Source organism: Polynucleobacter sp. JS-JIR-II-50 (genome assembly GCF_018687895.1).
In the GTDB taxonomy this organism is placed as follows: Bacteria; Pseudomonadota; Gammaproteobacteria; order Burkholderiales; family Burkholderiaceae; genus Polynucleobacter.
Genome location: NZ_CP061307.1, coordinates 798,467 through 854,617, shown reverse-complemented (window position 1 = coordinate 854,617; position 56,151 = coordinate 798,467). Strand labels below are relative to the sequence as shown.

Annotated in this window: 68 protein-coding genes (2 of these 68 only partly in view); 11 read left to right on the top strand and 57 right to left on the bottom strand. The window is 45.7% G+C overall.

The annotated features are described in order from the left end of the window. The 3 genes in view from gloA to FD963_RS04455 are tightly spaced (each overlapping or abutting the next) and all read left to right on the top strand, a layout consistent with a single transcriptional unit that may run on beyond the window. On the top strand, positions 1-26 hold the final stretch of the coding sequence (gloA, locus tag FD963_RS04465) for a lactoylglutathione lyase (protein ID WP_215363388.1). It extends 361 nt beyond the left edge of the window; 26 of the gene's 387 nt are visible here — the last part of the coding sequence; its start codon lies off the left edge, out of view; its stop codon occupies positions 24-26. Then, positions 26-1,201 (top strand): GNAT family N-acetyltransferase, encoded by a 1,176-nt coding sequence (locus tag FD963_RS04460; protein ID WP_371818495.1) that lies wholly within the window; start codon positions 26-28, stop codon positions 1,199-1,201. Before gloA ends, FD963_RS04460 begins: the two co-directional genes overlap by 1 nt. Beyond that, on the top strand, positions 1,198-1,461 hold the full coding sequence (locus tag FD963_RS04455) for a DUF1289 domain-containing protein (RefSeq protein WP_251367323.1): 264 nt from the start codon (positions 1,198-1,200) through the stop codon (positions 1,459-1,461). The genes FD963_RS04460 and FD963_RS04455 overlap by 4 nt, the downstream gene beginning before the upstream one ends. A gap of 40 nt (positions 1,462-1,501) precedes the next feature. Here FD963_RS04455 and FD963_RS04450 read toward each other — a convergent pair whose 3' ends face one another. Then, positions 1,502-3,109 carry an ABC-F family ATPase gene (locus FD963_RS04450; RefSeq protein ID WP_215363382.1) on the bottom strand — a complete coding sequence of 536 codons (1,608 nt, stop codon included), beginning with the start codon at positions 3,107-3,109 and terminating at the stop codon, positions 1,502-1,504. Between the two features lie 113 nt (positions 3,110-3,222). Beyond that, positions 3,223-3,933, bottom strand: a complete 711-nt coding sequence (locus tag FD963_RS04445; protein ID WP_215363854.1) for a queuosine precursor transporter — start codon at positions 3,931-3,933, stop codon at positions 3,223-3,225. Between the two features lie 104 nt (positions 3,934-4,037). On the opposite strand from FD963_RS04445, the gene FD963_RS04440 reads away from it, so the two are divergent. Next, positions 4,038-5,222 (top strand): acyl-CoA dehydrogenase, encoded by a 1,185-nt coding sequence (locus FD963_RS04440; protein WP_215363379.1) that lies wholly within the window; start codon positions 4,038-4,040, stop codon positions 5,220-5,222. Here the strand turns inward: FD963_RS04440 and mnmH are convergent. The 17 genes from mnmH to FD963_RS04355 all read right to left on the bottom strand — a co-directional run bounded on the left by mnmH (position 5,219) and on the right by FD963_RS04355 (position 17,969). Further along, positions 5,219-6,292 carry a tRNA 2-selenouridine(34) synthase MnmH gene (mnmH, locus tag FD963_RS04435; RefSeq protein WP_215363376.1) on the bottom strand — a complete coding sequence of 358 codons (1,074 nt, stop codon included), beginning with the start codon at positions 6,290-6,292 and terminating at the stop codon, positions 5,219-5,221. The two genes, FD963_RS04440 and mnmH, sit on opposite strands and share 4 nt — an antisense overlap. Positions 6,293-6,298: 6 nt before the next feature. Continuing rightward, on the bottom strand, positions 6,299-6,718 hold the full coding sequence (locus tag FD963_RS04430; RefSeq protein ID WP_215363373.1) for a thioesterase family protein: 420 nt from the start codon (positions 6,716-6,718) through the stop codon (positions 6,299-6,301). Positions 6,719-6,734: 16 nt separating this feature from the next. Further along, on the bottom strand, positions 6,735-7,079 hold the full coding sequence (locus tag FD963_RS04425; protein ID WP_215363371.1) for a TIGR01244 family sulfur transferase: 345 nt from the start codon (positions 7,077-7,079) through the stop codon (positions 6,735-6,737). 61 nt (positions 7,080-7,140) lie between these two features. Beyond that, a complete protein-coding gene (locus tag FD963_RS04420; RefSeq protein WP_215363368.1) occupies positions 7,141-7,581 on the bottom strand; it encodes a YeeE/YedE family protein in 441 nt (146 codons plus the stop codon). 1 nt (position 7,582) lies between these two features. Next, complete coding sequence (locus FD963_RS04415; protein ID WP_215363366.1) at positions 7,583-8,020, bottom strand: YeeE/YedE family protein; 438 nt, start codon at positions 8,018-8,020, stop codon at positions 7,583-7,585. 24 nt (positions 8,021-8,044) lie between these two features. Beyond that, positions 8,045-9,166 carry a YeeE/YedE family protein gene (locus FD963_RS04410; protein ID WP_215363364.1) on the bottom strand — a complete coding sequence of 374 codons (1,122 nt, stop codon included), beginning with the start codon at positions 9,164-9,166 and terminating at the stop codon, positions 8,045-8,047. A gap of 20 nt (positions 9,167-9,186) precedes the next feature. Next, on the bottom strand, positions 9,187-9,504 hold the full coding sequence (locus FD963_RS04405; RefSeq protein WP_251367322.1) for a hypothetical protein: 318 nt from the start codon (positions 9,502-9,504) through the stop codon (positions 9,187-9,189). A 58-nt stretch (positions 9,505-9,562) separates the two neighbouring features. Further along, positions 9,563-10,516, bottom strand: a complete 954-nt coding sequence (locus tag FD963_RS04400) for an MBL fold metallo-hydrolase (protein ID WP_251367321.1) — start codon at positions 10,514-10,516, stop codon at positions 9,563-9,565. Positions 10,517-10,526: 10 nt separating this feature from the next. After that, positions 10,527-10,964: a DsrE family protein gene (locus tag FD963_RS04395; RefSeq protein ID WP_215363362.1), complete on the bottom strand. Its 438-nt coding sequence runs from the start codon at positions 10,962-10,964 to the stop codon at positions 10,527-10,529. 20 nt (positions 10,965-10,984) lie between these two features. Next, a complete protein-coding gene (gene soxB, locus FD963_RS04390; protein ID WP_215363360.1) occupies positions 10,985-12,715 on the bottom strand; it encodes a thiosulfohydrolase SoxB in 1,731 nt (576 codons plus the stop codon). 45 nt (positions 12,716-12,760) lie between these two features. Then, a complete protein-coding gene (soxX, locus tag FD963_RS04385; protein ID WP_215363358.1) occupies positions 12,761-13,399 on the bottom strand; it encodes a sulfur oxidation c-type cytochrome SoxX in 639 nt (212 codons plus the stop codon). A gap of 19 nt (positions 13,400-13,418) precedes the next feature. Continuing rightward, positions 13,419-14,234, bottom strand: coding sequence for a sulfur oxidation c-type cytochrome SoxA (soxA, locus tag FD963_RS04380; RefSeq protein WP_215363355.1), 816 nt, complete (start codon positions 14,232-14,234; stop codon positions 13,419-13,421). 56 nt (positions 14,235-14,290) lie between these two features. Then, on the bottom strand, positions 14,291-14,599 hold the full coding sequence (gene soxZ / locus FD963_RS04375; RefSeq protein ID WP_215363351.1) for a thiosulfate oxidation carrier complex protein SoxZ: 309 nt from the start codon (positions 14,597-14,599) through the stop codon (positions 14,291-14,293). Positions 14,600-14,654: 55 nt separating this feature from the next. Continuing rightward, complete coding sequence (gene soxY, locus FD963_RS04370; RefSeq protein ID WP_215363350.1) at positions 14,655-15,107, bottom strand: thiosulfate oxidation carrier protein SoxY; 453 nt, start codon at positions 15,105-15,107, stop codon at positions 14,655-14,657. Between the two features lie 67 nt (positions 15,108-15,174). After that, entirely contained in the window at positions 15,175-16,263 is a 1,089-nt protein-coding gene (locus FD963_RS04365; protein WP_215363348.1) for a c-type cytochrome, read from the bottom strand. Continuing rightward, complete coding sequence (gene soxC / locus FD963_RS04360; protein ID WP_215363346.1) at positions 16,247-17,647, bottom strand: sulfite dehydrogenase; 1,401 nt, start codon at positions 17,645-17,647, stop codon at positions 16,247-16,249. The genes FD963_RS04365 and soxC overlap by 17 nt, the downstream gene beginning before the upstream one ends. Before the next feature lie 34 nt (positions 17,648-17,681). Next, on the bottom strand, positions 17,682-17,969 hold the full coding sequence (locus FD963_RS04355) for a helix-turn-helix transcriptional regulator (RefSeq protein WP_215363344.1): 288 nt from the start codon (positions 17,967-17,969) through the stop codon (positions 17,682-17,684). Between the two features lie 156 nt (positions 17,970-18,125). Between FD963_RS04355 and modB the strand changes: the two genes are divergently transcribed. Further along, positions 18,126-18,779: a molybdate ABC transporter permease subunit gene (gene modB / locus FD963_RS04350; RefSeq protein WP_215363341.1), complete on the top strand. Its 654-nt coding sequence runs from the start codon at positions 18,126-18,128 to the stop codon at positions 18,777-18,779. Further along, positions 18,779-19,888: an ABC transporter ATP-binding protein gene (locus FD963_RS04345; protein WP_215363338.1), complete on the top strand. Its 1,110-nt coding sequence runs from the start codon at positions 18,779-18,781 to the stop codon at positions 19,886-19,888. The genes modB and FD963_RS04345 overlap by 1 nt, the downstream gene beginning before the upstream one ends. A 456-nt stretch (positions 19,889-20,344) precedes the next feature. Here FD963_RS04345 and FD963_RS04340 read toward each other — a convergent pair whose 3' ends face one another. From FD963_RS04340 to FD963_RS04290, 11 genes are all read right to left on the bottom strand, one after another. Next, positions 20,345-20,698: a hypothetical protein gene (locus FD963_RS04340; protein ID WP_215363335.1), complete on the bottom strand. Its 354-nt coding sequence runs from the start codon at positions 20,696-20,698 to the stop codon at positions 20,345-20,347. Positions 20,699-20,881: 183 nt separating this feature from the next. Beyond that, entirely contained in the window at positions 20,882-21,373 is a 492-nt protein-coding gene (gene pal / locus FD963_RS04335) for a peptidoglycan-associated lipoprotein Pal (RefSeq protein ID WP_215363333.1), read from the bottom strand. A gap of 84 nt (positions 21,374-21,457) precedes the next feature. Beyond that, positions 21,458-21,811, bottom strand: a complete 354-nt coding sequence (locus FD963_RS04330; RefSeq protein WP_215363331.1) for a hypothetical protein — start codon at positions 21,809-21,811, stop codon at positions 21,458-21,460. A 149-nt stretch (positions 21,812-21,960) separates the two neighbouring features. Next, complete coding sequence (locus tag FD963_RS04325) at positions 21,961-22,179, bottom strand: DUF2892 domain-containing protein (RefSeq protein WP_215363329.1); 219 nt, start codon at positions 22,177-22,179, stop codon at positions 21,961-21,963. Between the two features lie 17 nt (positions 22,180-22,196). Next, complete coding sequence (locus FD963_RS04320; RefSeq protein ID WP_215363327.1) at positions 22,197-22,514, bottom strand: metalloregulator ArsR/SmtB family transcription factor; 318 nt, start codon at positions 22,512-22,514, stop codon at positions 22,197-22,199. A gap of 10 nt (positions 22,515-22,524) precedes the next feature. Then, positions 22,525-23,502, bottom strand: a complete 978-nt coding sequence (locus FD963_RS04315) for a sulfurtransferase (protein WP_215363326.1) — start codon at positions 23,500-23,502, stop codon at positions 22,525-22,527. A gap of 10 nt (positions 23,503-23,512) precedes the next feature. After that, positions 23,513-24,139 (bottom strand): hypothetical protein, encoded by a 627-nt coding sequence (locus FD963_RS04310; RefSeq protein WP_215363324.1) that lies wholly within the window; start codon positions 24,137-24,139, stop codon positions 23,513-23,515. Positions 24,140-24,148: 9 nt separating this feature from the next. Further along, complete coding sequence (locus FD963_RS04305) at positions 24,149-24,382, bottom strand: hypothetical protein (RefSeq protein ID WP_215363321.1); 234 nt, start codon at positions 24,380-24,382, stop codon at positions 24,149-24,151. 18 nt (positions 24,383-24,400) lie between these two features. Beyond that, a complete protein-coding gene (locus FD963_RS04300; RefSeq protein ID WP_215363319.1) occupies positions 24,401-24,967 on the bottom strand; it encodes a YeeE/YedE thiosulfate transporter family protein in 567 nt (188 codons plus the stop codon). Position 24,968: 1 nt separating this feature from the next. Beyond that, positions 24,969-25,496, bottom strand: a complete 528-nt coding sequence (locus FD963_RS04295) for a YeeE/YedE thiosulfate transporter family protein (RefSeq protein WP_215363316.1) — start codon at positions 25,494-25,496, stop codon at positions 24,969-24,971. 203 nt (positions 25,497-25,699) lie between these two features. Next, positions 25,700-27,790 (bottom strand): c-type cytochrome, encoded by a 2,091-nt coding sequence (locus FD963_RS04290; RefSeq protein ID WP_251367319.1) that lies wholly within the window; start codon positions 27,788-27,790, stop codon positions 25,700-25,702. 174 nt (positions 27,791-27,964) lie between these two features. Between FD963_RS04290 and FD963_RS04285 the strand changes: the two genes are divergently transcribed. Then, positions 27,965-28,687 carry a cytochrome c gene (locus tag FD963_RS04285; RefSeq protein WP_251367318.1) on the top strand — a complete coding sequence of 241 codons (723 nt, stop codon included), beginning with the start codon at positions 27,965-27,967 and terminating at the stop codon, positions 28,685-28,687. Between the two features lie 14 nt (positions 28,688-28,701). Further along, positions 28,702-29,652, top strand: a complete 951-nt coding sequence (locus FD963_RS04280) for a c-type cytochrome (protein WP_251367317.1) — start codon at positions 28,702-28,704, stop codon at positions 29,650-29,652. Positions 29,653-29,721: 69 nt separating this feature from the next. On the opposite strand, the gene FD963_RS04275 is transcribed toward FD963_RS04280, so the two are convergent. Beyond that, positions 29,722-30,306, bottom strand: a complete 585-nt coding sequence (locus tag FD963_RS04275; RefSeq protein WP_215363314.1) for a rhodanese-like domain-containing protein — start codon at positions 30,304-30,306, stop codon at positions 29,722-29,724. Between the two features lie 201 nt (positions 30,307-30,507). Here FD963_RS04275 and FD963_RS04270 point away from each other — a divergent pair, with 201 nt between their 5' ends. After that, positions 30,508-30,816, top strand: coding sequence for a high-potential iron-sulfur protein (locus FD963_RS04270; protein ID WP_215363311.1), 309 nt, complete (start codon positions 30,508-30,510; stop codon positions 30,814-30,816). A 58-nt stretch (positions 30,817-30,874) separates the two neighbouring features. Here the strand turns inward: FD963_RS04270 and FD963_RS04265 are convergent, their stop codons facing one another. The 25 genes from FD963_RS04265 to FD963_RS04145 form a co-directional block, all read right to left on the bottom strand. After that, a complete protein-coding gene (locus FD963_RS04265; protein WP_215363309.1) occupies positions 30,875-31,591 on the bottom strand; it encodes a Crp/Fnr family transcriptional regulator in 717 nt (238 codons plus the stop codon). Positions 31,592-31,601: 10 nt separating this feature from the next. Then, positions 31,602-32,219 (bottom strand): bifunctional 2-polyprenyl-6-hydroxyphenol methylase/3-demethylubiquinol 3-O-methyltransferase UbiG, encoded by a 618-nt coding sequence (locus FD963_RS04260; RefSeq protein WP_215363307.1) that lies wholly within the window; start codon positions 32,217-32,219, stop codon positions 31,602-31,604. Positions 32,220-32,241: 22 nt separating this feature from the next. Next, entirely contained in the window at positions 32,242-33,450 is a 1,209-nt protein-coding gene (locus FD963_RS04255; protein ID WP_215363305.1) for an O-succinylhomoserine sulfhydrylase, read from the bottom strand. Positions 33,451-33,510: 60 nt separating this feature from the next. Then, a complete protein-coding gene (gene purF, locus FD963_RS04250; RefSeq protein WP_215363303.1) occupies positions 33,511-35,049 on the bottom strand; it encodes an amidophosphoribosyltransferase in 1,539 nt (512 codons plus the stop codon). Between the two features lie 4 nt (positions 35,050-35,053). Continuing rightward, positions 35,054-35,620 carry a CvpA family protein gene (locus FD963_RS04245; protein ID WP_215363300.1) on the bottom strand — a complete coding sequence of 189 codons (567 nt, stop codon included), beginning with the start codon at positions 35,618-35,620 and terminating at the stop codon, positions 35,054-35,056. Next, on the bottom strand, positions 35,620-36,444 hold the full coding sequence (locus tag FD963_RS04240) for an SPOR domain-containing protein (protein WP_215363297.1): 825 nt from the start codon (positions 36,442-36,444) through the stop codon (positions 35,620-35,622). Before FD963_RS04240 ends, FD963_RS04245 begins: the two co-directional genes overlap by 1 nt. A 3-nt stretch (positions 36,445-36,447) precedes the next feature. Then, positions 36,448-37,773 carry a bifunctional tetrahydrofolate synthase/dihydrofolate synthase gene (gene folC / locus FD963_RS04235; RefSeq protein WP_215363295.1) on the bottom strand — a complete coding sequence of 442 codons (1,326 nt, stop codon included), beginning with the start codon at positions 37,771-37,773 and terminating at the stop codon, positions 36,448-36,450. Positions 37,774-37,777: 4 nt separating this feature from the next. Next, positions 37,778-38,665 carry an acetyl-CoA carboxylase, carboxyltransferase subunit beta gene (gene accD / locus FD963_RS04230; RefSeq protein ID WP_215363293.1) on the bottom strand — a complete coding sequence of 296 codons (888 nt, stop codon included), beginning with the start codon at positions 38,663-38,665 and terminating at the stop codon, positions 37,778-37,780. Between the two features lie 6 nt (positions 38,666-38,671). Beyond that, positions 38,672-39,469, bottom strand: coding sequence for a tryptophan synthase subunit alpha (gene trpA, locus FD963_RS04225; RefSeq protein WP_215363291.1), 798 nt, complete (start codon positions 39,467-39,469; stop codon positions 38,672-38,674). Between the two features lie 22 nt (positions 39,470-39,491). Further along, positions 39,492-40,685 carry a tryptophan synthase subunit beta gene (trpB, locus tag FD963_RS04220; protein WP_215363289.1) on the bottom strand — a complete coding sequence of 398 codons (1,194 nt, stop codon included), beginning with the start codon at positions 40,683-40,685 and terminating at the stop codon, positions 39,492-39,494. A 30-nt stretch (positions 40,686-40,715) separates the two neighbouring features. Then, complete coding sequence (locus tag FD963_RS04215; RefSeq protein WP_215363286.1) at positions 40,716-41,393, bottom strand: phosphoribosylanthranilate isomerase; 678 nt, start codon at positions 41,391-41,393, stop codon at positions 40,716-40,718. Between the two features lie 25 nt (positions 41,394-41,418). After that, the gene (gene truA / locus FD963_RS04210) at positions 41,419-42,270 is read right to left on the bottom strand and encodes a tRNA pseudouridine(38-40) synthase TruA (protein WP_215363283.1); all 852 of its coding nucleotides are present in this window, start codon (positions 42,268-42,270) and stop codon (positions 41,419-41,421) included. Positions 42,271-42,273: 3 nt separating this feature from the next. Next, a complete protein-coding gene (locus tag FD963_RS04205; protein WP_215363281.1) occupies positions 42,274-43,656 on the bottom strand; it encodes a FimV/HubP family polar landmark protein in 1,383 nt (460 codons plus the stop codon). Positions 43,657-43,666: 10 nt separating this feature from the next. After that, positions 43,667-44,824 carry an aspartate-semialdehyde dehydrogenase gene (gene asd, locus FD963_RS04200; protein WP_215363278.1) on the bottom strand — a complete coding sequence of 386 codons (1,158 nt, stop codon included), beginning with the start codon at positions 44,822-44,824 and terminating at the stop codon, positions 43,667-43,669. Between the two features lie 46 nt (positions 44,825-44,870). Continuing rightward, positions 44,871-45,941: a 3-isopropylmalate dehydrogenase gene (gene leuB / locus FD963_RS04195; protein ID WP_215363276.1), complete on the bottom strand. Its 1,071-nt coding sequence runs from the start codon at positions 45,939-45,941 to the stop codon at positions 44,871-44,873. A 23-nt stretch (positions 45,942-45,964) separates the two neighbouring features. Further along, complete coding sequence (gene leuD, locus FD963_RS04190; RefSeq protein ID WP_215363275.1) at positions 45,965-46,612, bottom strand: 3-isopropylmalate dehydratase small subunit; 648 nt, start codon at positions 46,610-46,612, stop codon at positions 45,965-45,967. A gap of 33 nt (positions 46,613-46,645) precedes the next feature. After that, positions 46,646-46,849: a hypothetical protein gene (locus tag FD963_RS04185; RefSeq protein WP_215363273.1), complete on the bottom strand. Its 204-nt coding sequence runs from the start codon at positions 46,847-46,849 to the stop codon at positions 46,646-46,648. A 12-nt stretch (positions 46,850-46,861) separates the two neighbouring features. Continuing rightward, positions 46,862-48,271 carry a 3-isopropylmalate dehydratase large subunit gene (gene leuC / locus FD963_RS04180; RefSeq protein WP_215363271.1) on the bottom strand — a complete coding sequence of 470 codons (1,410 nt, stop codon included), beginning with the start codon at positions 48,269-48,271 and terminating at the stop codon, positions 46,862-46,864. A 17-nt stretch (positions 48,272-48,288) separates the two neighbouring features. Further along, entirely contained in the window at positions 48,289-49,602 is a 1,314-nt protein-coding gene (gene gltA, locus FD963_RS04175; protein WP_215363269.1) for a citrate synthase, read from the bottom strand. An 82-nt stretch (positions 49,603-49,684) separates the two neighbouring features. Next, positions 49,685-49,954 (bottom strand): succinate dehydrogenase assembly factor 2, encoded by a 270-nt coding sequence (locus tag FD963_RS04170; RefSeq protein ID WP_215363266.1) that lies wholly within the window; start codon positions 49,952-49,954, stop codon positions 49,685-49,687. Next, on the bottom strand, positions 49,951-50,655 hold the full coding sequence (locus FD963_RS04165; protein WP_215359943.1) for a succinate dehydrogenase iron-sulfur subunit: 705 nt from the start codon (positions 50,653-50,655) through the stop codon (positions 49,951-49,953). Before FD963_RS04165 ends, FD963_RS04170 begins: the two co-directional genes overlap by 4 nt. A 16-nt stretch (positions 50,656-50,671) precedes the next feature. Further along, positions 50,672-52,450, bottom strand: a complete 1,779-nt coding sequence (gene sdhA, locus FD963_RS04160; protein ID WP_072582238.1) for a succinate dehydrogenase flavoprotein subunit — start codon at positions 52,448-52,450, stop codon at positions 50,672-50,674. A gap of 4 nt (positions 52,451-52,454) precedes the next feature. Beyond that, positions 52,455-52,820, bottom strand: a complete 366-nt coding sequence (sdhD, locus tag FD963_RS04155) for a succinate dehydrogenase, hydrophobic membrane anchor protein (protein WP_215363264.1) — start codon at positions 52,818-52,820, stop codon at positions 52,455-52,457. Positions 52,821-52,844: 24 nt separating this feature from the next. Next, on the bottom strand, positions 52,845-53,264 hold the full coding sequence (gene sdhC, locus FD963_RS04150; RefSeq protein ID WP_215321900.1) for a succinate dehydrogenase, cytochrome b556 subunit: 420 nt from the start codon (positions 53,262-53,264) through the stop codon (positions 52,845-52,847). Positions 53,265-53,408: 144 nt separating this feature from the next. Beyond that, entirely contained in the window at positions 53,409-54,137 is a 729-nt protein-coding gene (locus FD963_RS04145; protein WP_251367352.1) for a GntR family transcriptional regulator, read from the bottom strand. 167 nt (positions 54,138-54,304) lie between these two features. On the opposite strand from FD963_RS04145, the gene FD963_RS04140 reads away from it, so the two are divergent. Both FD963_RS04140 and FD963_RS04135 read left to right on the top strand, forming a co-directional pair. Next, entirely contained in the window at positions 54,305-55,294 is a 990-nt protein-coding gene (locus FD963_RS04140; RefSeq protein ID WP_215363260.1) for a malate dehydrogenase, read from the top strand. A 10-nt stretch (positions 55,295-55,304) separates the two neighbouring features. Continuing rightward, on the top strand, positions 55,305-55,679 hold the full coding sequence (locus FD963_RS04135; protein ID WP_215359940.1) for a hypothetical protein: 375 nt from the start codon (positions 55,305-55,307) through the stop codon (positions 55,677-55,679). A 96-nt stretch (positions 55,680-55,775) separates the two neighbouring features. On the opposite strand, the gene FD963_RS04130 is transcribed toward FD963_RS04135, so the two are convergent. Continuing rightward, positions 55,776-56,151 carry the end of a DUF2863 family protein gene (locus tag FD963_RS04130; protein ID WP_215363258.1) on the bottom strand. 836 nt of this gene lie beyond the right edge of the window, so the window shows 376 of its 1,212 coding nt (coding positions 837-1,212); its start codon lies off the right edge, out of view; its stop codon occupies positions 55,776-55,778.

Here is a 56,151-nt window from a genome sequence, read left to right as displayed (position 1 = left end):
ACAAAATTGAGCTCATTCAGCGTTAATCGTGGCAGAGCCCGATTCATTTCAATTAGAAATAGTTGATCGCCTTAGCGATATCACCCCAGAGAAGTGGAATGCTCTACTTCCTGATGATGCAGGCCCCTTTCTTCGCCATGAGTTTCTCAGTACGCTAGAGAAAACTGGCTGCGTTGGAGGCAATACTGGGTGGCAAGTGGCTCACCTACTTCTAAAAGATGGTGACCAGCTCATTGGCGTAATGCCCCTGTATTTGAAGCAGCACTCCTACGGAGAATTTGTCTTTGACTGGTCTTGGGCGCAGGCCTATGAGCAACAAGGCATGCAGTATTTTCCGAAAGCGCTTTGTGCCATTCCGTTTACACCCGTTCAAGGCTCAAGGATTTTAATTGCGAGCAATGTAGCTGCTGATTTAGTGCAACAACAATTAATTGCAGGTTTGAAGACTTTAGTTTTACAAAATAATCTATCTTCAGCACATGTTTTATTTCCCCATGCTTCAGAAGCAAAGGGGCTCGAGGACCAAGGGTTCATGTTGCGAGACTCGGTGCAATTTCATTGGCATAACCAAGGCTTTGAGAATTTCGAACAATTTTTAGCAGCCCTCACTATGAAGCGTCGTAAGAATATTCGACGCGAACGAGAACAGGTGGCGCGAGAGCTAATTACTTTTAGACATGTCCCAGGAATATCTTCAACCAATGCTGATTGGGAATTCTTTTATCGCTGTTACGAAAACACTTACTTAGAGCATGGATCGAGCCCCTATCTCAATGAGGCATTCTTGAAGTTATGGGCACAGCGTATGCCTGAAAACTTACATCTCATCATTGCAGAGCGCAATGGAAATCCGATTGCAGCATCTTTGCTAGTTGTTGACCTCGCAAGCTCTAAGGCTTATGGCAGATATTGGGGTGCCATCGAACATATACCCTGCTTGCACTTTGAAACCGCCTACTATCAAGCAATTGAATATTGCATCTCTAATCAGATTCAAACCTTTGAAGGTGGTGCACAAGGCGAACACAAGATGGCGCGCGGCTTCTTGCCAACAACCATTCAATCCGCCCATTTCATTGCAGATCCTCAGTTTGCCAAAGCTGTAAAACACTTCCTGGATCGTGAACATCAAGGGATCGGAGCTTATGTTGATGAGCTTGCTGAGCACAGTCCTTTGAAATCGTCTAAAGTACAGCCATGAATTCTGAAGACATCAAATCTATTGTGCAAGACGGCTCTCATTCCCTTTCCACGGGGGATGCAGACTCTGACTCGCCCTGCATCGGTGTTTGCACAACACTGTACGATGAGATCTGCCAAGGATGCGGTCGCACTTTAGGTGAAGTAAGTAATTGGGTATTCTTTTCTCAAGAAGAAAAGGATTCAGTGTGGAAACGTATTCGTGCAGAAGGTACTGCGACACGCTTTCAGAGGCAAGCCAAAGAAAATAAGCCCACTTAAGGGCTTATTTTTTATTACCAGCCTTACAACTGGGCTTTCATTAGCCGGCCAACTCTTGGCTGCGTAGGTACTCTTCGTAAGTTCCAGAGTAATCCACCACCGTACCATCCATCTTCACTTCTAAGATGCGGTTAGCCAACGCGGATACGAACTCGCGGTCATGGGATACGAAAATCAAAGTGCCATCGTATTTCTCAAGCGCAATTTGCAAACTCTCTATCGACTCCATGTCCATGTGATTGGTTGGCTCATCCATTGCCAGGACGTTGTATTTTTGGAGCATGAGTTTGCCCCAGATCATGCGGCCCTTTTCACCACCAGAAAGGACTTTGACAGACTTGCCAATATCATCACCAGAGAATAAGAGGCGGCCCAATGTGCCACGGATTACTTGATCATCGTCACCAGTATTACGCCACCAATTCATCCAATCCATGAGCAGCTCATCTTTAGCAAACATTTCGGTGTTGTCTTGAGGCATTACACCGACGTTAGCATTCTCAGCCCATTTCACATCACCACTATCCGCAGCAATGCCGTCAAAGCGCTTGCTCAGAATGGTTTTAAGTAATGTTGTCTTACCAGCACCATTTTGGCCGATGATCGCAATCTTTTCACCGGCGCGAACGCCTAATTTGAAATTTTTAAAGATAACGCGGTCATAAGCTTTCGTAAGTGCATTGCACTCTACCGCCATATTATGTAATTTTTTCTCAGTATCAAAACGAATAAATGGGTTCTGACGTGATGAAGGCTTTACTTCAACAATTTCAATCTTCTCCAGTTGCCTCTGACGAGAAGTCGCCTGACGCGCTTTAGAAGCATTTGCAGAGAAGCGAGCCACGAAAGCTGCTAATTCAGCAATTTTTTCTTTGGCTTTCACGTTATTACTCAGCTGCTGTGTTCTCGCCTGTACAGAAGCCAGCATGTAAGAGTCGTAATTACCTGGATAGACTTTTAAAGTGCCATAGTCCATATCGGCCATATGCGTACAGACTTCATTCAGGAAGTGACGATCATGGGAAATGATGACGATGGTGCTCTTAATTTGATTGAGGATGTCTTCAAGCCAATGAATGGAGTGAATATCCAAGTTATTCGTTGGCTCATCGAGCAGTAATACATCTGGATCGGAGAACAATGCTTGCGCAAGCAATACACGCAACTTCCACCCTGGAGCAACATTGCTCATCAGGCCATTATGCTGATCAATAGGAATACCAATGCCTAACAACAACTCACCTGCTTTTGCTTCTGCGGTATAGCCACCGTATTCGGCGTACTTACCTTCAAGCTCAGCAGCCTTCATGTAATCTTCATCAGTAGCATCTGGATTGGCGTAGATAGCATCGCGTTCAGCTGCAGCCTTCCACATCTCTTCGTGCCCCATCATCACGACGTCGAGTACGCGCACATCCTCGTAAGCAAATTGATCTTGACGCAACTTACCTAAACGAATCCCAGGATCCAAACTCACGTTACCGCTCGTTGGCTCTAGCTCGCCACCTAAAATTTTCATGAAGGTGGATTTACCGCAACCGTTAGCGCCAATCAGGCCATAGCGATTACCGCCGCCAAACTTCACGGAAATGTTTTCAAATAGAGGCTTTGCCCCAAACTGCATGGTGATATTAGATGCTGACAGCACGGATGTTTTCTAGCTTTCTGAAATTCAATTGAATAGTTACCCCCGAATTTGGGGGCAAAGACCGTTATTTTAACGGCTTAGAGGTCTTTGTTGGCAGGAAGCCGTGGTCTTGCTTAGACTTTGACCCTAAATGGGGTGAAATTCGTGTGAATATCGTAAAAATCCTCGTTTTCCTTGTGCTTGAGGAAGTTCACAACCCAATAGGTCATGGGGGTTGCTAGAACCTCCCAAGTAGTCTTGAGGACATACTGGGCCAGCGCTACTTGAATGACTTCATGGGTTGGCCAAATGCCATAAAAGGCCAACATATAGAAGAAAGAGGAGTCGACCAACTCCCCTACCGCTGTCGAGCCAATAGTACGCGTCCAGAGAAAGCGCCCTTGGGTCATGATTTTCATCTTCGCCAGAACATAGCTATTGGTCAGACTGCCGCACCAAAAGGAGAACATGGAAGCTAAGGCGATACGCCATGAGTTTCCAAAAACAGTCTCTAGCCCCTGCTGATAATTAGACATATAAGCGCCTGGCGCTACCGGCAAAGTAATCACTATCTGCGCCATGATTGCCGCAAATGCAAGCGCAGCAAATCCAGTCCAAACCGCTCTACGGTCATAGGCATAGCCATAGACTTCAGTCAGAATATCGCCGAAGAAATAAGAGATAGGGAAGAACAAAATACCAGCGCCAAATGGTACCGACCCGAAGTAAGGCAAATTAACCACGGCTGCTTTACCGGCCCCAATGAAGTTCGAGCAGAGCAAGACCACTACAAAGGCAGCCAAAATCAGGTCGTAATAGCGGTGGCGAGGTCTAGGCAAGTCCAGAAGTCCAGAAAAATGGATAATAGAAATAAGAATATCTGTATTCCTGAAAATTCGCAGGAATCAGCTAAAAATCAAGACAAAATGAAATATAGGATGACAAAGCAATGAGCAAAAGTAAGGCTAGCTTTAACTGGGCGGACCCCCTTCTTCTCGATACCCAGCTAACCGAAGAGGAGCGCATGATTCGTGATGCGGCTGCTGAATACGCTCAAGGGCGCCTGATGCCCCGCATTCACGATGCTTATCGCAACGAAACAACCGACCCAGCCATCTTCCGCGAAATGGGTGAGCTTGGTCTCTTGGGCATCACGATTCCTGAGCAGTATGGTGGAGCCAACTTGAACTATGTCTCTTACGGCTTAATTGCACGCGAGATTGAACGCGTAGATTCTGGCTATCGCTCCATGATGAGCGTGCAGTCCTCTTTAGTCATGGTTCCTATAAATGAATTTGGAAGCGAAGCACAAAAACAAAAGTATCTTCCCAAATTAGCCAGTGGTGAATGGATTGGTTGCTTTGGTTTAACGGAGCCAAACTATGGCTCTGATGCAGGCGGCATGATTACTCGGGCCAAAAAAGTACCTGGCGGATTTTCATTAACGGGTTCGAAGATGTGGATTTCCAACTCTCCGATTGCTGATGTATTTGTAGTGTGGGCGAAAAATGATGAAGGCATCATTCGCGGTTACATCCTAGAAAAAGGCATGAAGGGCTTAAGCGCTCCAAAAATCAGCGGCAAGATGGGTTTGCGTGCCTCCATCACTGGTGAAATCGTCATGGACGAAGTATTCGTACCAGCAGAAAATGAATTCCCTGAAGTTGAGGGCTTGAAGGGCCCCTTCACTTGCTTAAACTCTGCTCGCTACGGTATTGCTTGGGGTGCACTAGGCGCCGCTGAGTGGTGTTGGTATGCTGCTCGCCAGTACACCATGGACCGCAAACAGTTTGGTAAGCCGCTGGCCGCCAATCAACTGATTCAGAAAAAATTGGCTGACATGCAAACTGAAATCACTCTAGGCCTACAAGGTTGCTTGCGCTTAGGTCGCATGAAAGACGAAGGCATTGCAGCGCCAGAAATCACCTCCATCATGAAACGCAACTCTTGCGGCAAGTCTTTAGACATCGCGCGCATGGCACGTGATATGCATGGTGGTAACGGCATCTCTGATGAGTATGGCGTTGTACGTCATATGCTGAATCTTGAGGTAGTCAACACCTATGAAGGTACTCACGATATTCACGCCTTGATTCTAGGTCGTGCGCAGACCGGTATTCAAGCTTTTAGCTAAGAACCCGACTTACTAATGATGGCCTTTGCTGCTTTGGCAAAGGCCCCATCACTATCATTCTCCAGCTGTACAAAATTTTCAATCTTGTATTGAGGAAAATTCCGTACGATCGAAGATTGATACGATGGGTCATAATGCTTTACCAATAACTCTTCCACTAACTCCGGAAAACTACCTGCATCAATGGCTTCATTCCATTTAGTGATCTGCACCTTCCCATAATGCGCAGTAAGCAAAGCCAGTTTCTGTTTGAAATTATCAGTATCAGTCAAGAAGTGATGATATTCACGGATCAACCAAGAGACGCGAGTCTGAGTACTTGATCTCAATTCAATACAAGCACCATTACGAATTTTTTCCATCAAAGCATCAGGCACATGAAGGCCACCAACCTTCTTGCTTTCCGACTCTACAAATACAGGCTTAGCTGGATCCAGCGAACGTAACGCGTTCCAAAGCGCAGTCTCAAAACCTTTTTGGGATGGCTGCTCGATATTTGGCTCATTACCTAATACGGATCCACGATGAACAGCCAAACCTTCTAGATCCAGAATCTGAGCGCCTAGAGCGTCGATCTCTTGCAGCACTTTTGTTTTGCCGCTACCCGTCATTCCACAGATTACCTGGAATGTAAATTGTGTTGCAGCATAATCAAGACCATCAATCACGGTTCTTCTGAAGCCCTGATACCCGCCCTCGAGCTGCTTGGCTTTCCAACCAATGCGATTGAGGATGTGAGTAAACGCCCCGCTACGTTCGCCACCGCGCCAGCAATAAATTAATGGGCGCCACTCACGTGGGAATTCCAGAAAATGGTTTTCTAGGTGCGCAGCAATATTTTTAGAGACCAACGCCGCACCCAGTTTTTTTGCTGCAAAGGGCGACTCTTGTTTGTAGAGCGTGCCAATAGTGGCGCGCTCCTCATTGTTCAGAACAGGGTAATTTACTGCCCCCGGAATATGATCAAGGGCAAATTCAGCGGGTGACCTGACGTCAATCACAAGATCAAACTGATCTAGCTCAGATAAAAATTGATCAGATTTTAAGATGTGAGGATTAATCGGCTGCACGACAGACTAGCGCAACTGTTGCAAAACATGCTCAGGCCAAGGCGCTGATGTGTTCGTAGTGAGATCGACCCACACCATGGTTGCTCCACCGATAGCAGCCTCCACCTCAGGCGCAGTAGTCAACGCCATGCTGGTGTAGAGATCTAGACTGGTTCTACCAACAGCACCAATCGAAGTCTTGAGGATTAATTCACCTGGATAAGTGAGTTGTTGAAAGAAATTACAAAAGCCATTAATCATCAACATGGACTCACGACCAGGAGCAACGTCATAACCTAAAGATGTGATCCATTCGCAGCGAGCCTGCTCCATATACCTAAAGTACACGGTATTGTTGACATGCCCATACGCATCCATATCGCCCCAACGAATGGGCATGATCATTTCATGAACCAATTTTCTTTCTTCGGGGATGGTGATGCGCATGAGGGCCAGTAACTTCCTATTTCACTTGTAATGAAAGTTGATACAGATTCGTTGAGCGAGCACCCGAGCGACAAAATGCTAATACAGGGCCAGGCATGGTCCTCAATAAACGGGCCATCTCTCTTACTTGATCAACGTTGATTGCACTAGGCACAACCGGTAGGTATGCGTAATTCAACCCTAACTTTTCTGCTTCAGCTTGAATACTGGCGTTAGTTGGCTGATCTGGACCACCCTCACCATCAGGACGGTTATTAATCACACTCTTATAGCCTTGTGCTGCAATTTCAGCTAAATGACTGGCGTCGATCTGACCGATGGTACCGAACTGATCGCTATGACAGGAAATAGGAAGACTCATGAAACCCTCTACATTGAATAATGAAGTAATAGGGTTTGATTTTAAATCAGGCTTATCGGACTTAGTTGGAAGCCTTTTTATGAGCCGAGAAGAAACGCTCGCTGATTTCCATGCCCACAAGCATAGCAACAACAAATACCAATGCCTTTAGGTGCCCGGCACCCAAGGCAACCAAGGCTGGACCAGGGCAAAACCCAGCAATTCCCCAGCCTGCGCCAAAAATGAGGCTGCCAATGATGAGGGGCTTCGTGATATCTCTACGGGTTGGGATATGCAAGGCGCCGCCAAAAAATGCTTCAGTCCTCTTGCTAACCACATAAAACCCGCCAAGCCCAACCATTACCGCACCTAACATCACAAACATTAAGGAAGGATCCCAAAGGCCTGTTAGATCTAAAAATCCCAATACCTTCTGGGGATTACTCATACCCGAGATGATCAAACCCCAACCAAACAGTACGCCAATTGCATACTGACTCAAAAGGCCAAAATGTTTTTTCATCTTAGACTCCGATCAAATGACGAAGAATAAAAACAGTCACGAAGCCGGCAAACATAAAGGCGCAAGTGGCAACGAGGGAGCGCGGGGATAAACGCGAGAGTCCGCATATCCCATGGCCGCTGGTGCAGCCTGAACCGTAGTGGGCCCCAAAGCCAACCAAAATGCCTGCAATCACAATCGCAATCCAATCAGACTCAATCTCTACAACGGGGAATATTCCAAAAAACAGTGCCGCCATAAATGGAGCTGACACCAAACCTAAAACCAAAATCAGACGCCATGCGGTGTCCGTTAATTTTGGATGCAATAAACCAGAAACAATACCGCTGATTCCCAGGATGCGCCCATGAAGTAATACGTAAAGAGCTGCAGCAACCCCAAGAATCATTCCCCCTAGTAAAGAGGGAATCGGTGTAAATGAGAACCAGTCAATTTGCATTATTTAATCTATCAACTTATAAAATTAGCTGCAAGGGTTAGGCGCAAGACGTACCTGTAAGTAACGCAGACCTAAATAAGCCCCAAAAATAAATCCTGGTAAAGCCAGCAATGAACCGAGAGCTAGGGTAGAAATACCGCTTAAGCCCTGCCCTACTGTACAACCTAAAGCAGTGACGCCACCAAAGCCCATCAATGCACCGCCAACCAAATGATTGGCCGTGTCTTCAGAATTGCGAAAGGATTCCCAGCGAAATGATTTCGTCGCAATTGAGACTGCAGCAGAACCCAGAATCATTCCTAGAACAGCCATAATGCCAACGGTCAGCACTTTAGACGTATCGCTATACATCATGAGCCAGTCAAGTGAATACGCATAAGGAGCTACAAAAGATAAGCTCTCCATACGGCCAGAGTTAGTGACCAAAAATACTTCCTCTAAAGTATTGGGATCTTCAGCAACAAAGCCTAGATTGCCAGATACCCACCATACTGCACAGATTGCCAATCCAACCGCTATGCCTGCAAATAGATTCTCAGCAGTCCAAAATACTTTGCTCGCAAGGGCATAAGCAATAAATGCAGAGCCAATAATTAAGCCTAAGGCCAAATGAAGAATTGGACGCGCAATACCAAGAGGCGCACTCAACAAACTGGGTAAGTCTTGCGGGGTATTAAAGGCTATGAAAAAAGTATCTAGAGTATTAATGCGAATCACGCCCAAGAACCCACGCAATGTCATGTAAGCAGTTAAACCCAGCACCATAAAGACGATCAGTGACTTTAAATTGCCGCCACCGATACGGATCAATGTCTTGCTGCCACAACCTGAGGCTAAAACCATCCCGAAGCCAAACATAACACTACCCACAATAGTGGAGAGCCATAAGAATTTATTACCGGTATACATACTCTTCAGGGGATCAATTAAGCCGAAATAAGACATTAAGGTAAAGCCAATAATGGCAACCCCAATGGCCAAGAACCATTGCTTTAAACGATCCCAACTAGACATGATGAAGACATCAGATACTGCTCCCATGCTACAAAATCCAGTCCTTTGCATGACTGCGCCCAAGAAAAAGGTAATAACAAAGGTTGCCCAGAGGACAGACTTACTTAAAGAATTGATATCTACAACATCCATAGCGACTGTGTCTTGAAAAATTAAGGTTTAAATTTATAAAACTGCTTGTTCAGAAAAGCTGTCACATCCACCTCATCTTCGGGAAATAAATCAAGACGAAGTTCTGCATTACAGAGTGAGACCATCTTCTTCAAATCGGCCAGGGTTTTTACCTTGCCATCCGAGCGGGTGTAGATCATGTCGCCATTTCCAAAGCCCGTTTTCTTGGCATGGCAGGCATAGCACTTTTGCTGATCAATCGTTTTACCATTCGCTAAATCCGGAGTAGCAAGCGCAGGCGCACTAATGAGTGCACTCAATACGATTACAGCAGTGGATCGGAGAAACATCATTTTCATTACAAATCAAGGATTTAGCATTAATCCTCTATTTTAAGGCCCAATGACCGAAATTGCCCTACTCTGCCTGTATGGACAGGTAGACATTAAAGGCATTCATGCGGTTTGCGGCTCTAAAGAGTGGCATTCCCTCGTATTCAGACCAATCAGCCTGCTTGTACGCATCCTCGAAAGGGTCCATATTGACAGCAGCTTTGGACATAGATTCACGCAAGTATTTCAAGTAATTCCTGGTGAAGGCAATATCTTCGGCTGGTTTCACAGAATAGCCGCCATGACCTGGTATGACGATATTGGGGCTCAACCTTTCTATCTCGTCCAAAGCCGCCAGCCATCCCTTGCTGTCTGCATTTCCAACAAAGGGAATGCGGCCTCGAAACACCAGATCTCCAGCAAAAAGCACCTTCTCAGACGGCACATACACTATCAGATCTTCAGGAGCATGGGCAGGACCAACCCTGCTGATAAAGAAATCAACGCCACCAATCGTCAATTTTGATTTCTGATCAATCCATACATCAGCAGAAATGAGCTTGGTATTTTCATTTACCCAGGGAGCGAAATCAATTCTAGACGCAATTAAACGCTGCTTTGCTGTTTCTGAGGAAAGATAGTTTCGCCCTTCACCTTGCGCATAAATCTTCGCACCAATTTTTTTAAATTCTTGCAGTCCGTACACATGATCTGCATGATAGTGACTAACAATAAGTGCAACTACTTTTTGTGAGGTAATCTTTTTGATTTCGGCAATCAACTTTTGAGCAAGAATAGGCGATCCCAGAGCATCAACTACTACGACCCCACCTGGCGTTACAACAAAGCCCGCATTGGATATGAAGTTCTGATTAACGCTACTCCCCATCTCCGGAAAGCCCTGGACAAAATAGGTATGCGGCGCTACCTGCACAGGTTTTAAGAGGACTGAATCAGGGGCATTACTTTGCCCAAAAGCAACACTGAAAAAAACAAGGGATCCCAAAAGGATCCCTACAAGACTTTTAAAGCAATGCATGATGTCCTGCTTAAGGCTTTATGTAGGCAAAACCATCTTTATATTGCAAGTCCGCAACTCGCACTACGCCTGATGGCGTGAAATCCGCATCGAGTGTGAACTGATCTTTTTTCAAGTTACGATTTTTTAAGGTAATCTCGCACACTTCAAACTTCACGCCACGAGATTTAAGAGCCCCAACCAACGGCGCATATTCCACATTATTTTTCTTATCCTTGGCGCCTTCCATCAACATGTCAACGCCATTGGCATGGGTCACAACGATGATGATGGTATTGGGAGAAGTATCCAAATGATTACGAATGTTGCGCAGTCCTTTTAGACCTTGAGTTTCTGCATCATCAATGTGATAAACCACTTTAGTAGGGCCAGAAGATTGAGCTGAAACAACCGAGCAAAATCCCAATGTCAGCACTAAAGCAGTAATAATAGAAAGTAGTTTTTTCATGCTGATTCTCGTGTAAATAATTAGATTGGAGCCATGCCAGGGTTATTTGAAACGCCTTTAATGATTGGCTCATTGAGCTTAACCGCTTTAACGACCTTGACATCGCGCAAGTGGCGCTCCATGACATCCCAAATTGCTTCGCCGCCTGCATTTTTCGCCTCTTCACTGACTGGTGCCCAACCAGCTACTTTGTAGGTTTTGCTTGCATCAATGGCCTTACCATTTAAGCGCATATCCGAAATACGTTTACCAGCGGTTTGTGCTGGATCAATGGTGTATTGCATTCCACCGACGCGGACCATGTCACCACCCTGCTGGTAATACGGATCTGGATTAAACAAGTTATCAGCAACGTCCTCAAGAATAGTTTTGATTGTTTCACCGCTCATATTGGTAACGGTAGTGTATGGGTAGGTAATCGCGGTTTGATCTAAAAGATTTTCACGCGTAATGGGTTGACCAGGCAATAAGCTGGTACCCCAACGGAAGCCTGGCGAGAAGGCAATCTCTGCATTCTTCTGTGCCATCAATCCATCCAAGATAAGTTGATCAAAGCTACCGTTAAAGTTACCACGGCGATACAAGAGCCCCTCTGTAGTTGCTAACTTCTCATTGAGCTTGGCTTCATACGGAGCCCTGACTTTAGCGATTAACTTATTCATCGTTGGATCCGCTGGAATCATATTGGAGAAAATCGGGAATAGCTTGTAGCGGAAATCTATTGGCTTGCCACCCTTCACATCAAAATCCAGCACCCCTAAGAACTTACTATTAGACCCAGCGTTGGTAACCAAAGTTACACCGCCTGCATTCTTCACCTTCACCGGAATAGGCACGCCATCATGGGTGTGTCCACCCAAAATAGCATCCAGTCCGCGTACGCGGGAGGCCATCTTCAAATCTACATCCATGCCGTTATGGGACAGAAGCACAACCACCTTTGCACCCTTGGCCCTCACCTCATCAATGGTCTTTTGCATATTCTCTTCTTGAATACCAAAGGTCCAATCGGGAGTGAAGTAGCGGGGATTTGCAATCGGCGTATACGGGAAGGCTTGTCCAATGATGGCTACCTGTACGCCATTCTGAACTTTCATGACGTATGGGTTAAAGACCATGTCACCAAAGTCAGCCGTCTTAATATTTTGCGCAATAAAGGACACCTTGCCTTTGAAATCGCCATTGACGATCTCCATAACGCGCTTTTCGCCAAGAGTCATTTCCCAATGGGGCGTCATCACATCAACACCCAGGGCAAGAGCGGCATCAACCATGTCCTGCCCATTGGTCCACAGTGCCGTTCCTGAGCCTTGCCAAGTATCACCACCATCAAGCAATAAAGCGCCAGGGCGACTTGCTTTCATTTGCTTAATCAACGAAGCCATATGGGCAAATCCGCCCATCTTGCCGTAGTTTTGTGCGGCAGCAACATAGTCTAAATAGGTAAAGGCATGAGCATCGCGCGTACCGGGTGCAATGCCATTGGCCTTCAAGAAATATTCGCCAACCAAGTGTGGGGTCTTACCTTCCTGCGCACCGATGCCAAGGTTTACATTGGGCTCACGAAAATAAATTGGCAATAGTTGGGCATGACAATCTGTAAAGTGTAAAAAGTGAACATTACCAAATTTAGGCAAGTCATAGAATTTTTGCGCAGTACTTTGTGCATTAACAAAGTTTGATTGCAAGCTCATTCCGCCTGCAGATGCAATAGCTAAGGCCTGTAGAAAATCGCGACGACTTAAAGACATAACATTCCCTTTGTGAAAACAGGCCTGTCGGCCTGTCTTTATTACTTATTTATTGACTGGTGAGGCAGGATCAAGCAGCAATGCCATCACATCCTGAATCTGCTGCTCATTTAAGAGCTTGAAATGCGCAAATCGCGGCATGTTGCTGCATGCGTTGTAAGCCTTGGAATTATTAATACGATTCCAGGTATAGGTCACCACTTCTTGGGAATACCCGCGCATCTTTCCATAACCCGTTAAAGATGGGCCAATATTTCCATAGGAAATTTCTTTAGGATCGATTTGGTGACAGTTGTAGCAGCCACCACCTATGACGGTGTCGGCTTTATCAGTCCAGGTAGCGCCACGACCGCTCTGCGCAATCGCCTCGCCCTTCTTCCAGTCGCCGATGTACTTGCCATCGGACGGCTGCTTAATGCTGTCCATATTCATTTTCTGAATCTTTTCACGCATCTTTTCACCCTGCTTGCTATTAGCAAATACAGGGTCAGAACAAAACTTTTGGGTTTCATCTTGCTGAATTCGGTCTAGGCCAGCTATGCCATCAGCCTTAAAGCCATCCTTCATCATTTTGTTGAATTTAGGATCATTGGCTTGTTGCGCCATTACATTGCCATGCATCACTACTGAAGCCAAAGCAAAACAGCTAATAGCTAAGAGGGATTTTATATTCTTCATGTTCATAGTCTCTATCTCTTATCCGTTAGCGCTTTAAGCCAGGGGTTTCAACTGTGCCGCCATTAGCGTTCTTAGCCATATACATGGATAAAGCAATCGTTACATCAGAGGCATAAATTGGGAACGGGAAACGTTGCTGACGATAGCAATCATTTAAACGTTGCTGCATCGTCCAGAACTGCCCACTCGATACACGATATGCGGGCCAGTAACCCCAGCCTAAGGCAGCGCCCTTTTGAGTGGTGATGTTCGGCAAGTCTTGCAAGCGGATACGCTTACCATCTTCACCATGGCATGAGGCACATGAGAAATCCATTGGGCCGCCTTGGAAGAAAAATGCACGCTTACCGAGCTCATACATTTCTTTTTCTTTCGGATGCGCTGTGCTCACCTTAATTTTGTCGCCTTTAGACAAGGTGACTACGTAAGCAACAATGGCCTCCATATCCTTCTTAGGGCCCTTTTGAAACGGGGCATCAATCATCTCTTGCGGATCACGGCCCTGTAGCTTCTGCATACAAGTCATTAAACGGGATTCGAGATCTTGAACCTTATTGGTGTCTTTAAAGTAACGCGGTAACTGAGCTGCAGCACCCTTTACTACACCTGGCCCCAAACCTAAATCACACTTTTCTAAAGTAGCGTTCTTAGGGCCAGCAGGCTTTTTCCACAACTCCTCACCAGCTGCCTCGTAAAGCTCTGAAGGGTTGCCATCAGCAATCATCTCGCGATATTTTGCAATATCGTCTGTAGCACTATTTTGCGCTGATACAGAAGATGAGACCATTAATAAAGCAGCCGCCATTCCTGAGGCTAGCCCTAATGTAAATTTACGCTGCATTTGCAACCCTTTCAAAACACACTAGATGGTAAAGATTTATTGATTCAACCTGCAAATTAAGAAGCTGTTGCTTCGTCGGTGCGCTTGTCACCTTTGCTATCAACCCAACTCACCACAATCTTGTCACCTTTGGCGCCCTTGTATTTGAAGTTCAAGAATGGATCCTTAGAAACCGCAGGGCCAAACTGACCATTCAATACATCTTTACCGTTAGCTTTGACATTGATAGTAGTAATGTGCCACGCAGGAATCGTTTTACCAGCAGCATCTTTACGCTGACCAGATTCCATATCGTGCTTCATCAAAATTTTTACATCCACAATTCCGCCGTTTTCGGCCGCTCTTACGCGCATTGGATCAGACATATCTTCCTCTTGTAATCTAGTAATTAATTAATGGTTTTATTTGGGCTGGGGTTAATTAACCGCCACAACCACCCAAAGTTACTTTTACTTCCTTAACAGCCATACTCCATTTGCCATCGGCTTTTACCAAGGCATACACATTAGAGGTTTGACCCATCTTGATACGAGTAGTAACAAAAGGCTCAGTACCAGCTGGAATATAGAATTGCGCAGCTAAGGCGCTTGGGTTTTTCTCAACCAAAATTGCCATTTGCTCTGCTTTAAGGGTTGTGACAATTCCAACTGGAACGACCGCACCATTTTCTGCGATATCCGGAGCATTCAAGGTAACTGCACTAGATTTGTCTGGGCTACCCGCACCCAAGATCTTGAACACATCATCTAGGCTCTTACCTTCAAAAGCGGCTTTATTCCACTCTTGAGCTTGGGCTACGCTGATAAGACCCGCAGAAGCCATTAAGCCGAAAACGGCTGAGTATTTCAATAAACTGCGTCGCTGCTGATTCATAAAAACTCCTTTAATAATCCACTCTTAGTCTCAAATATAGCGGTATTTCAAAAAACCCTCTGTAAAACTATTGTCCGGTAAGTACCCAGCGTACTAGAGTCGCCCTGTCCTCATCGGATAACTGGGACTGTGGCGGCATTGGGATCGCTCCCCACACCCCCGATCCCCCATTTTTGACCTTAGCCATCAGCTTTTCTTGAGCCCCACTCTGCCCCTTATATTTAGCTGCTATATCGGCAATTGATGGGCCAACCAATTTCGCATTTGGGGCATGGCATGCCGAGCAGTTTTCATTCTTAAACAGCGCTGCAGGACCCTTTGTGCTTGCAGCATGAGTATCAGAGGCATGTGCGAGCCCCTCACCTGATGTGCCTGGCAGTTTATCAAGCGGCGGCTTGGTTGAGTCTGATCCACGATATGGGCCATAGAGGCGATTTTGCTCTGCAATATTGCCGTGAGCATTTCTAGCGAAGTCTGGAAGCGTAGAGCCAATTTGTACAAACTTCACGCAATTATTCATGCAAGATGAGCCATTGACATCGGGTTTGCCGTTCACACTCCAGAAGCCATGGTTACGCGTCATTCCATTGCGGTTAGGCATCTTCTTCTGTACGTCGGCAATATTGGTATTGCTCAATACAAAATCATCTGGAACAATTTCACCCAAACTCAAAATAAATGCAACCAGAGCATAAGTATCGTCTGGCGTTAAAGATCTCGGCGCATTCCAAGGCATAGCCCGATAGATGTAGTCCCACAAAGTAGAAACGCTTGGTACCTTCATCAAGGTAGTACGCTGAGGTTGCTTACGATCAGCTAAAGAGGCAACCTTACCCGTCTTTACATCATCAACAGTAGTTCCACCTGCAATCGGCGTAAAGATTTCATTAGACTCACCAAAGACACCATGACAGCTAGCGCATTTAGATTCCCAAATAGCTTGACCCTGCTCTACCGAGCCAGATCCTTTAGGTAACCCCTTAAAGTCTGGGCGCACATCGATATCCCAAGCCATAACCTCGGCTGGAGTGGCGTTGCGGCCAATCCCCGGAAACTTAGCAGAGCCCTGAGTATTTTGCGCATAAGCAAATTGAATTGATAAGGCTGCTAAAGCTGCAACAGTTACGCGAGCAAATAATTTATCCAACTTGTACATTACTCACCTCACCGTTTGAATCCAATTTCCATGACTGAATTGCATTGTTGTGATAAATCGAGCGATTACCACGCACATCACGCAAGACCTTAATTGAAGGCTGAATATAGCCAGTGTCATCTACAGCTCTCGATTGCAAGATTGCGGGCGAACCATCCCATACCCAATCTATATTGAAACGGGTAATGGATTTAGTAAGCACCGGAGTCTCTAAACGTGCAGTTCGCCAGTTATTGCCGCCATCAAAAGAAACGTCAACGCGTTTAATCTTGCCACGACCAGACCAAGCCATGCCACTCACGTTATAGAAGCCTTTATCTAGCAATTGCTGGCCGCCAGAAGGGGTGGTTATGACTGACTTACATTCTTGAATGGATGCGTATTGACGGTGCATGCCATCTGGCATGAGCTCAATATAGTGAACAGCTTCATCTTTCGCATTCCAAGGCATATCGCCAACCTCTAGGCGACGCAACCACTTCACCCAGCTGACGCCCTGCACACCAGGAACCACTAGACGCAATGGGAAGCCGTTTTCCGGGCGCAACATTTCACCGTTCATGCTCCAGGCAACGATTGTGTCTTCTAAGCAGCTTTCTAGATTGATGGTGCGCGTCATGCCAGAACCATCGCCGCCCTCAGCAAGCATGAACTTACCTTTTTTCAAATCAGCGCCGCATTCTTCAAGTAATACTTTGAGAGGTACGCCAGTAAACTCACAGCAAGAAAGCATACCGTGGGTGTACTGCACTGTTGGTACAGCTACGTTACCCCACTCTAAGCCAGTATTAGCGCCACACTCAATAAAGTGCGTACGCGAAACTGAAGGTAATCTCATCAAATCATTCATCGTAAAGACGCGAGCGTTCTTCACCAAACCATTCACCATGAGTCGATGGGTTTCAGGGTTGAGGTTGTACCAACCTTGATGATGACGCTCAAAGTGCAAACCATTTGGAGTGATAGTTCCAAACAATCCCTGCAATGGAGTAAATGCAACTGATGCTGCAGAAACGCGCGTTAAGCCAGGTGATTCACGACGAATAAGATTAGATTCATAAATAGATGGAACGCCATAAGGCATAGTGGCAACGTTCTTACCTAAAGTGGTTTGCCACTCTTGCTTCTCTAAGATTGCTGGGTCACCTTCTCCAGCAGCAAAAGCCATCGGCGCAGCCAAGCCAGCGGCAGCACCACCTACCGCTGATAAAAAGCCTTTACGCAAAAAACCGCGACGACTCTCATCCAGGCCATTGGCATTAATGTCGGCAATTAATTCCTGAGAAATAAAGTGCTCTGGCGCCTTAACAAGGCGAGCTCTATTAGCAGACTTCTCAACCGCGGAGATATCCTCAGCACTCAATTCAATTTGCTTCTTAGTCATTTGACCTCTGCTTAACAAGTTAATCTATAAAAACTTAATGAATACCTTCAGCAATCTTTGCGCAGACTGTCTGGCACATCTCAACGGTTGCATTATCCGCAATCGAGTAATAAACCGTCACACCCTCTTTTCGCCTCATTAGAATTCCGGCTTTATGAAGAGCTAGTAAATGTCTGGATACATTGGCCTGGCTTGTGCCACACATCTCCACTACCTCAGAGACGGATTTTTCACCATTACAAACTGCGTACATGATGCGTAAGCGTGCTGGTTCAGAAAGAACGTTGAAATACGCGGCAACCTGCGAAAAGACCTTCTCCATCTGTTTTGGAGTGAGATTTTTTGTCGCTTTTTGAACCCTGGATTTCACTTAAATCGATGCCTTATATATATGCGTATATGCGCATATATTTGACTCCGCATGGGCTAAATTCGATATAGTGAGATACCCTATATTGCTTAGCAATACAATCAATCAATGGATACGGACGCAATACTTCTCTCACTAAAGCTTGCACTGTGGACTTTAGCCATCATCATCCCTTTTGGGATCTGGGTGGCATATTCCCTGCTAAGCCTTAATAGAAGCAAGCCTTGGATTGAAGCTGGACTAGCCCTTCCCCTAGTCTTACCGCCAACCGTGCTGGGCTACTACCTACTAGTGGGGCTGGGCGGCAAAAGCATATTTGGAGTCCCTTTGGTGTTTTCCTTTGCGGGAATCCTGATTGCCTCCCTCATAGTGAACCTCCCATTTGCCATTCAGCCTATTCAGCGCGCATTTGAAGCCATCAACCCAGATATTAGAGAAGCGGCTCAGGTCAGCGGACTCTCGAAATGGCAGATCTTTCGACTAATTGAGCTACCTCTAGCTTGGCGCGGCATTACCAGTGCGGTAGTTTTAACATTTGCCCATACTCTCGGGGAGTTTGGGGTCGTGCTAATGGTGGGAGGGGCTATTCCAGGGGAAACTAAAACCGTATCAATCGCAATTTATGACAAGGTTCAAAGCTTTGATACCTCTGGCGCAGGTGCTTTGGCCTCATTACTGCTTGGAATATCCCTCATCGCGATTGCACTTTCCTATGGCGTCTTTGGTAAAGGCTTACACCGCTCAAGCCGAGGTAACTCCTGATGCTGAAGCTAAAAATCAGCCAAACCCTTCCAAACCCACTTCAGATCACACTTGAATGTGCGGCAGGTCAATTACATGCCCTGGTTGGCCCATCTGGTAGCGGCAAAACTAGCACGCTGAGAACGATTGCTGGACTAAGTCAATCTAAGGCCGGAAAAATTGAATGCGATGGTCAAACTTGGTTTGAAGCTAACGAAATAACGGGCGTTATACAGAACCTGCCGCCAGCACAACGATCTTGCGGATTCTTATTTCAGCAATATGCCCTCTTCCCACATCTTTCTGCTATTGAGAATGTCCTCATTCCCTTGCAGAATTCAGCAAAAAAAGTCGCAGAGCGAAGATTGATTGCTCAAGATTGGCTGAGCCGCATGGGAATTGCTGAACTAGCCCACCGCTTTCCAAACCAGCTCTCTGGTGGGCAGCAGCAACGTGTGGCACTTGCTCGCGCATTAGCCCGACAACCTAAGATCTTATTGCTTGATGAACCGTTCTCAGCAGTCGATGCGCCAACCCGTCAGAGTCTATATAAAACTCTTGCAGATTTACGCAAGGACTTAAATATTCCTATTTTGCTTGTTACCCATGATTTACGTGAGGCGGATCTACTTGCTGATCGCATTACTGTAATTGACAATGGCATAAGCCTACAAACTGCTGCGCCTCAAGTGCTGTTCCAAAGACCCAGAAACTCACGTGTAGCCGAGTTGGTTGGCATTAATAATATGTTCCATGGAATATTTAATGCGGGCAACCTCTCCTGGGAGGGCTGTGAAAAAACTTTCACCGTAGCCGATAAAGGCAAGATCCCGCCAAACGCACAAGTAGCATGGGTTATTCCGCAAGATGGATTAAGCATTCACAGCACAGCAACCGCTACAAGTATTCCTGCTTCGGTGGCAGCAATGAGCAGCTTAGGTCAAATTGCAGTAGTTCAGCTACAAATTCAGAGTAGTACACACAAACTTGAGTGGGTTGCCTCGTCTTCTGAAGTGAAAAGACTCAACATGGAAATAGGCAGTAAATTACATATTGAATTAGATGGCAATCAGATTCACATCATGCCATTACGCCCCATCAACGACCCAAGGCGATTTATTGATCGTTAATCTACAGCGAATCAACAAATAAGAAAAACCACCCGAGGGTGGTTTGGTGTCTCCTCCAGCCTCTAACAATCTCGGCATAGAATTTAAGGCTCCAATCTAACATCCATTAGAAAGCCCTGTATTCGCACTTACCCTTGATTACCAATATTTAAAAGGCCTCTCAGCATCAACATCCCCACCCAAAGCTCTCATACCCATATTGCAATGTGGGCAAGTAAGACCGTCCCACTCCAACAGATGATCACTAGAGTGGCAACTGGTACAAACCGGTGGCATGCTAATTTCAGTGTTGATGCTCCCTGGATGAGCTACAGTATATGCATCAATCGTTGAGCAGGTCTTACAAACCATTGCCACCCTCGAAGAGTGAAGCCCAACCTCTTTGCCTATGCCGCTAATGCATTCAAACTTACAAGAGCGGCACACAAATTTATATCTAGCCATAATTTAATCCCACTAATTTTTTTTAGATTGAAGCGCCAATTTCTTCATATGGGCATCTTGAATGAGTAATTGCCTTTCTTGATTGGCCACCCCAATAGTGATCTTTCTGGCTATAAGATCGGCATAGACACCGTCAATCTTTTTAAAGAAATCCTCGTAAACTGCAGTCTTTTCGGAGCCTAAGCCCTCCAAAGCAATCGGCCGACAGGAATTTGCTTCAGACAAATAGCTCGTTAATGCCTTGGCCTGCTGATCGGTTAATTTATCCGCCGAACTAAAAAGTACCTTTGCATGAGAGTTATTTCTGGTAACGGCAATAATCTGGGCATCTACTAACAATGCGTCAGCACTTTGATTGCTTCGCATAATACAATCATTAAGTCGCTTGGCTACAGACCCTGAGTGGTCTGGAGCCATTGCTATCATTGGTAGTGGAGCTTTAGCAACTTGAACTGGATTATTGGGTGCAACATTTGTCGCACATCCACTAAGGAATGCAATTCCTATCAAACTTAATTTAAAGATGTTTTTCATTGAGTAGCCCATTAGTTATTGATAGACAAAATCAGCGCGTCGATTTTCTTTAAACGCCGCCTCTGTCTGATTTGGGTTGGCTGGCTTCTCTTTTCCAAAGCTTACCGCCTCTAACTGAGATTCGCTCACGCCTTGAGCAAGTAGCGCTTTCTTAACGGCTTCTGATCGTTTTTGACCTAGCGCAAGGTTGTACTCGGTAGTTCCACGATCATCGGTATTTCCCTGGATTATCACAAAAGCTTTTTGCTTTTGAAATGCCTTTAAGTAAGAAGCATGTGCGGAGATTGTTGAAACATATTTTGGGTCAACGGTATAGCTATCAAACTCAAAATAGATTGAACGCTTGCCATAAACGCTAGACTTCGGATCGCTAATAGGATCGTAAGTAGAAGAGCCTCCAGCGTTAACAGTAGCGACGCCGTTGGCGTCATCTAACTTAACGCTACTGCAGGCGGAAATAAATAAAACCAATAATGCCAATGGCAATATTTTTACAAATTTAAACATGATGAGATTTCCCATGTATGGCTACAAGTAAGTAGCCAAATAGCAAAGGGACATGCCTCTAAAGCACGTCCTACCTAAAAAATATTAGGCCTGGGCCTTGGGTGGCTTAAATGCTGAATCGGGAAAGTTTTGCGTAAATAAAACATCGTTTGCCAAGGTAAATTTAAGGGCACTTAGCGGTGGATGAAAAATAGCAATTTGGATCTCGCTAATATTTGCCGTTACATGGCTCATTAAAAAAAGTGTGCGAGATTCCTGTTGACCATCATTAGTATCATTGCTTACATGACTATGGTCAGAAATAAAAGTGGAAAATGATGTTTGATGCATTTGAGCACGCTCAATAGCAGCATCGATAAAAACGCTGCCAGCCGCAACCTTGAATGAAATCAAGAAAAGGCAAATAAGAATCACGAGAGATCTATTTCGGGATCGCATGGCGCGATTTTATACCTAAAAAGAATTGGCCTATAAAGATTTACCTCTGAAAACTACTTAATCCTGCGTTTTAGACCGCTTAGGTTCAATCCGATGAAGATAAAAGCCAACCAATAAGTTAGCTTTTATCCGCAAAGATGAAACAAAACTTATTTACAACAACCGCCACCGCCACAAGAAGAATCGGTACCGCAAGTATTAATTCCTAAAAGTGGGTACGCTGGGCAAAATCTAAATAGCCCTGTTGCAAGCGGCACCACACCAATCCAACCCCATACACCAACAGTTCCCGTTACAGCTAGACCAATTAATACCAGACCAACCACCATACGTAACATACGATCAACACTACCGACATTGCATTTCATATTAAGACCCCTTTTGGTTATTTACTGCAGTAATTTTGATACAACACATCCATTACAGCTAAAGCTACATGACTCGAAAGAGAGTAATAAATTTGCTTACCCTCCCTTCTAGTCTCCACCAGCTTTTCATTGCGCAATACCGTTAATTGCTGCGAAAGAGTTGGCTGGTGAATATCGAGACATTCCTCAAGCTCACTTACACATTTTTCACCCTGGCCAATCTGACAAAGCAACATCATGCGATCTCGATTGGAGAGAACCTTCATTAAACGGCAAGCATCATCTGCTGATGCTTGCATCTTTTTGAGGTTGATATTGATATCGAGTGTGTTCATGTTGAAATAATTAATTTAATGGCATACCGACCAAAGGACGACCCTCAAGAGTCCAAAGATATAGGGAGCCGTCATATAACTTAGTTGATTTATTGCCCACTAATTCAGACATGACAAACCAGCCTCCAGCTGCCAAATGGCCAGTATTGCAATACGCAATAGTTGGTCCTTTGATGCTTAAACCATTAGCCGCCATTAATGCGTCATAAGTATTTTTCTGCCAGAAATACAATGCACCATTACTTGGCTTTGCCAATAATTCGGGCGCCAATTCTTTTGAATGAGCAATATGGCCAAAAGTCACAACATCTGGACGTTTTGTAAGGCCCAAATATTGAGCAGGCTGACGGGCATCCAATAGCTGCGGCTTACCCGCTTTAGAAGCAGCAGCCACATCATCCGAACTGGCAATCAAATCCTTGCGATAGGCCTTTGATGCCCAGTTGCCAGCAGTTTTTTGCGAACTGGCTATAGTAAATTCACGCCCTTCGCTTAACCAACCGGCAATACCACCATCCAATACGGCAACTTGATCTTCGCCATACACCTTAAACGACCAATAGGTTCTTAGGGCTTCATCAATATCAGACATATCTTGTCCAATAGGCACGAGAATAATTGGCTTATCAGAATTGATACCCAAAGATTGAACCAACTTCTCAAAGTCCGCTTTTTCTGGAATCAGAAACTTAATTTTTTTACCATCTACGAGACGTTCTACGCGCACTTTTTTGAAGTCTAGGAGAGAGGAATTCGTAATATGGCCACCGACTTCTACCAAGGATTTTTTACCCGTTTTTTTGTCAGTATCAAATTCTGGGTTCCTGAGGTAGCTTGCCAAATCAGTTCTGACTTCAATAATCTGGACTTCAGACATATTATTAGTCAGCCAATCAGCGCTTACAACGGGGCCAGGCAAATTAATTGCGTGAGCTAAAGTTGTTAATGCCGCTAATGCAATTACTAAAAACCATTGGATCTTTTTCATTTCCACTCCTCTATGAATTTACAACTGATAAATGCTCAGAAAGACGCTCCATCAAATCTATCTTGCACTCCGTTAATACGTGATGCTTTCTAGAATTCAGGACCAGCTCTCGATCTCCTCGATTAGCCGCTAGCTGCGCAATCTTTTGATCTCGCCCTAAAATCAATTCGTCAATCTCGACAGCAAATAACTGAATCAATGCGCCCACCCACTTAGCAACTGGAGCCATGCGACCCTTAACTACCATCCGAAATTCTTCAAGGGACTTAATGGCAAGCTTTGATTCAGCCATTTCCTCGCCAGTTACCCACTGATTGGTGGTAAATAGACGCACCGGCAAACCTCGTTGATTTAAGGCAATGGCAATAAGATGATGAAACGTATTACTTTCTCGTTTAATTACATGAAAGTGCCCATGCTCCTCACGAGGCATTTCATCAGCGGAATGGGCGTGGTAATAAAACTCATACCCACTTTGCTCATCAGCCAAATCATTATTTGGGTAATGCTGCCACTCCATAAAATCTCTTGCACCGCCTAAAGCAGCCTCATTCAGAGTGCGGCCAGTGTCTGCATAACGCATCTGAATATTTGCCAGCTCTTGAGCGGCTAGCCAGAGATTAGATTGGGTAAGCATTTTTGAAAATTACTCTGCAGCTTTACGCTTTTTGGGGCCGCAAGGATTTGCAGGTCCACATGGGTTTGCTGCTTTCTTCTTAGCTGGGCCACAAGGATTGGTAGCTTCTTTTTTAGGACCACAGGGATTCTTTTGCTCCGCACTTGCCGGATTCGCAGGGGCGTCTGCCGAATGGGCGAGTGGAGCTGATGCTATACCAGCTAGGGCCATTGCCAATGCAGCTACTGAAGATTTCTTAGACATATCTTTCCTTTTGAAAAATTAAACTTGTGAACTCACAGGGCCTTTAGATTTCCTTTCCATCCAAGAGCCCAAGATAAATACAACGATTGCAGCAACGATCATGCCAATATCAATAGATAAGCTCGAGATATTGAAAGCATCAGGCAATGCATCTGCTTTTGCATACTCGCCTAAAGTCGTTACGAACTCGATAGTTGGGTAAATTCCAGCAAATAGCACCGTACCAAGCAATAAACCAAGTAGAAATATCGCCGCATCAATGCGTCCAGACATCAACCCCACCACAGAGGTTCCCGGACAATAGCCACCAATAGCAAAACCAGCCCCAACCAAAGCCCCGCCCAAGGCAGCAGCCCCCAGAAATGCCGGCGGCACGAATAAACTGCCAGCATCAACAAACCCAAATCGCTCCAAAATCAATAGCCCCACAGCCGCAAAAACAATGGCAGTGAACATCACCTTAAACACAGACCAATCAGTTAAACGAAATTGACCAGTTAATTTATTTGGATTACCAAAACCGGCACGCTCCAATACAAAACCAAATCCAGCCCCTAATAGGAGCCCTGAAAGAATTTCACTCATCTCATTTCTCCTCTTTCAAGAAAAGGCTTGTCAATAAACCTACCGCAAAGAATGTTCCCAGGAATGTAAATCCAGCCAAACTTAGCACCGCGGCACCAGATAAGCCTAGGCCACTAGTACATCCTGCCGCAACCCTTGCACCAAAGCCTGCAAGCGCGCCACCAAAAAGAGCTGTCCATGGACGCTTAGATCCGCCTAAAAACTTTGCGCCATCCATCTTGAATTGAATTCTGTGCGCAAAAAATGCAGATGCAAGTGCTCCGAGAGCTACGCCCATGACTTGCCAAGTAATCCATGCATTTAATGGCTTACCTTCTTCAATCATTCCTCCCAAGTAATTATTTGAATTTGTTGCAACAGGTGCGACATACATTCCAACCCATGCAGTTAAGCGTGTCGTAAAGCCTGTTGCTCCAAGTCCATGTCCAGTGACCACAAATGTCGCTAATAGAACCATCCCCAAAAGAATTCCCGCTAAAAGCGGGTTCATATATGGCGCTGGTTTAGCCAATGCTACTTTATTAACCATCTTGGTAGACCTCATTTAATAATTAAATAATATATTTTATTATATATTATTTAATTAGAATTGGTATGTCAAGCCTACTAGGACCGATAACAGGGGGCAAATTTGATCCACATCAATAAATAGTAGATTCAGATCTTTATGGTTTGGACATCTGCAATCAAGATTTTAATAAATGGCCCTCAATTACAGATGGATGCCACCAATTAATAGCGCGCATCTTTGGGCTTGCCGCCATTAGGCCAGTCCTTATCCTTACCAATAAAGTCTGGGCGAGCCATATGAGCAAAGTACTCAGCAACATCAAGAGCTTCCTGATCACCTAAACTACCTCCCTGCCCTAAAGGAAATTTGGTGTTGTGACCCATCGGCATGTTTTGCTTGATAAATGCCGCAGCAGTAAAAGTGCGCGCCATTCCAGCGCCTAAATTGAAGGACTCATCACCCCACACCATTGGAAACACATACCGACCATCAGATTGTTTTACGCCTTCTCCATTAGACCCATGGCAAACAGCACATTGCGCTTGGTAAATCACCCTGCCATTTTCAATATTTGGGAGTAGCGTTTTATCAATTTTCCCAATACCTCTTCCTGGAATCTGCTCATCCTTTTTATAAGGCCCGTTAACCCACTTCATGTAGGCGACCATTGCCTTCATTTCAGCCGAATCCTTTTCTAACGCCTTACCGTTCATCGATCGTTTAAAGCATCCATTAATTCGATCCTCAAGATCAATGATTTTTCCCGCGCGTGGGGCATAAGCAGGAAACTGTGCCGCTACACCAACAAATGGGGATGCATTCGCTACAGTTCCAGCATTGGTATGGCAGCTACTGCAGTTAAGGCTGTTGCCAACGTGATCAGGAAGCAAAGTACCCGTCTCTGCCATTAGGCGCATACCGTAAACCAGCTGCCCTGAGTTTGATTTTTCTAGCATATTTGAAAATCGAGGCGTTACAAATTTAGAGCTATCTTGTGAAGTTAAATTTAGCTGTGCCCGAACTGCCTTAACCTGATTAACTGAAACCTCAGGTGCAGAATTCCCCCATGAAGAACGTATGAAGGTAATAATTCCCGCCAACTCCTCATCTCCGAGTGAACCATATTCGGGCATACCAACGATGCGATGGTTTGTTTTTGTTGCCGCTGATTTCCAACCGCTCAAAACAACGTGAATTACTGAAGTTGGGTCGTCAGAAAGAATTGATTTGTTACCAGCCAAAGGAGGAAATATCTTTGAAACCCCTTTCCCGTCATTTCGATGACAGGTGGAACAAAATTGCACATAAGCCAAACCATTTTTAGACTTATATAGCTGCGATTTTTCCAAAGCTATTATTGGCTGGGCCTGATTGCTCTCGTCTAGACTCAGTGATTTAAGATACACAGCAATTGCAGTAAGATCTTCATCAGTGAAATGTTGTGTGCTTAAACCAATGACTTCAGTCATTGTTCCATATGCGGTTGCATGTTGATTTCTACCAGTTTTCAGGAACGCTACGATTTCTGGTGGCGTCCATAAATTACGGAGATTCACTGCATGCCAACTATCAACCGTAGATCCAGACAAAAAATACTTACCATTTGATCCGGCCTGACTCATTGCCTTTTCTTGGAACAAAAGACCTCTAGGGGTATGACACGACCCACAATGACCCATGCCTTGAACAATATATGCACCACGATTCCATTGTTGGGTTTGACTTGCCTCTGGTTGATAAGGCTTACTGCCGCCAAAGAGAATATTCCAAAAGCTTAGGCCCCAACGCATGTTGTATGGCCATTTCATCTGACTTTGGATATTCACTTTTTCTACGGGCAATACACCATGCATTAGATGCTGATAGAGTGACTGCATATCCTCGACAGACATTTTTGAATAGGATGGGTACGGCATAGCGGGATATAAATTATGGCCATCAGCGGTAACACCCCTTCTCATAGCCTTATCGAATTGTTCAAAACTATACCCACCAATTCCAGTCTTTTTATCAGGCGTAATGTTTGTTGAATACAATGCGCCGAAAGGTGTTTTTAGCTCCAAGCCACCAGCCATTACTTTGCCACCCTTTTCGGTATGACATGCAACACAGTCGCCAAGGTGCGATAAATATTCACCCCGCTTTATGGAAGACTCTGTTGAGCTCGAATTGTCCACTGCGAAGGAGAAAAAACTATGGCTAAATGCAACACAAAAAATAATAGTCTTAAAGAATCGCATCATATAGCCCTGAGTATCTTGATCGCAATGAGTCCAATTGCTCTTTACCCACTCAGTATGGGGTAAACCCATATCGGCAACTTGACATAGATCAAATCTAGTTTGTTTTTAAGTCTCAAGATAGCAAATTGAAAATAAACTCATGCACAATTACAAGGTCCGTTGAAATCCTTGGGAATGATGATTTATTCCCAACATGGGTCGCGCTATTCCACCAATTGAGTCTTTCTGATTTTGATAATGAACATGACATCTACACTATTTATACGCACCTCAAAGTACATCGCGTACTTATGCATGATCATGCCAACTCTTTCGTTTGCCTTAGACGGTGAAACGATCATGGTTCATGGTGGAGCAAATCCTGCTGCGATGCCCTGTATTAGTTGCCATGCCCCAGATGGCAAAGGCATGCCATCAGCGGGATTTCCGCGGCTTGCAGGATTACCTGCAGCGTACATTGAAAAGCAACTATATGACTTTAAGTCAGGCAGTCGAAAAAATTCTCTGATGCAAGGCATTTCTTCAGCACTAACAAACGAGGAAATTATTGCAGTGGCTAATGCTTACTCTAAGCGACCAAAAGTTAATGTAAATACTAAACAAACCGGACTCCCCGTTCCCGGTACTGGCGCATGGATTGCTCTGCGTGGCGAATGGAGTAAAAATATTCCTGAATGCACTTTATGTCATGGTCCAGACGGCGTTGGTGTTGGTGATTCTTTCCCTCCATTGGCCGGTCAATCTCCGTTGTACCTAGAAAATCAACTTAAGGCCTGGAAGGCAGAAAAGCCCACTGCTGCCAATAAAAAGGGGGTACCACCTACGAGAAGCAATGATCCCAATGGGTTAATGCAACATATAGCCGCCAGCCTTACTGATGCGCAAATTAAAGCTGTTTCGGAGTACTTTGGAAATTTGGGCGATGCAACAGAACCTTTTGATGAATCCCAGCACAGGCTCAGGTAATTTAAGGACATCGCATGAATAAAAATACAACTATGAAAATTTCAATTGGCAGTTTAGTAGCCTTATGCCTGCTCCTTAGCTCACCAGGTACGTTTGCAGTGGACAAGTCAAAACTAGAGGATCAATCCCAAATTCCCTCAAATACCCACAAGGTTGGAAAAACACAATACTTCATTCCCCCATCAGACTCCGAATTACAAAATAATGCCTTTGGCGAATTAGTTCGGCGCGGAGAGGCTATCTTTGTAAATACAAAAGCACTGGCACCCCAATTCGTTGGCAATGAGATGAATTGCGTGAATTGTCATATTGATAGAGGGCGTCTTGCAAATTCTTCTCCAATGTGGGCTGCGTATCCTATGTATCCTGCTTACCGCAAGAAAAATAATAAAGTGAATACCTATGCCGAGAGGCTTCAAGGTTGCTTTACCTTCAGTATGAACGGAACTCCGCCGTCAGCTGATAGTGAAGTTATCTTAGCCCTAACGGCTTATTCTTATTGGCTATCAACTGGTGCGCCTGTTGGAAAAGCACTCCCAGGACGAGGTTTCGATGAACCTCCTCCCCCTAAAGGTGGTTATGACATTGCTCGTGGAAAAGTGGTTTATGAAAAGCAATGCCAAATCTGCCACGGATCAAACGGCGAAGGACAAAAAGTGGGAGCAACCTATGTTTTCCCTCCTCTCTGGGGTAAGAATTCTTATAACTGGGGAGCAGGCATGCATCGCATCAATACTGCGGCTGGATTCATACAACACAATATGCCTTTAGGTCGAGGCGAAACCTTAACCGACGTGGAGTCCTGGGATGTTGCTGCTTTTATAAATATGCATGAACGCCCCCAAGACCCACGCATAATTGATGGGGATATTGAAAAAACTCGCAAAAGATTCCATGCTGATGATGGCGTAAACCTGTATGGCTCAGTTGTTGACGGTGTACTTATAGGTAAAGGTGTTAAATAGTCTTCATTTATAGCATCGTAAAAAAAGGGAGCCTAGGCTCCCTTTTTAATATCTAAGAATGAGAAAGTTTTAGAACTCGCCCTTTACTGTTGTTAATCCAAGAGCGTCCCAGTCCAACATGCCGCCGCGATAGTAGTAGATCTTGGTTGCAGGGAAGCCATCACGAGTCATGGCAGCCATTGCCATTGGGCTTTGTGGGCAAACAGGGCCGTTACAGAATGCATAAACCTTCTTTGCTTTGGAGCAATCCCATTTAGTTGAGCCTGCGGCAGGCTTTTTACAACCCAACTCGTCCATACGCATTGCTACCTCTGTGTAAGGAATGCCTATTGACCCAGGAATAGTACCTTTTACGCGATCATCCACTACGCGCATATCTACCACGAGCGAGTCCTTGTCATTCAAGGCATTGAGAACATCAATCTCATCAACTGGGGTAACGCCCTTAATTGGGATTAATGGCTGTAACCAACCTTTATTTTTGGCGCAAGGCGTCATTACGCGAGTAATTTCAATTGGACCCTTAGATGTCTTAACAACAAAATTAGTAGACTTATCGATAATTTGCAGCAATTCAGGGCTTGCTGGCGCTCCAGATTGAGCTGCTGCGACGCCTGAAAACAACATCAGACCAAGAGAAAGAAACTTTTTCATAAAACCCTCTTTGTATTATTTTTTTACTTGGAACACCGTTTTAAATGCTTCTATACGTATTTATGCATATTTACGTAGTGTGAGCCCAAGTTAGCCTAAACTTAATACTGAGAAACCCCTATTGTTGATGGTGTTATCCCCTTTAATATCGCCTATAGCTAGTTTTTTAAGCTTTTTATTCATCAAAACACTGGAGTATTTATGAAAAATAGTCGTCGCCAATTTATGATTTTGTCTGCTGCTGGTGCCTGTACTTTGGCATTGAACGGTAAAGTTCAAGCTCAAGCAATGGTTGCAGAAACTGATCCGCAGGCTGCTGCTTTGGGTTACAAAGCGAATGCAACAACTGTCGATAAGGCCAAATACGCTAAGTATGCTGCCGGACAACAATGTAGCAACTGTGCATTATTCCAAGGCAAAGCTGATGCGGCTGCTGGCGGTTGCTCATTGTTTGCTGGTAAACAAGTTTCTGGTAAAGGCTGGTGCTCCGCTTACGCTAAGAAAGCGTAATTAAGTACTTCAAATAAAAAAGACTGCTTCGGCAGTCTTTTTTATTTGTATTCAGCAATCAAGAGCCTTCTTGTGAAAACTTTTTTAAACGGTTCATACTTGGCACCTGAATACTCAGCCTACTAATATTCGAAATTAAGCCTTGCTCAGCCATAGACGCAAGCGCCCTGCTAATAGTCTCAAACTTCACATCCATCATTAAGCCCATGTCCTCTCTTTTAAAGAGTGGTGCAACTGCCATATCGCCAGAAACTTTAGCAATTCGCAAGAAAAATCTAGCCAAACGAATTTCAATTCTTCCGGTATTAATTTCAGAAAACCAAGATTCTGATTGAGCCAGTGCCTCACCCCATTTCTTCACAATCTGCCTATGCAAGCGTGGCGACTCTTCTCCCAAACTAGAAATAATGGCTTTGGGTATGCGGCATAAATGGATGTTTGATAAAGCAGTGGCTGAATGAGCATAACTCTTACCCAACAAAGCCTCCATTCCGAATAAATCACCCGGCATTACTAATCGGACTATTCTAGTAGAGCCATCGGAATTGATATGCAATAGCTTTATATAACCTTCACGCAAGGTAAATAAATGCTCAGCAGAATCTCCCTGTGTATAAATCCCTGTATTTGCTTCATATCGTAGATCATCAATTGGCGAATGAATCTTGGAAAAATCTTCTTCATTTAATTCGGCAAAGAGTGCGGAGCTCCGGATGGAACAAGCATTACAGTCACTATTACCCTGCCATGCGCTTTTTATTTCAATAGTCTTCATAGGAAAGCCGTCACTTCTTAGCAACCAATCCCAATATTGCAGACATGCCAGTGTGGCGCGGGCCCTCAGAAAGCTCTTTCTCGTAACTTACAAGCTCAAGAATTTCAAAGTATTTGGCGAGATCTCTAATTAACTCTTCTGTATAGAGATGCTCTATTAATGATGGGCCGCCAGTTTTGTAATCTAGTTGCTTAGGGGTATAGCCCTGAAGAATGAAGATGCCGCCGGGCTTTGTTGCCTTATAAGCTTGCTCAAAGATTCTAGCGCGCATTGCTGGATCGGAAAATTGAATGAAGATACCTATCACCGCATCATAAGTATTTTCTTGCCACGCATAGCTATCGGTATCAGAGAAGGAATACTCAACTTGCACTTGATTATCTTTGGCAAACTGCTTTGCTTTAGCAAGCGCGATATCAGACGCATCAAATCCAATAACCTGCATGCCTTGCTTAGCAAGCCAGACGCCATTGCGACCTTCGCCGTCAGCAATACAGAGAACCTTATCTTTGGGCTTTAGATATTGCTTTGTTTTCTCAACAAGATACTCGTTAGGCTCTTTGCCAAAAATGAACTCTTCTTTATCAAAGCGTTCGTTCCAAAACTGGGTGGCATCCGCGAAACTCATAGACCTATCCTGATGAACTTGATTATTTTTTGAGTCCACCAACGAGGTCATTCTTTAAGTCGTTAATGTTTTCAAGGCCAACTGCAATGCGTACCAAGCCATCAGAAATACCTGCAGCTTTACGAGCCTCAGGCGTCACACGGCAATGCGTTGTTGTAGCTGGGTGAGTAATAGTCGTGCGGGTATCACCCAAGTTTGCAGTAATCGAGCAAAGCTTAGTTTGGTTAATCAGTTTGAACGCAGCTTTCTTGCCACCCTTCAAGGTGAAAGACACAATCGCCCCACCCTCTTTTTGCTGGCGCATTGCCAACGCATGCTGAGGATGCGATTTCAGGCCAGGATGGTAAACGCGCTCTACTCCAGATTGCTTCTCAAGCCATTGAGCCAAGGCAAGCGCATTCTGACTCTGCTGCTTCATGCGAAGCTCTAAAGTCTCGAGGCCTTTGAGGAAGACCCAGGCATTGAATGCGGATAGCGTTGGGCCTGCAGTTCGCACGTAGGGGAAGACTTTGCCCATGATGAAATCATTGCTACCCACAATTGCTCCACCCACTACTCGGCCTTGTCCATCTAAGTACTTAGTGGCTGAATGAATCACCACATCAGCACCAAGCGCCAATGGTTTTTGCAAAGCAGGCGTACAGAAGCAGTTATCCACCGCGAATAAGGCACCTGCTTTTTTAGCAATCTTTGAAATCGCTCTGATATCAGCAATCTCAGTTAAAGGATTGGATGGCGTCTCTAGATAAAAGAGTTTGGTATTGGGTTGCACAGCAGCCTGCCATGATTTGGTATCAGTCAAATCAGCATAAGTGGTTGTGATGCCAAAGCGACCCAAAATATTGGTGAACAACTGAATCGTTGCACCAAATACCGAGCGTGAGCAAACCACGTGATCACCTGCTTGTAAATGAGCCATTGCCATTGTCAGAATGGCAGACATTCCGGAAGCGGTAGCAATACAAGCCTCACCACCCTCTAGGGCAGCCAAGCGATCCTGGAACATGCTTACGGTTGGATTAGTAAAGCGAGAATAGATAAAGCCTTGGTCAGCATGTGCAAAACCATCAGCAGCTAACTCTGCACTATCAAAACAGAAGCTGGATGTCAGAAACATTGCCTCTGAATGCTCTTGGTATTCAGCAGTGCGACGAGTACCAGCGCGAACCGCTAAGGTCTCGAGCGCTAGCTTAGAAAAATCGGGTTTTTTACGGATAGTTTTGCTCTTCATACTGCTATTTTGACACCGAATTACGAATTTGCCTCGAGTGAGGCAAATTCCTGTCGCTTTTTAGTCTTCGGTGGCCAAATGCAGGTGGAGCTGTGAACGGGCGAAGTCGCTCGAATCCTTCTGACGATCAGCCTTCGCGTCAGAGGTATTTCTAGCGGCCTCCAACGCATCAAGATAGGACTCGGTAATGTCACCCGTAATATAGAAGCCATCAAAGCAAGATGCTTCAAAGTTCTTGATATCGGGGTTGATATCCCTCACTGCCTGCTTCATGTCTTCTACGCTTTGGTAGATGAGCTGATCAGCACCAATCATCTTGTTGATTTCTTCATCGGTACGCCCATAGGCTACTAATTCGCTGCGCGTTGGCATATCAATACCGTAAACATTCGGGAAACGCACTGGAGGCGCAGCAGATGCAAAGATCACCTTTTTCGCACCGGATTCACGAGCCATCTGCACAATCTCAAATGAGGTTGTGCCACGAACAATGGAGTCATCCACAATCAATACTGTCTTGTCTTTAAATTCAATACGCATGGCATTGAGTTTTTGACGAACAGACTTCTTACGAACAGCCTGGCCTGGCATGATGAATGTACGGCCAATATAACGATTCTTAAAGAAGCCTTCACGGTAATCCACCCCCAATTTCTTTGCTACCTGCATAGCTGCTGGACGGCTGGAATCCGGAATCGGCATCACCACATCGATTTCATCGACATTAGTCTCTTTGCGGATCTTCTCAGCCAAGTAATCGCCCATACGCATACGCACGTTGTAGACAGTCACACCGTCAATGGTTGAGTCTGGACGGGCCATATAGACGTACTCAAAAATGCAAGGTGTTAACACTGCATTCGGTACGCATTGACGTGAATAGAAATTGCCATCCAAGTCGATATAAATTGCTTCGCCTGGATGAACGTCACGAACGAAGGTAAAACCTAAGCCTTCGAGCGCTACAGACTCAGATGCAATCATCCACTCAGGACCTTGAGGAGTATCGATACGGCCGATACATAAAGGACGAATACCGTACTGATCACGGAATGCCAATAAGCCATAACCTGCTATTAAAGAAACTACTGCATACGAACCTTTAACGCGATTGGTTACACCTGTAACAGCGTTAAACATCGCGCCCTCATCTAGGGCTGCACTATTAGTTTCTTTTTGAAGTTCATCAGCCAATACGTTAAGCAATACTTCAGTATCAGAGCTGGTATTAATATGACGACGGTCACGATAGGCCATCTCCACACGCAGACTTGGTGCGTTAGTCAGGTTGCCGTTATGCGCCAAGATAATGCCGTAAGGAGCACTTACATAAAAAGGTTGCGCTTCTTCTTCGCTACTTGCAGAACCCGCAGTTGGATAACGCACTTGGCCAATGCCAGCGTTACCAACCAAGCTACGCATATTACGAGTTCTAAATACATCTCGTACCAAGCCATTAGCTTTATGCATCGTGAACGAGTTACCGTTCATCGTTGCAATACCTGCCGCATCCTGTCCGCGATGCTGCAAAAGCAGCAGCGCATCATAGAGAAGTTGATTTACTGGTGAGTGGGAAACAGTTCCGACGACGCCGCACATATCTCTAGATTCCTATTGTTAATTTAGGAGTAATGGTAGGGGTAACTTTAGGCATTGCATCACCTAATTGTTTAGCCCAGTCGGCAGGAAGCCAACTTTTTATTAAACCGGTTGCCATATCAATTGCTGGTCTGGTAATAGCATTCTTCCAGGCCATACTTTGCGGAATGGGTGTGAGCGCAGCCAAGGTAGCCAATACTACTATGACCAAACCGCCACGGATCACACCAAATATCAAACCCAAAAAACGGTCAGTGAGACTAAGACCTACTGACAAAATAATCTTCTGCACCACTCCACCAAACAGACCGCAGATGATCAGGGTTAATACAAATAAAATGATGAAGCTCACACCAAGACTCAGCAATTCATCCAAATGAAATGTCGAGAGCCACTCGGTTGAGAGGTAGTTACTGTAGTGATAAGCAACCCAAGCAGCCGCGAACCAAGAGGCTAAAGCAAGCACCTCTTTAAATAAACCGCGCGAGATGCCTACCAACGCAGAAACCAAGAGCACAACTAGGGTGAAGTAATCCACCGATGTTAGCTTGAGGGTGGACAAGTATTCCATTACTGTTTACCGGACTCGACGAGTCTTGGCGAAAGTCCCATCGCCTTAATTTTCTTTTCCGCTGCTTCTGCAGCATCTTTATCGGTAAAGGGCCCTGCGCGCACAAGGAAAATCTTGCCGCCATCAGCACCCGCCTTATTCAAGACATAACTAGGAATGTTTTGATTTTTGAGTCTTGCGGACAAGGCCTTTACATTCGCCTCAGATGCAAAAGCGCCAATCTGAATAACGTATTTACCTGAACCATTCGAAGCGGCAAGTTTGGCAGCATCATCCGTCTTAGACTTAGGTTCTACTTTAGTAGCGGTAGCAGCAACGACCTCTTCACCAGCTGCCAATCCTAATGTTGCGGATTTATTTGCAACAGGTGCTGTTGGCTTGGTTTCTGTTTTTATTTCTGCTTTAACTTCAGTCTTGGGCTCTGCTTTTGCCTCTGCTGGGGGCACAACTGCAGATTTAGGAGTTTCTTTAGCAGACTCAACGGGAGCCTCTACCTTCGGCTTTTCTTCAGCCTTTGGTTCGGCACCCGGAATAGGTAAGCTGGTAACAATGTTTACTGCGATGTCGTTAGATGATGCCTTTGGTTTATTATCCAAAATACGGGGTAAGCCAATAACAGCAATTAATACGAGGACAGCAGCACCAATCAGACGATGACGCGCTCTTTGCTGTTCTGGATCTTCTGTGAGGGCAAGTTCTTCAGCTTCTGCTGCACGCTGAAAACTGCGTGGGGCTGCTCGTTTGGCGGTGCGACTACCCCTTGAACCTATCTCAAGGTCATCAGACTGGGTTTTTCGCTTAAAAAAGCTTGGTAAACGAATCATGGATCAGTGGGCCTGGTTGTTTCGGTAAGTCATTACGCCTGCAACGGTATAGAAGGATCCGAAGGTCACAATTCTATCACCCTCACCCGCCAAAGATAGCGCTTTTTGATACGCTAAAGCAGGTTCTGGGAAGCACTCAATACCCCCATCCGCCCCATTTTTAGGCTTTACGCCCATAGCCTCAAGCTTCTCGGCCACGGCCTTAGCACTGGCAGCTCTGGGGGTCGGTAAATCGGTACAAAACCAGAAATCTACGATGTTTAAGAGGGGTTTAATCACCCCCTCAATATCCTTGTCAGCCATAGCTCCAAAAATGGCATAGGTGTAGGGGTGGTAACCCATCTTATCGAGCCCCTGAGCCAAGGTAGCAGCAGCATGGGGATTGTGAGCAACATCCAATACCACGGTAGGCTGACCCGGGAGAACCTGGAACCGGCCTGGTAGCTCAACCAAAGCAAAGCCATTGCGAATGTCCTGGGCGCTCACAGGCAGACGTTGATGTAAGGCCATCAAGGCAGCTATTACTGCCGAGGCATTCAGAATCTGATTGGCACCCCGCAGCGCTGGGTAGCCAAGGCCACTAAAGCGCTTTTTGCGCCCTGCCCAACCCCATTGCTGCTTATCACCCTGGAAGTTGTAATCGCGCCCCTGCAACCAGAGATCACAGCCAAGCTTTTCAGCATGGTCAATCAATGATTGTGGCGGTACAGGATCGCCACACACCGCGATATGTCCTGGACGGAAAATACCCGCCTTTTCTAGGCCAATAGCTTCGCGTGTGCCACCCAAAAAATCCGCATGATCAATATCGATACTAGTCACAATTGCGCAATCGGCGTCAACGATGTTGACAGCATCTAAGCGACCACCCATACCCACTTCCAAGACAACTGCATCCAAATTGGACTTAGCAAACAGGTGCATGATGGCTAAAGTAGTGAACTCAAAATACGTTAAGGTCGGAGCATCGACCAGGCTCACGCGAGCATTTTCAACGGCAGCAAAATGTTCAAGCAAGAGATTGTCTTTGACATCTTCACCATTGATACGCGCACGCTCATTGAATTTGAGTAAATGTGGAGAGGTATGGCAACCGACTCTATAGCCAGAAGCCAACAGAATGCTCTCCAGAAATGCACAGGTAGATCCTTTGCCATTTGTACCGGCAACCGTAATCACTGGGCAATCAAAATGGAGATCTAATGCAGCCTTCACGCGATTGATGCGCTCAAGCCCCATATCTATACCAACAGGGTGCGCAGTCTCGAGGTGGCTAAGCCAAGCCTCTAGGCTAGAAAATAATATGGGGGCTTGGTGTGCTGAGCTCAAGCGCTTAAACGACTGCGCTACCCGCGATAGCAGGCTCAGGAAGCTTTTGCAACAAAGCAAGTAAACGCGCAATTTCACTGCGCATCTGACGACGATCAACAATCATGTCAATACCGCCCTTTTGCATCAGGAACTCAGATCTCTGGAATCCTTCAGGCAATTTTTCGCGAACAGTTTGTTCAATCACGCGTGGGCCAGCAAAACCAATTAACGCTTTTGGTTCGGCCATCACTACATCACCCATGAAGGCAAAGCTGGCAGAAATACCACCCATCGTAGGGTCAGTAAGCACGCTGATATAAGGCAAGCCTTTTTTAGCTAACAAGGTCAACATCGAGTTAGTCTTCGCCATTTGGAAAAGGGATAACAAGCTTTCTTGCATACGCGCACCGCCAGTAGCAGTGACACAAATGAAAGCGCACTTCTTATTAATTGCCTCTTGTACTCCGCGGGCAAAACGCTCACCCACTACTGAGCCCATCGAACCACCCATGTATTGAAATTCGAAACAAGCAGCCACTACAGGAATAGCTTCAATCTTGCCACCCATCACAATGAGGGCCTCAGATTCACCAGAAGCATCATTCGCTTCTTTAATGCGATCTGGGTATTTTTTAGAGTCTTTAAATTTCAGCGGGTCAGTTGGATAGATATCAGCACCGATTTCGTAGCGGCCTTTTTCATCTAGCAAGCTGTCTAAGCGCAGACGCGCTCCGATACGCATGTGATGACTACATTTTGGGCATACCGATAAATTGGCTTCAATGTCAGTGCTGTACAAAACAGTTTCACAACTGGGGCACTTGACCCACAATCCCTCAGGTACTGACTTGCGATTTGCAGGATCAGTATGTTGAATTTGGGGTGGGAGTAATTTATCTATCCAGCTCATCAGTTTTTAGCTATCCAATGCGTCGCGTATCTCACGAATGAAGGTTTCCAGTGATTGTACCGCCTGCCCAGGGGGCGCATCCTCCAAAAGACGAATAATTCGGCTGCCGATGACAACCGCATCAGCACTGACTGATACCGCTTTGGCGCTAGCTGCATCACTAATACCAAAGCCGACAGCGATCGGAATATCCGTCTCTTCACGAATTTTCGGGATGATGCTGGCCACATCCTGCGTATTGAGGTTAGAGGCGCCAGTAACCCCTCTCATAGAAACGTAATAGATATAACCAGAAGCTATTTTGGCCGCCTCTTTAATGCGCTCATGTGATGAAGTAGGCGCTAATAAGAAAATCGGGTCAATGCCGGCAACGCGCATACGAGCGGCAAAGTCCACACACTCTTCTGGTGGGTAATCCACTACGAGAACACCGTCGACACCAGCAGCCTTTGCTTCGGTTGCAAAACGCTCTGCTCCCATTTGCTCAACTGGGTTTGCATAACCCATCAAAACAACTGGTGTATTGGCATCCAGCTTGCGGAATTCTTTCACCATCTCTAAGCAGCTATGCAAAGTGACACCTTGAGTCAGTGCGCGTTCCGATGATCTCTGAATGACAGGACCATCAGCCATTGGATCTGAAAATGGCACACCTAACTCAATCACACTCGAACCGCCGCGAACTAATGCATGCATGAGTTCAACGGTTTGTTTAGGATCTGGATCGCCTGCAGTAATAAAAGGGATCAATCCTTTTTTGCCTGTTGCTTTTAGCTCCTTGAAGAGCGCAGTAATTTTTGACATAAGTATTTCTTAAAAGTAATTCTTAACCTTCTGAACCTGTTGCCTGTGCAACGGTATGCATATCCTTGTCACCACGACCAGAGAGGTTGACCAGGATGGTCTTGTCTTTTGGCAAGGTCTTAGCAAGCTTACAGGCATAGGCAATGGCATGAGAAGACTCAAGCGCAGGAATGATACCTTCAATCTGGCAGCAATCATGGAATGCTTGGAGCGCCTCTTCATCTGTAATCGCCACATAGTCTGCGCGACCAGAATCTTTTAACCATGCATGTTCAGGACCAACACCGGGATAGTCCATACCAGCAGAAACAGAATGTGTTTCAGAGATCTGGCCATTCTTGTCTTGCAATAAATAAGTACGGTTGCCGTGCAACACGCCAGGTGTTCCAACGCATAAGGCTGCTGAATGCAAGCCACTACCCAAACCATGTCCTGCAGCTTCGACACCAACCAGTTTCACTTCCGGGAAATCAATGTAAGGGTAAAAAATGCCCATCGCATTAGAGCCGCCGCCAACACAAGCTAAAACATAGTCAGGCTGACGACCAGTCATCTCTGGCATCTGCACTTTGCACTCTTCACCAATCACGCTCTGAAAATCTCTCACCATCATTGGATAAGGATGTGGTCCTGCGACAGTGCCAATGATGTAGAAAGTGTTATCCACGTTGGTAACCCAATCGCGCATCGCTTCATTGAGCGCATCTTTCAAAGTCTTGGTACCAGATTCCACTGGAACTACCTTTGCGCCAAGTAACTTCATGCGGAATACGTTTTGCGCCTGACGGGCTACGTCCACAGAGCCTTGATAGACCGTGCAGTCTAAGCCAAAGCGAGCGCAGATCGTTGCTGTAGCAACACCGTGCTGCCCTGCTCCTGTCTCCGCAATAATGCGAGGCTTACCCATGCGCTTGGCCAACATCGCTTGACCAATCACGTTATTAATCTTGTGTGCGCCAGTGTGATTTAAATCTTCTCGTTTCAGATAGATTTGTGCGCCACCCAGCATTTCGCTCCAACGCTTAGCGTGATAAACCGGTGAAGGTCTACCAACAAAATGTTTGAGCTCGTAATGAAACTCTTCAATGAATTCTGGATCGTGTTGATACTTTGCATAAGCTTCTTTAAGCTCATCTAAGGCAAACATCAATGTCTCAGAAACAAACACGCCGCCGTAAGGACCGAAGTGTCCTCGTGCATCTGGCTTGTCGTACATAGCTACCTCTTTTGATTTATCTATAGCAAATTATTGGGATGATGCTTTGGCATCCGCTGCGCGCACTGCTTGAACAAATTGGGCCATGAGCGCAGGATCCTTAACACCCCTGCTGCTTTCTACGCCACTACTGACGTCAACCGCGCAAGGATGCAGGCGTGCAATAGCCTCGCCCACGTTGTGCGTGTTCAATCCACCACTCAAAACGACCCGAGGCGCGTTTTCGCTTACCCATGTCTGTGGAATCCCTTGCCAATCAAAAGGAACGCCTCCGCCACCATATCCCTCAACCAGGGCATCCAGCAGAAAAGCGTTTGCATCCCCATATTGTAGGGAAAAATCGTCAAAAGCGAAGCCAGTTCCTACACGAGCGGCCTTCATCCAAGGCTCGCCTGCAGCAAGCTGGGCGCAGCGCTCTGGGGTCTCATCCCCATGAAACTGCCATAAGGTGATCGAGGCAGCAGCCCGAATTGCTGCAAATTGCTCATCTGTAGCGTTTACAACCAATCCAACGGCATCTACCCCCGCAGGAAGCCTAGAAATGAGCTGCGCAGCGATATTAGGGCTTACAGCCCGCACGCTAGGGGGATAAAAGACGAAGCCAACAGCATCCACTCCCGCAGAAACAGCAGAATCGATGTCAGCAGCTGTCTTTAAGCCGCAGATTTTGACCCTAGTTCGGCCCGGAGAATATGTCAGTAAGCCCATAAATGAATGATAAAGCCTGGGGCCTTTATTTCCCTTGCTCTTTATTTTGTTTCCCGATGACCTTGGCAGGCAGCCAAGAGTTTTCAAGCCATGGCTGTGGAATAGCAAATTCGTCTGGGTAAGTAATTTTAGCCAAATATAGGCCATCGGCCATAAAAGTAGGAGCGGCGATTTGCCTATTCTTAGCAGCCAGGACTTCGGCCATCCACTCCGGCTTTTGTCTACCCTGACCAATTTGCAAAAAACAGCCGACCACATTGCGGATCATGTGATGCAAAAAGGCATTTCCCCGAATTCGGAAATACAGCCATGGTTGCTCAGAAATAACCTCAATGGAGTAAATCGTTTTTACCGGTGTTTTACTTTGGCACTCGGATGAGCGAAAAGAACTGAAGTCGTGTTCGCCAATCAGGCACTCTGCTGATTTTTTCATGGCTTCCACATCAAGCCATTGATTTGGTGGGACCAGTAAGTAACCTGCGCGTGAGTGCGACATCGGCGAACGACAAGGTCCCGCTTGCAAGGCATAAATATATTCACGCTCATACGCGGAGAAGCGCGCACTGAACTGATCGGAAACCGGCTTTGCCCAGTTCACCACAATCGATGAAGGTAAGAATGAGTTCACCCCCCTTACCCATGAAAAGTCTTCACGCTCAACATTGGTATCGAAATGCACAACCTGTCCTAAGGCATGAACGCCAGTGTCAGTTCTACCTGCGGTAATTGTATGGATAGGATATTCCGCACAAGCCTGCTCACCAACAAAGGCAGAAATCGCCTTTTCTAATTCATCTTGTACTGTGTTGTGATTTACTTGGGTTTGCCAGCCTGAATAGGGGCTGCCGTCATACTGAAGGCCAAGGGCTATGCGCATGGTTTAGGTATTGCGATGCGAAATTTCTGTCAACAAGCCCTGCGCTTCAATGGTGATCGCTGGATCGACAGAATTACTGATACGAAGCACTTCATCCAAAGACTTCTTAGCTGCAGAGAAATCTTCGATCGTAATGTAAGCGCGCGCTAGATTCAATTTCACGCGTAAGGTATCGGCCAAAGGATTGGCTACAGGAGCGCTTGGTATTACAGGTACATCTTTTATAGGCTTTGAAAGATCGAGATCAATACCATCAAACAATGCCTTTGCACGAGCCGGCATTTCAAAATGAGAGCTGGCTGCAGGTTTCTCATTTTTAGCAACATGCTGTGTATCAGCATGAAAGCTTGGCGCTTCTGAGCGACGCGCATTGCGGGCTAATCCCCAGAGCAATAAACCTGTCAAGCCAATCAAACCAATAGCCAGAATAGCCGGACCAAATCCACCTAAGCCAAAATTGCTGTCGACCGCCTTCTTCTCCTTAGATTTATCTAGGAGTCTCTGTAAGTCAGCAATATTCTTTTCTAGCTCAGCAACCCGAGCTTTAGTCTGCTCCAACATCTTCTCTTGAGCAACCAACTCTTCAGTGTAGCGACGCTCTTGATCGTTGCCATCAGTGCTTGAACCAATCTTCAGTCGATCCTTGGGAACAACTTCCCCTGTTTTAGGATTACCTGATTTTCCATTAGCAGTGCCCGCTTCTTTTTCGCCATGTTCTGCTCGCCACTCTTCGTTAGCATCTGCTACAAACTGATTTGCCTCTGCCGGACTAATAGAGCGCAGCAGCGCCAGACTAGGTTTGGACAACTCAGCCCCGGCGCCCAAGCGATTGATGCTACCGCTAGCAAACGCATCGGGGTTGGCCCTATACAAGGCCATCATGGTTTGATCTAAGGTAGCACCATCCAATTGGGGCGCCATGATGGCAGCTATTTCAGATAAGGACTGCCCCGACTTTACGGTGATCTTCTGCACATCACCAAGTAACAATGTGAATGCCTTAGTAAGACTACCGCTAGACCAATTGAGATTAACTAGTACATCTAAGAATGGATCATCAGTCATTGGTACAGAATTGACTGTCTCTACCAAAACCATCAGTTGCTCTTGACGATTGCGATACACCATTGCCTGCGGATTGAGCTCAAGAATCTTTTGTGAAATGCCTAAGCGCTCATAAGATGCCTTATTAGGCATTGTCACATTCAGGCTAGATAAAGCACCTTGCTCATCTGCACCAACTCGAACTGGGATCTCTACACGCAGTGGCTCGCCGGGGCGGGACTGAAGTTGAGGAGCGCCTAAGCTAATCGCACCAGCGATAGATGACCAACTAAGCAGAACAACACAAAGTAGCTTTAAGCCTAGTTGACCAATACGAAACATAAAAGAGAAATTACTTCTCAAGCAGAATGCGAAGCATGCGGCGCAATGGCTCAGCTGCGCCCCACAAGAGTTGGTCGCCAACAGTAAATGCGCCCAAATACTCTGGGCCCATTGCCATCTTATGCAAACGGCCAATAGGTACAGTCAATGTACCGCTGACAGCAGCAGGAGATAAATCACGCTCTGTAGTTTCACGATCATTCGGAACTACTTTTACCCACTGATTATCTGCAGCCAGAATCGCCTCGATCTCTTTGAGTGGAATATCTTTTTTGAGCTTCACAGTCAAACCTTGTGAATGGCAACGCATCGCACCTACACGAACACACAAACCATCGATTGGAATGCTGCCAGGTGTGCGGAATGCAGGTCGACCTAGGATCTTATTGAACTCAGCGCCACCCTTCCACTCTTCTTTAGTTTGGCCATTCTCAACAGGCACGTCGATCCAAGGAATCAAACTACCCGCTAAGGCAGTATTACGGAAATTCTTTTTCGGGAAATCGGCAGAACGCAATGTCTCAGTAACCTTACGATCAATGTCCAAGATCCAAGAAGATGGATCAGCTAACTCAGTAGCTACGCTGTCACGCAAAGCACCCATCTGCAGTAATAGCTCACGCATATTTTGAGCACCAGCACCAGAAGCTGCTTGATAAGTCATCGCGCTGATCCACTCAACCATGTCAGCCTTAACCAAGCCACCCATAGCCATCATCATCAAGCTCACAGTGCAATTAGCACCGATCCAATTCTTCCCACCAGCAGCTAAAGCTTTATCAATCACCGGACGATTAACCGGATCTAAAACTAAAACTGCGTCATCCTTCATACGCAATGCACTAGCAGCATCAATCCAGTGACCATTCCACCCTGCTGCACGCAACTTAGGGAAGATGTCATTGGTGTAGTCACCACCCTGGCAAGTCAAAATGATGTCACAACGTGACAATGCTTTGATGTCATTCGCATCTTGCAAAGTGCTTTCGCTCTTAGTCACTTTTTGACCATTGAGCAAAGGTACTTCGCCACCCGCTTGGCTGGTACTAAAAAATACAGGTTCAATCAGATCGAAATCTTTTTCAGCAAGCATACGCTCCATGAGAACGCTACCAACCATACCGCGCCAGCCAACTAAACCAACCAAAGGTGTTTTTGTATTTGCCATGATGAACTATCTAGTGAATGTGTTTGATTTGCTTCTAGTGAATTTATTACGCAAGCGCTGCAACTACAGCATCGCCCATTTCAACCGTTGATACTTTTTTCGTGCCTTCGGTATAGATATCTGCTGTTCTTAAACCTTGCGCTAAGACTTTCTGCACTGCTTTTTCAATGCGATCTGCTTCTGCAGGCATACCTAATGAATAACGCAACATCATCGCCGCAGACAAAATGGTTGCCAATGGATTGGCGATACCCTTACCAGCGATATCCGGCGCAGAACCATGGCTAGGCTCATACAAGCCCTTATTGTTCTTATCTAAAGATGCAGATGGCAACATGCCGATAGAGCCAGTCAGCATCGCAGCTTCATCAGACAAGATGTCACCAAACAGATTGCCAGTTACCACTACATCAAATGCTTTAGGCGCTTTAACCAACTGCATCGCAGCGTTATCCACATACATATGGGATAACTCAACATCTGGATAGCCTTTAGAAACCCGAATCATGACTTCACGCCAAAGCTGAGAAGTCTCTAATACGTTTGCCTTGTCTACGCTGCACACTTTTTTACCGCGCTTGCGTGCTGCTTCAAAAGCAACATGTCCAATGCGCTCTACTTCAGGTTCGCTGTAATGCATGGTGTCAAAACCTTCGCGCGCACCTTTAAACAGCGGCAACTCAGAAGTACGAATACCGCGTGGCTGACCAAAGTAAATATCACCATTGAGCTCACGCACAATCAAGATATCCAAGCCACCAATGATTTCTGGCTTAAGACTTGATGCAGCAGTGAGCTCTGGGTAACAAATGGCAGGCCTGAAGTTAGCAAATAACTCGAGGTGTTTACGCAAACCCAAAATTGCTTGTTCGGGGCGCAGCTCGCGCGCAAGTGTGTCGTATTTCCAATCGCCTACCGCACCAAACAAGATAGCATCCGCTTTTTTAGCGAGCTCTAAGGTGGCGGGTGGTAAAGGATGTCCAGCGACGTCATAAGCCGCTCCGCCTACGGGAGCTTCTTCTAAATCAAACTGAGGGCCAAGTGCTTGAAGCACCCGAACGGCTTGTGCAACGATTTCCGGGCCGATACCATCGCCCGGTAGAACTGCAATTTTCATGAAAGGCCTTTAAATCAACGAAATTACGGCAATTGTGTCGCAAGCCAAGGCATTTTTAGAATGCGCTCGGCTTCATAAGCCTTGATTTTATCTGCATGTTGCAGGGTTAGGCCAATATCGTCTAAGCCGTTAAGAAGGCAATACTTTCTAAAAGGGGCTACTTCGAAGCTATAAGCAGTGCCATCAGGGGCAATAACCTGCTGTGCTGCTAGATCGATTGTTAATTGATAGCCGTTAAACGCTTGGGTTTCGTTAAAAAGATGGTCAACCTGCATTTCAGTCAAAACAATCGGCAAAACACCGTTTTTGAAGCAGTTGTTGTAGAAAATATCTGCAAAACTAGGTGCAATCACCGCTCTAAAGCCAAATTGATCCAAGGCCCAGGGAGCATGCTCACGGGAACTGCCGCAACCAAAGTTCTTGCGAGCCAACAGAATGCCAGCACCTTTGTAGCGTGGTTGATTGAGAACAAAGTCCGGGTTAATGGGACGCGTACTGCAATCTTGACCAGGCTCACCATGATCGAGGTAGCGCCATTCATCAAACAGATTTTGACCAAAGCCAGTCTTCTTGATTGATTTTAGAAACTGCTTCGGAATAATGGCATCGGTATCCACGTTCTCGCGATTAAGCGGAGCAACTAAACCTTTGTATACCGTAAATTTTTCCATGATTCGACTTTTACTCTATTTACTCTAAATGTTTTACTTCACAGGGGTAACAACAACATCCTTACCCTTGGTTTGAGATTGATTATTTTGCGTGTTGCTTGATCCGCCCATTGAGGTTCCCATGTTCTGCAAGTCTTTACCAACACCTTCCATGGTACTGCTGCATGCAGAAATAATGATTCCAGCGATGCCAATCATTGCGAGTCTAGAAATTAAAGAGAGTGAAGAAAATTTCATTGATGAGTTTCCTTATGAAATCTTACGTACGTCAACAAAGTGACCTTCGATCGCCGCAGCAGCTGCCATGGCAGGGCTAACTAAATGTGTGCGACCACCATTGCCTTGACGACCTTCGAAGTTACGATTCGATGTTGAGGCGCAACGCTCTCCCGGCTCCAAGCGATCTGCATTCATGGCCAAGCACATAGAGCAACCAGGTTCACGCCATTCAAAGCCAGCAGCCTTGAATATACGATCCAAGCCTTCACGCTCTGCTTGGGCTTTTACCAAACCAGAGCCAGGAACAACTAATGCCAACTTCACATTGGCGGAAACTTTTTTACCTAAGCGATCTACAACCTTAGCAGCAGCACGCATATCTTCAATGCGACTGTTAGTGCATGAGCCGATAAATACTTTATCCACAGAGATACTGCTTAGAGGCGTGTTTGGTGTAAGGTTCATGTACTCCAAGGCACGCTCCATTGCTGAACGCTTGTTTGGATCACGCTCTTTTTCTGGATCAGGAACACGCTCACTAATCGCAAGCACCATTTCCGGTGAAGTTCCCCAGGTAACCTGTGGAGCGATTTCTTCTGCACGCAATTCAACTACGGCATCAAACTTTGCATCAGGATCTGAATGCAAGGTTCTCCAATATTGCAATGCCTGCAACATCGCCGGGCCCTTGGGCGCATATGGACGACCCTGAATATATTCAATCGTAGTTTCATCTACAGCAACTAAACCAGCGCGAGCGCCAGCTTCAATCGCCATATTGCAGATAGTCATACGACCTTCCATTGAAAGGTTGCGAATGGCTTCGCCAGCAAACTCAATGGTGTAACCAGTGCCACCAGCTGTTCCAATCTTACCGATCACTGCTAAGACGATATCTTTTGCTGTTGAGCCAGGTTGTAATCGGCCATCTACGCGCACCAACATGTTCTTGCTTTTTTTCATCAGCAAAGTTTGTGTTGCTAAGACATGCTCAACTTCAGAGGTGCCAATACCGAATGCCAGAGCACCAAAGGCGCCATGGGTGCTGGTATGAGAGTCGCCGCAAACCACGGTCATGCCAGGCAAAGTTGCACCCTGCTCAGGTCCAATGACATGAACAATCCCTTGGCGGGTGTCATTCATCTTGTATTGGGTAATCCCAAAGGCATCGCAGTTTTGATCCAAAGTATCTACTTGCAACTTGGATATCGGATCAGTAATTCCTTCGGAGCGATCAGTCGTTGGTACGTTGTGATCAGAAACAGCCAAATTAGCGGAGATGCGCCAAACTGGACGGCCAGCCAAATTCAACCCTTCAAATGCCTGAGGACTAGTTACCTCATGCAGCAGCTGACGATCGATATAAATCGTGGCTGTGCCATCTTCTTCAGAGTAAACAACGTGGTCATCCCACAATTTGTCATAAAGCGTACGAGACATGAGAGACCTTAAATACCTTATTTACGAACTGAGATGTTCGGAACTTTGCGCGCTGTTTCGCCAACGTACAACTGACGTGGACGTCCAATTTTATACTCAGGATCAGTAATCATTTCCTCCCACTGAGCAATCCAACCTACTGTTCTTGCCAAGGCAAAAATACAGGTGAACATTTCTGTTGGGATGCCTAAAGCACGTTGCACGATGCCTGAGTAGAAGTCAACGTTTGGATAGAGCTTACGACTCACAAAATAGTCATCTTCCAAAGCAATCTTCTCAAGAGTCATGGCCAACTTGAATAATGGATCATCCTGGAGGCCAAGTTCATTCAACACTTCGTAACAAGTTTCACGCATCAACTTTGCGCGTGGGTCAAAGTTTTTGTAAACGCGGTGTCCAAAGCCCATCAAGCGAACGCTAGAGTTCTTATCTTTTACTTGAGCGATGAATTCATGAATCTTATCTACACCACCATTTGCCTGAATCTCATTCAACATCTCCAAGCAAGCTTCATTTGCACCACCGTGAGCTGGGCCCCAAAGACAAGCAATACCAGCAGAGATCGCTGCAAAAGGATTGGTGCCTGATGATCCGCATAAGCGCACTGTTGAAGTGGAAGCATTTTGCTCATGATCTGCATGCAATGTGAAGATGCGATCCAAAGCACGAACCAATACTGGGTTTACTTTGTACTCTTCACATGGTGTTGCAAACATCATGCGCATAAAGTTAGCGGTGTATGACAAAGAGTTATCTGGATAGATAAATGGCTGACCTACAGAATATTTATAAGCCATCGCAACCAAAGTTGGCATCTTCGCAATCAAACGAATTTGCGCAATTTCGCGCGCCTTAGGCTGACTGTAATCAATCGCATCATGGTAGAAAGCAGCCATAGCGCCAACCAAGCCAGTCAATACCGACATTGGATGCGCATCGCGACGGAAACCACGCAAGAAGAATTGCATTTGCTCATGAACCATCGTGTGGTGCATGACCATTTCTTCAAAGTCTTTTTTCTCAGTGGCATTTGGCAAGTCGCCATTGATCAAGAGGTAGCAAACTTCCAAGAAGTCACAGTTATTAGCTAAATCTTCAATTGGGTAGCCGCGATAGAGCAACTCACCCTTATCGCCATCGATGTAGGTAATTTTGCTATTACATGACGCAGTAGATAAGAAGCCTGAGTCGTAAGTGAACTTACCAGTCTGACCATAGAGCTTACGAATGTCGATTACATCAGGACCCACTGTCCCTTTATAAATTGGCAGATCAATATCTGGTGTTCCATCCGAAAACGAGAGTTTTGCTTTGATGTCCGATTCAATCATTTCTAATCCTTAGTCATTCAAAAATATGATTAATACACTATTCAATCATGCGTCTATACCGCTACCGCACCAAATTGCTGAATTACTTCTCTCTCAGCCTTAGTAAAACCATCTTGAAAGAGTCTGTTTGCATCTCTTTCTCCAGGCTGGCTACAGAATCTTTACGACCAATCAATAAATCCATCAAGTCGTTGTCATCTAAAGCTAATAACTGGCTTAAAACCATTCCATCCTCTACGCTTAACTGAGTGCCGTAACGCTCAAAGAAACGTTGCAGAATTAAGTCGTTCTCTAGCAAGCCCCTGCGGGCATCGCTCTTTAAACGATATAACTCTGCATTGCCGAGGGTCATACTGCCCTACGAACCATCAACTCCTTGATCTTGCCAATTGCTTTCGTTGGGTTCAAGTGCTTAGGACATACATCTACGCAATTCATAATGGTGTGGCAACGGAACAAGCGGTATGGGTCTTCCAAATTATCCAAGCGCTGATTGGTATCCTCATCACGGCTATCGGCAATAAAGCGATAAGCCTGCAATAAACCAGCTGGGCCAACGAACTTGTCTGGATTCCACCAGAAAGATGGGCATGAAGTTGAGCATGACGCGCATAAGATGCACTCATACAAGCCATTCAACTCTTCACGCTCTTCAGGACTCTGGAGACGCTCTTTTTCAGGAGGAGGATTGTCATTTACCAAGTAAGGCTTGATAGACAAATATTGCTTGAAGAACAAAGTCATATCAACGATCAAGTCGCGCACTACTGGCAAGCCAGGCAATGGGCGCAATGTAATGACCTTAGGCAAAGTCAACATATTAGTCAAACAAGCCAAACCATTTTTACCGTTGATGTTCATAGCATCTGAACCGCACACGCCCTCACGGCATGAGCGACGATAAGAAATCGTCTCATCTTGCTTCTTCAAAGAAATCAAAGCGTCCAACAACATACGCTCACCAGTGAGCTCTAACTCATAACGTTGCATGCGTGGAGCAGCATCGACATCTGGATCGTAGCGGTAAATTTCGAATATACGGATATCACTCATCTTCTATCTCTTTTGCTTAGAAAGTACGTTCTTTAGGAGGAAAGGACTCAACAGTGAGAGGCTTCAAGACAACTGGCTTGTATGAAAGCTTGTTTCCCTCGCTGTACCAAAGGGTATGCTTCATCCAATTCTCATCGTCACGCTCTTGATGGTCATCATGCGAATGCGCACCACGACTCTCTTTACGAGCAGCCGCAGAAATCATGGTTGCATTTGCAGTCTCGACTAAGTTAGCCACTTCCAAAGCCTCAATACGTGCTGTATTGAAAATCTCGGATTTATCCTTAACCCATAAGTGCTTAGCGCGCTCTGTCAATTTAGCCATTTGACGAACACCTTCATCCATCAGCTCTTGATTACGGAACACACCAGCATATTTCTGCATGCACTTACGAATGTCGTTTGCAACATCTTGCGCATACTCGCCTGAAGTTGAGTTATCCAACTTCGCAATACGCTCCAATGTTTGCTCACCAGCATTCGCAGGCAACGGCTTGAACTCGCGATTTTTCAAATCTAGGCCAACAATATGGTTACCTGCCGCACGACCAAATACCAATAGGTCTAGCAGTGAGTTAGTACCTAAGCGATTCGCGCCGTGTACGGATACACATGAACACTCACCAATCGCATACAAACCATTGACGATTTCATTATGAATTCCATTTGCTGGAACAACCACTTGACCATTGATGTTCGTAGGAATGCCGCCCATCTGATAGTGAATCGTTGGCACTACTGGAATCGGCTCTTTAGTGACGTCAACGTTCGCAAAGTTAATACCAATCTCATAAACAGAAGGCAAACGCTTCATGATGGTCTCGGCACCAATGTGTGTCAGATCGAGCACAACATAGTCACCGTTAGGACCGCAACCGCGCCCTTCTTTAATTTCTTGGTCCATACAGCGGGATACGAAATCGCGTGGAGCTAAGTCTTTATAGGTTGGCGCATAACGTTCCATGAAGCGCTCGCCATCCTTGTTACGCAAGATACCGCCTTCACCGCGACAGCCCTCTGTCAACAACACACCAGCACCAGCTACGCCAGTTGGGTGGAATTGCCAGAACTCCATATCTTCCAATGGAATACCTGCACGAGCTGCTAAGCCCATACCGTCGCCGGTATTAATAAATGCGTTGGTCGATGCATCCCAAATACGGCCTGCACCACCGGTTGCCAACATCACAATCTTGGCCTCCAAAATATAGACCTGGCCTGTTTCCATTTCAAGAGCAGTAACACCAACAACATCGCCTGCATCATCACGAATTAAATCGAGGGCCAACCACTCAACAAAGAAGTTTGTTTTGGCGCGTACGTTGCGTTGGTACAAGGTATGCAACATCGCATGACCAGTACGGTCAGCGGCAGCACAAGCTCGCTGCACTGGCTTCTCGCCATAGTTTGCTGTGTGACCACCGAAGGGGCGCTGATAAATCGTGCCATCTGGATTGCGGTCGAATGGCATACCAAAGTGCTCTAACTCATAAACAACTTTTGGAGCTTCGCGACACATGAACTCGATCACGTCTTGGTCACCTAACCAGTCAGATCCCTTGATGGTGTCATAGAAGTGATAGTGCCAATTGTCTTCACTCATGTTGCCTAATGAAGCACCGATACCACCCTGGGCGGCAACTGTATGTGAACGTGTTGGGAATACTTTAGTTAATACAGCAACATTCAAGCCGGCTTCAGCCAACTGTAATGATGCGCGCATACCGGAACCACCTGCCCCAATAATCACCGCATCAAAACGGCGGCGTGGCAATGATTTTTTAATTGCAGTCATCGAATTACACTTTCCACAAAATTTGAACGGCGTAGGCCGCACAGGCTACGAGATACAAAACTGTTAACACTTGGAGTGTTAAACGAATGCTGACGGGCTTGATGTAATCCATCCAGATATCGCGGATACCAATCCAAGCGTGATAGAACAAGCTGATGAATGCTAAGAGCGTCAATAACTTCATCAATTGGTTGCTAAATAAAGCAGACCAACCTTCATAAGTAGCGCTACCAGTGATGCAATAGTCCACCAACAAAACAATCGTAAACACCACCATCACAATCGCAGTAACGCGCTGAATGATCCATTCTTTAAGGCCGTAGTGCGCGCCTACAACTAAGCGCTTTGGTCCAATTTGATAAATAGGCATGAAATTTCCTTAAATGATGTGCGCTTAGTACACGCCGAATAATTTGAGACCCACTACAGCAGTCAAAGCCAAGCCGAGGAACAAAACAAAAATGGCCGAACGATTTGCTTCAGACTTCTCAACGCCGATTTCTAAATCGAGCAAAAGGTAGCGAATACCAGCACAGAAGTGGTGCAAGAAAGACCAGATCAAGCCGAGGCAAATAATCTTGACCAAAATGTTGCCGGTGAAAGCTTGGAATTTTTGGTAGCTCAGCTCAGACGCAAGGCTCTGATCGAAGAGATACAAAATAAATGGCAACAAGAGGAACATCGCTGCCCCGCTAATACGATGAAGAATGGAGACTTTGCCGGCCCAAGGAAGGCGGTATTTAATCAACTGGGCAAGACCAATATTTCGGTAAACCGGTCTATCTTTTTTTACATTTTGCTGTGAATCAACCATGGGTAATCTCTATCTTTAGGTGGAGGTTCATTGTGGTTTTGTTGTATCGCAACATATTCTATTGGAAACCTTAAGGCTGGTGGGGATTTTTACGGGTTTATAGGGGTTTAATAGGGGTTTTAACGGATATGTTCATCAACGCACTTAGTTCAATTTGTTTTCGTAATGCTGCTCTGAAGTGTCGTATCTAGCGTGACGAATTTCTACTGGTTTATTCCCGTAGGTGAAAGCCACCCGCTCTACAGAAAGGAGTGGCGCGCCCTCTTCCAGGTGAAGGTGCTTTGCCAGCATTTGATCAGCAGCTACAGCCTTAATTTTTTCTTCCGCCCGCACCATATGAGTGGCATATTGCCCCTCATAAAAGGCATACATGGGACCATGCCAAGCATTAAGGACCTCAAGGTCTAAACCCTTAAAACGAGAGCCAGGTAGAAATATCTCTTCAAAAACAATGGGTTTACCCGCAAAACTCTGAATTCGGTCAATGTGAATAATGGGGTCGCCTGCCTTTAATTTAAGCAATTCGGCCACGTAAGCGCTAGCTTTAGTCTTTTCACAGGTCAAAAATTGGTTGGTTAGGTGAAATTTCTCACCAGAATCCGGGGCTAAGCGTAAAAAACGATACTGCCAGTCGTCTTCTTGGTGGGTGGCGACAAAGGTGCCCTTCCCTTGGCGGCGAACCAGTAAATTTTGGGCGGCCAGCTCATCAATGGCTTTGCGGACAGTGCCTTGACTCACGGCATAACGGGCGGCAAGCTCCATTTCACTGGGAATAGCCATCCCCGGAAGCCATTCCGCGGCTTGCAAACTAGCCAAAATCATCGCCTTGATCTGCTCGTACAGAGGGCTAAATGAGGCAACAGGCAAATTCACGTCAGACAAATTAACTCCAGGCCGTGTCAATTGGATAAAATTCAAGGTAATTCTAGTCTTATATAAGACATCATTGACAGTGTAAAGCTAAAGTCCCTACACTTGAATGGATAATAGAAAAGTTTTCTTTATTTAACCCACTTAACCTTCCTTTGGAGTTCTCAGTAATGGCAAAAGCCCCAATGCGTGTCGCTGTAACCGGTGCAGCCGGTCAAATCGGATATTCCCTTCTATTCCGCATCGCCAATGGCGACCTGCTGGGCAAAGATCAGCCCGTCATACTGCAATTGCTTGAGATTCCCGATGAAAAAGCTCAAAAAGCCTTAACTGGCGTCATGATGGAGTTGGAAGACTGCGCATTCCCGCTATTGGCAGGCATGTCAGCGCACTCTGACCCAATGACTGCTTTTAAAGATATCGATGTTGCCCTTTTAGTTGGCGCACGTCCACGTGGTCCTGGCATGGAGCGTAAAGACTTGCTCTCCGCTAACGCACAAATTTTCACAGCTCAAGGCAAAGCATTAAATGCAGTTGCTAAGAAGACTGTAAAAGTATTGGTTGTTGGTAACCCAGCCAATACCAATGCGTACATCGCCATGAAATCTGCTCCAGATATTCCTGCGAAGAATTTCACAGCAATGTTGCGCCTTGATCACAACCGCGCCCTCTCACAATTGGCTAGCAAGTTGAACAAGCCAGTAGCTGATATTGAGAAATTGGTTGTATGGGGCAACCACAGCCCAACAATGTATCCAGACTATCGCTTTGCAACGATCGATGGCAAGTCAGTCAAAGACTCTATCAACGATGCAGCTTGGAACAAAGATGTATTTATTCCTACTGTTGGTAAGCGTGGTGCAGCCATCATTGAAGCGCGTGGCCTGTCTTCTGCAGCTTCTGCAGCGAATGCGGCTATTGATCACATTCATGATTGGGTTCTCGGCACTAACGGTAAGTGGGTAACGATGGGCATTCCTTCTAAAGGCGAATACGATATTCCTGCTGAAGTGATTTATGGCTTCCCAGTAGTTTGCGAAAACGGTGAATACAAAATGATCGAAGGTTTAGAGATCGATGCATTCTCCCGTGAGCGCATGAACCACACCTTGAATGAGTTACTCGAAGAGCAGGCTGGCGTTAAGCACTTGCTCTCATAAGGAAAACTAGATGAAGAAAAACCTTCTCGCCATTAGCCTTGTGCTTGCTAGCGCTTTAGGCGCTGCAAATGCATTTGCTGATGAAGAAGCATTTACTTGGACCTGTCAAGAAAGCAAGCAGTTCAAAACTGCTGGCACAACTGAAAAGATCCGCTTAACTTGGGAATCCAAAACGTATGATTTGGATCGCCAAACTTCATTGCCAGGCAGTCTTCGCTACAAAAATACCAACTCTGGTTTCGACCTTGTGGTGTTGGGTAACAAAGCAATGTTATTCAACATTAAAGCGGGTGTACGTCTTGCCGATTTCTGCCAAACAGCAGATATGAAATCCGGTAAGTTGCCACACTTGTTTGCTGGCGCAGAACCATTTGTGCAGAATTAATTTCTCACACCGCATCAAATAAAAAAGCCGAGACTTCTCGGCTTTTTTATTGCTTAGCGTTTCTTTTGCTTGTTTTGTTTCTTGTATTTGTTTTAACTAGTGAAACAAAGGTTGCTGTGATGGCGCATCGTCGGGCATTTCAGCATGCACCGCCTCGCCTGAGCGATCTGGGAATAAAGGCGCCCCACAGTCATCACAGAGTTCTGGATCAAATAGCATTGCGTGACGGAATACATCCTCTACTCCTGCGTCATGCAAGGCATCACAAATCTTCTTAATTGGACTCTCATCATCTGACAGGTCATTTAAAGCGTCGCTTGCTACGCTTTCCCTGTCATACAGCGGCCAGATTACCCCATACATTACTTCGGATGAACCTTTTACACTGAACGAAATTCGATACTCATCCGCCTGCTCTTCACCAAAGGCGCCGACCACACAAGATAAGCCAGCCGGCAGAATTCCGAGAGTA

Bases quoted from the DNA above. Each gene is read 5' to 3' on its own strand.
- FD963_RS04455 (WP_251367323.1), top strand. From the start codon at position 1,198: ATGAATTCTGAAGACATCAAATCTATTGTGCAAGACGGCTCTCATTCC.
- FD963_RS04440 (WP_215363379.1), top strand. From the start codon at position 4,038: ATGAGCAAAAGTAAGGCTAGCTTTAACTGGGCGGACCCCCTTCTTCTC.
- FD963_RS04430 (WP_215363373.1), bottom strand. From the start codon at position 6,718: ATGCGCATCACCATCCCCGAAGAAAGAAAATTGGTTCATGAAATGATC.
- FD963_RS04425 (WP_215363371.1), bottom strand. From the start codon at position 7,079: ATGAGTCTTCCTATTTCCTGTCATAGCGATCAGTTCGGTACCATCGGT.
- FD963_RS04420 (WP_215363368.1), bottom strand. From the start codon at position 7,581: ATGAAAAAACATTTTGGCCTTTTGAGTCAGTATGCAATTGGCGTACTG.
- FD963_RS04415 (WP_215363366.1), bottom strand. From the start codon at position 8,020: ATGCAAATTGACTGGTTCTCATTTACACCGATTCCCTCTTTACTAGGG.
- FD963_RS04410 (WP_215363364.1), bottom strand. From the start codon at position 9,166: ATGGATGTTGTAGATATCAATTCTTTAAGTAAGTCTGTCCTCTGGGCA.
- FD963_RS04405 (WP_251367322.1), bottom strand. From the start codon at position 9,504: ATGAAAATGATGTTTCTCCGATCCACTGCTGTAATCGTATTGAGTGCA.
- FD963_RS04400 (WP_251367321.1), bottom strand. From the start codon at position 10,516: ATGCATTGCTTTAAAAGTCTTGTAGGGATCCTTTTGGGATCCCTTGTT.
- FD963_RS04395 (WP_215363362.1), bottom strand. From the start codon at position 10,964: ATGAAAAAACTACTTTCTATTATTACTGCTTTAGTGCTGACATTGGGA.
- soxB (WP_215363360.1), bottom strand. From the start codon at position 12,715: ATGTCTTTAAGTCGTCGCGATTTTCTACAGGCCTTAGCTATTGCATCT.
- soxX (WP_215363358.1), bottom strand. From the start codon at position 13,399: ATGAACATGAAGAATATAAAATCCCTCTTAGCTATTAGCTGTTTTGCT.
- soxA (WP_215363355.1), bottom strand. From the start codon at position 14,234: ATGCAGCGTAAATTTACATTAGGGCTAGCCTCAGGAATGGCGGCTGCT.
- soxZ (WP_215363351.1), bottom strand. From the start codon at position 14,599: ATGTCTGATCCAATGCGCGTAAGAGCGGCCGAAAACGGCGGAATTGTG.
- soxY (WP_215363350.1), bottom strand. From the start codon at position 15,107: ATGAATCAGCAGCGACGCAGTTTATTGAAATACTCAGCCGTTTTCGGC.
- FD963_RS04365 (WP_215363348.1), bottom strand. From the start codon at position 16,263: ATGTACAAGTTGGATAAATTATTTGCTCGCGTAACTGTTGCAGCTTTA.
- soxC (WP_215363346.1), bottom strand. From the start codon at position 17,647: ATGACTAAGAAGCAAATTGAATTGAGTGCTGAGGATATCTCCGCGGTT.
- FD963_RS04355 (WP_215363344.1), bottom strand. From the start codon at position 17,969: ATGGAGAAGGTCTTTTCGCAGGTTGCCGCGTATTTCAACGTTCTTTCT.
- modB (WP_215363341.1), top strand. From the start codon at position 18,126: ATGGATACGGACGCAATACTTCTCTCACTAAAGCTTGCACTGTGGACT.
- FD963_RS04345 (WP_215363338.1), top strand. From the start codon at position 18,779: ATGCTGAAGCTAAAAATCAGCCAAACCCTTCCAAACCCACTTCAGATC.
- FD963_RS04340 (WP_215363335.1), bottom strand. From the start codon at position 20,698: ATGCGAAGCAATCAAAGTGCTGACGCATTGTTAGTAGATGCCCAGATT.
- pal (WP_215363333.1), bottom strand. From the start codon at position 21,373: ATGTTTAAATTTGTAAAAATATTGCCATTGGCATTATTGGTTTTATTT.
- FD963_RS04330 (WP_215363331.1), bottom strand. From the start codon at position 21,811: ATGCGATCCCGAAATAGATCTCTCGTGATTCTTATTTGCCTTTTCTTG.
- FD963_RS04325 (WP_215363329.1), bottom strand. From the start codon at position 22,179: ATGAAATGCAATGTCGGTAGTGTTGATCGTATGTTACGTATGGTGGTT.
- FD963_RS04320 (WP_215363327.1), bottom strand. From the start codon at position 22,514: ATGAACACACTCGATATCAATATCAACCTCAAAAAGATGCAAGCATCA.
- FD963_RS04315 (WP_215363326.1), bottom strand. From the start codon at position 23,502: ATGAAAAAGATCCAATGGTTTTTAGTAATTGCATTAGCGGCATTAACA.
- FD963_RS04310 (WP_215363324.1), bottom strand. From the start codon at position 24,139: ATGCTTACCCAATCTAATCTCTGGCTAGCCGCTCAAGAGCTGGCAAAT.
- FD963_RS04305 (WP_215363321.1), bottom strand. From the start codon at position 24,382: ATGTCTAAGAAATCTTCAGTAGCTGCATTGGCAATGGCCCTAGCTGGT.
- FD963_RS04300 (WP_215363319.1), bottom strand. From the start codon at position 24,967: ATGAGTGAAATTCTTTCAGGGCTCCTATTAGGGGCTGGATTTGGTTTT.
- FD963_RS04295 (WP_215363316.1), bottom strand. From the start codon at position 25,496: ATGGTTAATAAAGTAGCATTGGCTAAACCAGCGCCATATATGAACCCG.
- FD963_RS04290 (WP_251367319.1), bottom strand. From the start codon at position 27,790: ATGGGTTTACCCCATACTGAGTGGGTAAAGAGCAATTGGACTCATTGC.
- FD963_RS04285 (WP_251367318.1), top strand. From the start codon at position 27,965: ATGACATCTACACTATTTATACGCACCTCAAAGTACATCGCGTACTTA.
- FD963_RS04280 (WP_251367317.1), top strand. From the start codon at position 28,702: ATGAATAAAAATACAACTATGAAAATTTCAATTGGCAGTTTAGTAGCC.
- FD963_RS04275 (WP_215363314.1), bottom strand. From the start codon at position 30,306: ATGAAAAAGTTTCTTTCTCTTGGTCTGATGTTGTTTTCAGGCGTCGCA.
- FD963_RS04270 (WP_215363311.1), top strand. From the start codon at position 30,508: ATGAAAAATAGTCGTCGCCAATTTATGATTTTGTCTGCTGCTGGTGCC.
- FD963_RS04265 (WP_215363309.1), bottom strand. From the start codon at position 31,591: ATGAAGACTATTGAAATAAAAAGCGCATGGCAGGGTAATAGTGACTGT.
- FD963_RS04260 (WP_215363307.1), bottom strand. From the start codon at position 32,219: ATGAGTTTCGCGGATGCCACCCAGTTTTGGAACGAACGCTTTGATAAA.
- FD963_RS04255 (WP_215363305.1), bottom strand. From the start codon at position 33,450: ATGAAGAGCAAAACTATCCGTAAAAAACCCGATTTTTCTAAGCTAGCG.
- purF (WP_215363303.1), bottom strand. From the start codon at position 35,049: ATGTGCGGCGTCGTCGGAACTGTTTCCCACTCACCAGTAAATCAACTT.
- FD963_RS04245 (WP_215363300.1), bottom strand. From the start codon at position 35,620: ATGGAATACTTGTCCACCCTCAAGCTAACATCGGTGGATTACTTCACC.
- FD963_RS04240 (WP_215363297.1), bottom strand. From the start codon at position 36,444: ATGATTCGTTTACCAAGCTTTTTTAAGCGAAAAACCCAGTCTGATGAC.
- accD (WP_215363293.1), bottom strand. From the start codon at position 38,665: ATGAGCTGGATAGATAAATTACTCCCACCCCAAATTCAACATACTGAT.
- trpA (WP_215363291.1), bottom strand. From the start codon at position 39,469: ATGTCAAAAATTACTGCGCTCTTCAAGGAGCTAAAAGCAACAGGCAAA.
- trpB (WP_215363289.1), bottom strand. From the start codon at position 40,685: ATGTACGACAAGCCAGATGCACGAGGACACTTCGGTCCTTACGGCGGC.
- FD963_RS04215 (WP_215363286.1), bottom strand. From the start codon at position 41,393: ATGGGCTTACTGACATATTCTCCGGGCCGAACTAGGGTCAAAATCTGC.
- truA (WP_215363283.1), bottom strand. From the start codon at position 42,270: ATGCGCATAGCCCTTGGCCTTCAGTATGACGGCAGCCCCTATTCAGGC.
- FD963_RS04205 (WP_215363281.1), bottom strand. From the start codon at position 43,656: ATGTTTCGTATTGGTCAACTAGGCTTAAAGCTACTTTGTGTTGTTCTG.
- asd (WP_215363278.1), bottom strand. From the start codon at position 44,824: ATGGCAAATACAAAAACACCTTTGGTTGGTTTAGTTGGCTGGCGCGGT.
- leuB (WP_215363276.1), bottom strand. From the start codon at position 45,941: ATGAAAATTGCAGTTCTACCGGGCGATGGTATCGGCCCGGAAATCGTT.
- leuD (WP_215363275.1), bottom strand. From the start codon at position 46,612: ATGGAAAAATTTACGGTATACAAAGGTTTAGTTGCTCCGCTTAATCGC.
- FD963_RS04185 (WP_215363273.1), bottom strand. From the start codon at position 46,849: ATGAAATTTTCTTCACTCTCTTTAATTTCTAGACTCGCAATGATTGGC.
- leuC (WP_215363271.1), bottom strand. From the start codon at position 48,271: ATGTCTCGTACGCTTTATGACAAATTGTGGGATGACCACGTTGTTTAC.
- gltA (WP_215363269.1), bottom strand. From the start codon at position 49,602: ATGATTGAATCGGACATCAAAGCAAAACTCTCGTTTTCGGATGGAACA.
- FD963_RS04170 (WP_215363266.1), bottom strand. From the start codon at position 49,954: ATGACCCTCGGCAATGCAGAGTTATATCGTTTAAAGAGCGATGCCCGC.
- FD963_RS04165 (WP_215359943.1), bottom strand. From the start codon at position 50,655: ATGAGTGATATCCGTATATTCGAAATTTACCGCTACGATCCAGATGTC.
- sdhA (WP_072582238.1), bottom strand. From the start codon at position 52,450: ATGACTGCAATTAAAAAATCATTGCCACGCCGCCGTTTTGATGCGGTG.
- sdhD (WP_215363264.1), bottom strand. From the start codon at position 52,820: ATGCCTATTTATCAAATTGGACCAAAGCGCTTAGTTGTAGGCGCGCAC.
- sdhC (WP_215321900.1), bottom strand. From the start codon at position 53,264: ATGGTTGATTCACAGCAAAATGTAAAAAAAGATAGACCGGTTTACCGA.
- FD963_RS04140 (WP_215363260.1), top strand. From the start codon at position 54,305: ATGGCAAAAGCCCCAATGCGTGTCGCTGTAACCGGTGCAGCCGGTCAA.
- FD963_RS04135 (WP_215359940.1), top strand. From the start codon at position 55,305: ATGAAGAAAAACCTTCTCGCCATTAGCCTTGTGCTTGCTAGCGCTTTA.